This window comes from Dethiosulfatibacter aminovorans DSM 17477 (assembly GCF_900142005.1).
GTDB classification, from domain to species: domain Bacteria; phylum Bacillota; class Clostridia; order Tissierellales; family Dethiosulfatibacteraceae; genus Dethiosulfatibacter; species Dethiosulfatibacter aminovorans.
The window spans coordinates 1-57671 of record NZ_FQZL01000007.1 but is presented as its reverse complement, the minus strand read 5'-3'; the positions used below and the strand labels follow the sequence as shown (position 1 = coordinate 57671).

Below are 57671 nucleotides of genomic sequence, written 5' to 3'. Positions count from 1 at the left end.
AGGCCCAGGAGATGAGGTCATAACTTCTGCATATACATATACGGCTTCTGCAGCGGTAATAGACCACGTGGGGGCAAAAATCGTTTTGGTGGATACCGCGCCTGATTCCTTTGAAATGGATTATTCACAGTTGGCCGATTCAATTACAGAAAAAACCAAGGCTGTAATAGCCGTGGATTTGGCGGGGAGAATATGTGATCATGATGCAATTTACCAAGTTGTAGAAAGTAAGAAGGATTTGTTCAAGCCTAATAATGAAATACAAGGATTATTCAATAGGGTCATTGTATTGACCGACTCAGCTCACGGATTTGGAGCAAGGAGAAAGGGACTGGTAAGTGGCCAGATTGCCGACTTTACCTGCTTCTCTTTTCATGCAGTCAAGAACCTTACAACTGCAGAAGGTGGGGCTGTTGTTTGGAGAAATGATCTGGGGCTTGATGATGAAGAGCTTTACAGGAAGTTTATGCTCTACAGCCTCCATGGCCAGTCCAAGGATGCACTTGCCAAGAACCAAAAAGGTACATGGGAATATGACATTATCAACATCGGATATAAGTGCAATATGACTGATATCCTTGCCAGCCTGGGTCTTGTGCAGTTACGCAGGTATGATGGATTCCTGGAAAGGCGCAGACAAATCATTGGAATATATGATGAAATGCTTAAACCTCTTATAGTGCAAAGTTTTAAGCATTTCGGAGATGACTATGCTTCGACCGGACATCTTTATCTCTTGAGGATACCCGGAATCGGTGAAGGGGAAAGAAATGAAATCATTAAAGAAATGGCTGAAGACGACATAATATGCAATGTCCACTACAAGCCCCTACCCATGTTCACGGCCTACAGAAACCTGGGATTTGACATAAGGGATTACCCCAATGCATTCAACATGTACAAGAATGAGATATCACTTCCTCTACATACACACCTTAGTGACGATGATGCGGTATATGTGATTCAGTGTTTGAAGAAGATTCTGGAAAGGCTGACAGGCATTAATTAATCTGTAAATTATCGGAAAGGGATGAAAAATATGAAAAAAGTTTTAATATTGGGAGTCGCACCGGTTCAAATGGATGCCATACTTGTATTGAAGGAGCTGGGTTTTGAAACATTTGCCTGTGCCATGGCCAAGGATGGACCGGGAGCGGATGCAGCCGATCATTTTCATATCATAGATATACTTGATATTGAAAAGGTGATGGAACATATTGGCAAATACGATATAGATGCAGTCTATTCAGTGGGTTCGGATTTGGCTATGCCAATAGCCAGCAAGATAAGCGAGAAACTGTTGCTGCCCTATTTCGTATCTTCAAAAACGGCAACAATATGCAACAACAAAGAGAGGATGAGACAAGCGCTGGGAAGGAGTTTTGAAGGGAATATTCCCTTTCAGGTTTTTGAGGATGAAAAGATCCGGCCTGATTTGAAAATGCCATTTATAATGAAACCTACTGATTCACAGGGTCAGAGGGGAATATATCTCGTAAATTCCATTGAAGAGTATCGTGAAAATTTTCAAACCGTAAAAGAACACTCACGCTCGGGCAAGGTAATAGTGGAGAAATATGTTGAAGGACCGGAAATATCTGTGAATCTTTACATGATTGATGGCAAATTGAGCTTCATGTTTGTCTCTGACAGGGAAACATGGCCTCAATATCTTGGGCTTGTCAACAAGCACGTAGTTCCTTCAAAAACAATGGATAGGGAAAAGTTGAAAGTATTGGAAAAAATGGTATTGGAGGCTTGTCACCGCATTGGTATCATGAATGGACCTGCATATTTCCAGGTGAAAATGGAAAACGGAAGGCCTTATATCATTGAAGTCACCCCACGGTTGGACGGTTGCCACATGTGGAAGCTTTTAACATACCATACGGGGATAAATATATTGAAACTGACTTTTGAACATTTACTCAATGGTGACACGGGTGAGTTGGATAAGAGGAAAGAAATCTGTTTTGGTCACGAGCTGGAATTTTTCTGCCAGAAACCAAATACAATCATGGACAGGGACAGGTTTGTTGTTCCAAAGGATGGATTGGAATACTACTTTTACTATGAGTCAGGAGATGAAATTCGACCTGTCAACGGCAAGTATGACAAAGTAGGGTATTACATAAAATCCCAAAATGTGCCTGGTCTGCAGAAACAGCAAGCTGGTAGGGAATATTCCTTTAGGTGAGGGCCTATAAGAGGAGATGCAAAATGTACAAGGATTATATAAAACGATTATTGGATATTTTTGTAAGCTTGTTGCTTTTGCCGGTTTTTGCGATCATCTGTATACCGGTAGCAATTGCAATAAAGCTGGAGGATGGAGGACCGGTTTTCTACTGCGGGGAAAGACTTGGAAAGGACTTTGAAAAATTCAATATGTATAAATTCAGGTCAATGATAGTCGATGCACCGGATATACGCAATGAAGACGGAGGTGCATTCAGTTCAAGATTCGACAGCAGAGTAACCAGTACAGGGAGAATCCTGCGGTCGCTGAGCATTGATGAAATCCCTCAAATAATCAATATACTAAAGGGAGATATGAGCATGATAGGACCAAGACCCAGTATTGACGACAAAAGAGAATCATATTCCGACGATTATTTCAGAAAATTCTCTATAAGGCCGGGAATTACGGGATATGCGCAGGCTTATTATAGAAACAGCATATCTATAAAGGAACGGGAAACCAGCGATTTGTATTATTTAGACAATATTTCAATGAAACTGGATATTGAAATAATTCTCAAGACCATAGAGACAGTAGTCGGTAGAAAAGGCTTGTATATGAACGATAGAACCGGTGGAGAAAAAAATAAATAGTATCGTATTGGGAGTATTGCCATGAAGAAAATATTGTTTATCAGTAACATTTCTAAGAGAATAACCAATTTCGTTATACCGTCAATAGAGGCAAGCCAAGGATTAGGATATGAATTTCATTTTGCGGCAAATTGTACCGGGGCTGTTGATGATGCAGCAAAATACAATATAACGATTCACCATATTGATCTTTTTCGCAATCCTTTCAATCCGGGTAATATTGAAGCATATAAGCAAATGTTGACATTGATTGAGGATGAAGGCTTTGATGTCATCCATTGCAATACGCCTATAGGAGGAGTCTTGGGACGGCTTTGCGGGAAAAAAGCAAAAGTTTCCAAAATAATTTATACGGCCCATGGGTTTCATTTTTACAAGGGAGCACCATTGGTAAACAGAACCTTGTTCAAGTGGGCAGAGATGAGGATGGCACATTATACGGATGCACTAATAACCATGAATAATGAGGATTATACTGCTGCTCAAAAATTTAAGCTTCGCAATAATGGCAACATATATTTTGTACCGGGTGTTGGAGTGGATACAAAACAGTATAGAATCGCTTCGGCGGATGGTGCAGGCTTGAAAAATTCACTGGGCCTGACGGGAAAAGACATTATTCTTATTGCCATGGGTGATTTAATTGCCAGGAAAAACTACAGGGCATCAATCAAGGCAATTGCAAAAGCAGGAAATAGAAATCTGCAATTCTTGATTTGCGGAAATGGACCCGATTTGGATTCTTTAAAGGGACTTGCAAGAGAAATGAATGTGGAAAATCAAATTCACTTCCTGGGTTTCAGGACGGACATCAGGGAATTGTTGACTATTGCCGATATATTTCTGTTTTCATCCTACCAGGAAGGACTGCCCCGTTCAATGATGGAGGCAATGAGTGCAGGTTTGCCGTGCATAAGCTCAGAAGTTCGTGGCAATGTAGATTTGATTGAAAACGGCAAGGGTGGATATTTGTACAAGCCGGATGACATTGAAGGGTTTGCAGGGGCAATCAACCTCCTTGCAGAAGACAAGGAACTGAGGAGAAAGATGGGAGACAGCAACCTGGAAACAATCAAAAGATTCGATATTGAAAATGTGAAAAAAGAAATGAAGAAGATATATGAGCGGGAGTTGATGTAAGTTCCTGAAGAGTATGTGATTGTTTGAATAAGGAGTTGATTATTCTGAAAAATATACCTGTTTTGAATTTTCATACAATAATGACTCACAATAAAAAAAGAACCTGGTCTTTCTTGTCTGCAAATATAAAAGTATTTGAAAATACACTAAAGTACTTGAAGAAAAATGGATACAAGAGTATTTCCCTGCAGGAATTGTATGATTTGAGAACCAAAAAAATATCGGATGATTCAAAACTCTTTATCATTACTTTTGACGATGGTTTTTTGGACAACTATACAATTGCCTACCCTATGCTGAAAAAATACGGATTCAAGGCAACTGTATTTGTCAATCCTGAATTTGTCGATCAACGCCCGGTTGTTCGAGAACAGATATATGACAGAATAGTCAATGGTGAGGATGTTGAAACGGATGCATCCTGGGGTTATATGAGCTGGAATGAATTAAAAGAGATTGATGACTCCGGCATCTTTGATGTTCAATGTCATGGGATGACACATACATGGTATGTTGTGGAACCTGTAATTGTAGATATCCATCATTCCGGCGATGGATATCACTGGCTTTGGTGGAATGAGTTTGTTGACAGAAAGCCACTTTGGCTGTCAGACTATTGTGACACTGACATTGAAATTGGAACTCCCGTATTTAAATACGGCGATTCAATATCTGCAAAACGTTTTTTTGTTAATGATGATATTGTTGAGTTTGTTAAAAAAGAGTGCAAAGGCATAACTTTTTTAGACAACAAGAAGAAGAGGCTTCAATATGTAAATGACTTAAACAGGGAAATTGACAGTAAATATCGTGGAAACCTTGGGCGCTATGAAACAGATGATGAATATTCAGATAGGCTCTACAATGAAATTCATCTGTCCAAGGAAGTAATAGAGAAAAAACTCAACAAGGAGGTTAGGTTTCTGGCATGGACTACAGGTGGTACGCCAGCTGTTCAATTAGCTCAAAACATTGCCAAAGATGCAGGTTACTATTCTGCAACAGACTGCAGCAAGGCATACAACGATTTGAATGATGATCCATTTTATGTGTATCGAATTGGAGGATTCAGTGGCCATGACTTATTTGGGAAACAAAGCCTTCTCTTTGAAAAAGCATTCATCAGGATGCAGCTTCATAGGGGCAGCGGCGAGGATTTTCTGTTCAACAGATTGCTTGAAGGCGCAAGAAGGATATATCGTAGAAAGGACAAGAAAATGGGAGAAAACAATCGATGAAAGAGGTAACTGATGAATAAGGGTTGGTGATGAAATTTGAATCCCAAAATTAGTCTGATAATGCCTGTTTACAATGGCGAGGAATATCTTGGAAAATGTGTAGACAGTATAATAAACCAAACCTATGGCAATATTCAATTTATTATTGTCAATGATGGATCTACAGATAATACCCTTGACCTGTGTCAAAATTATGCGAAAAAAGACAAGCGGATAGTTTTGATCAATAAAGAAAACGGAGGGGTGTCTTCAGCAAGAAATGAAGGTCTTGCATTGGCCGATGGAGACTATATCGGCTTTATGGATGCTGATGACTATATTGAACCCGACATGATTGAAAGACTGACTCTAAATGCGGTCAATAACAATGCGGATGTTTCAATGTGTGGATTCTTCATTGAGAGAGCAGATGGCAGGTTCAGGAATAAAGTTCTTGCCGAGGATATTATTCGATACAGCGGAGTAGAGGCAATCAACAACATGTTGGACAGGTATGAATTCCATGGATATATTTGGAACAAGTTGTTTTCAAAGAAAGTGATTAAAGGTAACACGTGCATAAGTTTTTGTGAAGATATTTATATATATGAAGATTTATTGTTTTGTTATGACTGCTTTATTAATTCTGATTGTGTAGTTTATGACAAAGGGCAATACTATCATCATATTATACACGACAAGCAAACATCAGCAGGATATAACAAGAAGAAACTGACATCATTGAAGGCTTTTGAAAAAATCATTGACGATGTCGAAGAAAACAAAGACATTGATGTTAACAGGTTTAAAACAAGCTATATGCAACTGGTAATAAGCTTGTTGATACAAAACCTGAGCAATGACAAAGATGGGAATAAAGAGATACATAATATGCTTGTAAAAGAACTCTACAGATATAAATTCCATGAATTGACTGACAAGAGAATTAAAGCTGCCAGCATGGTTGCCAAGTTATCACCCCACTTAATAAAGATGGTTGTTGAAGCAAAAAGAAAATTTGATTTTGAAGGACGTGTATAGGGAAACCTTAAGGAATATATGGAAAAGGAGGAAAAAGTATTGAATAGTCTACAGTTAGCATGGAAAATAAGACGTCATGGAATAGAAATGACCCATGTATCAGGTGGCGCCCATATAGGTTCGATATTGTCTGTTGCAGACATCATTGGAGTACTGTATAACGATATTGCAAAAGTTGATCCCAACAATCCTCATATGGAGGACAGGGATAGAATTATTCTAAGCAAAGGCCATGCCGGAGCCGCAATATATGCTGCACTGGCGGAAAAAGGATTTTTTGACACAAAAAAACTGATAACACATTATGCCAACGGCAGTATGCTGTCCGGTCATGTTTCCCATATTGGAATTCCGGGAGTGGAGTTTTCAACGGGTTCATTGGGTCACGGATTGCCTGTAGCCGTAGGAATGGCCCTGGCTGCCAAAAAGGACAATAAAAAACACAGAATATTCGTTATCCTTGGAGATGGAGAATGCAATGAAGGTGCAGTATGGGAAGCGGCAATGTTTTCAAATCATTACAAGCTTGACAACCTGATTGCCGTCATAGACCACAACAAGATATCGGGTATCGGATTCTGCAAGGATTCTATGCAGATATGCCCCTTCAGAGAAAAATGGGAAGCCTTCGGATGGAATGTAATGGACATTGACGGACATGACCATGATGCCCTGAGAAATGCATACAAGTCTGCGGTAGCCTCCCTTGGAAAGCCTTCAGTCATCATAGCGAATACGACCAAGGGCAAGGGAATATCCTATATGGAAAATGAGATATCCTGGCATTACAGGTTCCCAAAGGAAGGGGAGGAATATGATACGGCCGTTGCCGAACTGCATGCCCAGATGCCTGATGGCACAGAAGACATGTACGATGTCAATGTCATGGAGGGGGAAATATTATGAGAGACAGGTTTATCAAAACACTGGTTGAAATTGCAAAGAGAGACAAGAATGTATACCTGGTCACGGGAGAGGTCGGTTTTGGTGTATTGAGACCCTTTTGGGAACAATTTCCCGACCGGTTGATAAATGCAGGAATAGCTGAACAAAATTTGACAAGTCTTGCTGCAGGCATGGCTTTGGAAGGCAAGATTGTATTTACCTATTCAATAGGAAATTTCCCTACCATGAGATGCCTGGAACAAATACGAAATGATTGTGCCTATCACAAGGCAAATGTAAAAATAGTGTCTGTAGGCGGAGGCCTTGCTTATGGGTCACTTGGAGTGAGTCACCATGCTACGGAGGACCTGGCAATTATGAGAGCATTGCCTCATGTTACGGTAATGGCGCCAGGAGATCTGACGGAAGTGGAATATGTAACCAGGGCCATTTACGGGCATGAGGGAACATGTTACATGAGAATAGGAAGAGGTCATGACAAACAACTGCATGACAGCATTGATGATTTCAAGATTGGAAAAGCAATCAAAATCAAGGATGGTGAAAAGACAGCCATTTTTTCAACAGGAGCCATATTTGATGAAGCTCTTGAAGCCTGCAGGATACTTGAGTATCATGGAGTCAATCCTTCCCTCTATACATTCCCAACGGTAAAACCCATTGACAGGGAGACTATAGAAGCCTGTGCCTGTAATTGTGACTGGATAGTAACTTTGGAAGAGCATAATATAATTGGAGGATTCGGTGGTGCCGTATCGGAGGTATTGGCTGAAATGGGCGGAGTAAGAGCCAAATTGATGAAAATTGGCTTGAACGATGAATATTCCAGTGTCGTTGGAAATCATAAATACTTGAGGGAAGCCTATGGCTTGAGTGCTGAAAAGATTGCCCAAAGAATTGAGGGGGTCTTAGGACTGGAAGTTGTTAAAATGAAGGAGTTTAAACGATGAAGATAAAATATTCTATAAAAACATTCATCATAATTTTGCTGCTTATTATGTTTTCAAGCCAGACGGCATTTTCATTCACGGATTTGGACGAAAACAACCCCAATACTTCAATGATAATGGAATTTTATGAAAGGGGATTGACAAAGGGTTATCCTGACGGAACATTCAGACCTCAAGGTACAATAACAAGGGCTGAATTCGTTACATTTATCAACAGAACCTTTGGCTACAAGGAAGAAGCGGAGAGTTTGCCGTTTTCGGATGTTACAGGAGAGGAATGGTTTTCAGGTCAACTCAAGGTTGCAATAAAAAAAGGCTTCATAGAGGGCTATCCGGATGGAACCTTCAGACCTGAAAAGCCAATCAGCAGACAGGAGGTAGCTGTCATACTCAACGGCATTCTTTTATATCCGGCAGACGAATTTACAGATACGGAGGATGAAATAGCCTCGTGGGCAATTGATTCCGTCAATGCCCTCTTGCAAAGGGACATTATGATGCTTCATGAAGGCAAATTCCTGGGAGATGAATCGGCTGTGAGGGAATCGGTTGTTGTTTCTCTTCTGAAGACTCTTCATATAAAAGAGGAGGAAGATCTGGAAGCCGAAGATACGGAAGCCGAAGATACGGATGATGGAGAATCATCATCAGGAGGCTCATCATCTGGAAGCTCGTCTTCGGGAGGCTCGTCTTCGGGAGGCTCGTCTTCAGGAGGATCATCATCTGGAGGGTCTTCAGGGAATGATGATGACGACGATCCCCCTGAATATGACATCCCTTCTGATGAAACAGTTTATTCTCTTAATATGACTGTTCTGGGACTGGAAAAGGTGCTGGAAGGGGACACAGAATTTGCAAGAAAGCTGGATGAAAATTCTCTGAAGATAGTGTCGGATATAAAAGAAAGCATGGAGAATTATCTTGATGATTATGGATATGACTATGAAACTGAAGTGAATAAGGTAAAGACTGAATACAATAGTCTTGAAGAAGATATCCAGTCAGACATCGAAATTGCAATAAAGGCATCAGTACCTGCTGAACACTTAAATACCTTGGAGGAATTCTTTTCTAAATAATATTCCGGGAATTTGCAATATAATGTGATTTGGAGGAAGCTATGGGAGAAGAGTGGAATTTACTTGAATTGGTACAAATTGTTTTAAAAAGAAAATGGATAGTTGTGGCAACGACAATATTTGCTGCTATTCTTGCAATACTGGTTACAATGGTTGCAATAACGCCAGTTTACGAGTCAAATACTACATTGATGGTAAACAGCTCAAAGACCAGCAGCCTGGGAGACATAGCGTCCGGTTTTGACATTGGAAGCATCAATCTGAGCCAAAAACTGGTAGTCACATACAGTGAAATTGTCAAGTCAAGGATAGTCCTTGAAGCTGTAATCGACAAGATTGAGCTGGATATGACATACAACGAACTTTTAGAGGACATCACTTCAAGTCCGGTGGGATCGACGGAAATTCTTAAAATATCCGTAAAAAACACTGATCCTGCAATGGCTTCAGAAATAGCCAATACTATAGCGGACGTATTCATCAAGGAAGTAATGAGGATATTGAAAGTTGACAATGTTGAGATAATCGATGAGGCAATACCTATTGATCATCCTGTTAACATCAACCTTAAGTTTAATGGAGCAATTGGATTCATTGTAGGCATAATGACAGGATTATCCATAATATTGATGCTTGAAATGCTCGACGGAACAATAAAGACTTCTGATGATATTGAAAAGCATATTGGACTTCCCGTGATTGGAAGCATATTCGAATTCAACAGTGAAAGTGAAGGAATTATAGTCCATGAAAATCCTAAATCACCTATATCTGAAGCTTATAGAAGCCTCCGGACAAATATAAATTTTGCCAATCTCGACAACAATATGAAAACAATACTTATAACCAGTGCTACACCGGGAGAAGGCAAGACTCAGACTGTTATGAATCTTGCAGTGGCCATGGCACAGAATGACAAGAAAGTCATTGTAGTAGACTGTGACATGAGAAAGCCAAGAATACACAAGATTCTTAATATTTCAAATACGTCGGGAATTGCAGAATATCTTATGGATGGCAGAAATATAGATGATTATATAAACCGGATGTACAATTTGGATATAGATGTAATGACTTCGGGGAAACTTCCAGGCAATCCTTCTGAGCTTTTGCAGTCAAATGTCATGAAAAAAATGGTTGAGTTTTTGGAGAAGAAATATGACTATGTACTTTTTGATTCTCCACCTGTTGTACCTGTAACTGATGCAGTAGTAATGACTAGATATATAGAAGGGGCTATTCTGGTAGTAGCGTCTGGCAATGTAGGGGTGGATATGGTAAAAAAAGCAAAGAAATCCCTGGAATTCAGCGGAGTAAAATTAATAGGTTCTGTTCTCAACATAATACCGACCAATCACTCAAAGGGATACAATTCCTATTATTACTACTATGAGGAGAGTGAAACCTAGAGTGTATGATATTCACTGTCACATGCTTCCAAATATTGACGACGGACCGGCAAGTTTAGAAGAAGCGCTGGAAATGGTAAAGGCTTCATATGATAATGGAATAAGGCATATTGCCATGACATCTCATCTTAATCATCCCCTTTATTTACCAGGAGGGGGTGACTATGACGGGATTTTTTGTGATTTCAAAAAACTCATTGACGAAAAGTATCCTGATCTCAATATATATAAAGGAGCAGAGGTTTATATTTCAAGAAATGCGCTCTCTGAAATTGGCAAGGTCAATATTAGAACCATAAATGACACCAGATATATCTTGGTGGAATTTGCAAGAGACATAAGCTTCAGCGAGATGGACATGGCTGCCCACGAGTTGAAAGTATTGGGATATATACCTGTTATAGCTCATATAGAGCATTATCGCTATATAAGGGAAAAATACAACGAAATAAGGCAGTTGAAGGATGACGGAGCTGTAATTCAGTGCAATAGCGGCAACCTTTGGAAAAAGCGGGGGAAATCAAGATATGCCGGGGAGCTCCTTAAGAGAAACCTGGTGGATATAGTGGCAAGCGACTGTCATGATATGGATAAAAGGCCGCCGGGACTCATGAAAACATATGAAAAAGTAAAAAGAAAATACGGTATGGATACTGCAGAAAGAATTTTCATCGAAAATCCCAAACGGATAATCAAGGGAGAGGAACTGCCTAAATCATTACGGACAGAAGGGAATCTATTGTCCGGAAGGTTTTCAAAAGTGAGAATTGCACTTGCTGCACTTGTTGCAGTTGCTGGAATAGGCATAGCAGCCATTACAAAGCTTATAGGTGGAATGCCGGCAACAGATATAGAGATGGCTACTGAAGAAAGTAGTCTGGAACATGAGATAAACCAGGTTGACCATGTAGACATAGACTATTATGACGAGATAAATAGTATGGAAATAATGGGTGAACCGGTAGAAGCAATCAGTCCTGAAGAATCGGTTGATGAAGCAGTTGATGAAGCAGTCGATGAAGCAGTCGAAGAACCAGTTGACGTGTCGGTTGAAGAGCCTGGTGAAGAGCCTGTTGAAGAGACGGTTGATGAACCGGCTGAAACGGACAACCCTGTGGTAGTTGAGAAATCACATGAGGAACTCTTGGTGGAAAGTTATGTATCGTATCTGGAAGACCTTGAAAAAGATTATATAGAAACTTGTGAAGGGTATTATAGCATGCTTACGGCAGCCATGGATCTCGAGGACGAAACATTAAGAGATGAAAAAATAGAGGAAATACTTGATGAACTGGGACGCGTTGAAAGCAGGTCCGACAACCAGGTCTATAAGACACTTTACGACATGCAGAATGATCTTGAGGAATACAAGTATGATGTAGACATAGTCAGGGAACTCAGAGACCACTATATTGAAGTTAAGATGGAAGTATCGGAAGAATACAAGTCCAAGCTTGAGGAATACGAAAACAGCAACAATGGTTAGGTGTTAACTATTGTTGCTGTTGTTTTCAACTATTACTAAAACAGTGCCTTATTATTAAAGTTCCTTTGAATTCGGCTTTTCCGAATGAACCATTTTTACGACTTTGTTGTTTTCATCGATGAGGGCAACCTTTGGCTCATAAGTCTTCATTTCCTCGTCGTCCAGCATTCCGTAGGCAATTATTATTACTACGTCGCCCTTTTGAACGAGTCTTGCAGCAGCACCGTTCAGGCATACGTCTCCCTTGCCCCTTTCGCCTTCAATTACATAAGTTGCAAGTCTTGCTCCGTTGTTGTTGTTGACTATCTCAACCTTCTGGTTTGCAACTATTCCCACTGCATCCAAAAGGTCCTTGTCTATTGTTATGGATCCCACATACTCAAGGTCGGCTCCTGTCACCGTAGCCCTGTGCAACTTTGCTATCATCATTTCTCTAATCACTTTTATTATACCTCCAAAATCCTGTTATCAATTAATCTCGTATTGCCGAACTTAACGGCTATTGCTATGAGCACCTTGTTTTTTATTTCATCGATCTGCTGCATCGTTTCCGTATCGACAATTTCTACATAGTCGATGTTTGCAAGATCCATGCTGTTTATGGTGCTTCTTATTCCTTCTACTATTTCAAGGGAGCTTCTTTCGCCCTCTTTTACTTTGTTTACAGCCTCATTGAGAGACTTGTTGAGGATGGTTGCCTGCTGTCTTTCCTTTTCGTTGAGGTAGACGTTTCTGGAACTTTTTGCCAGGCCGTCCTCCTCCCTTATTATTGGGCAGCTCTTGAGACATATGTCCATGTTCAGGTCAGTTGCCATCCTGTTAAGTACGAAGTACTGCTGGGCATCCTTCTGGCCGAAATATGCATTGTGGGGAGCGACAATGTTGAAGAGCTTCGTAACAATTGTAGTTACACCTCTAAAGTGGGTAGGCCTGCTTCTTCCGCAAAGGGTATTTGTAAGTCCTTCAACGTATACATAAGTCTTGTAGTTGCCCGGATAGAGCACATCATCCGTAGGAGTGAAGACAAGGTCCACACCTTCCTCCTCGGCAATTTTACAGTCCCTTTCCATATCCCTTGGATAGCTTGAAAGGTCCTCGTTTGGACCGAACTGTGTAGGATTCACATAAATGCTCAGTATAGTTATGTCGTTTTCCTTCTTTGATTCCTTAAGAAGAGACGCGTGTCCCTCGTGGAGATACCCCATTGTAGGAACAAATCCAACGGAAAGCCCTTCCTTCTTCTTCTCATTGACGAAGCTTCTCACTTCTTCTATGCTTTTAGTAACAATCATTTTAATCTCCTGTATTTTGAACAATAGTTTAAGATATATATTTATGCAACAATTTTGTAGCGAGGTATTTGCCATAGTTATTAATTCCACTTAGAAAAAATAAAAATTATTAACGAGGTCTCGACCAATAGGTATCAACAATAACATTTATAGATATAGAAATTGTTGTACCGGTAGCTAAAAACACCAATGTTTCAAGGTGTTTTGTGTCAACGCCTTTCCACCTTATCAATTACAGATTTTCGTGCTAAGGGAGTAGGGAGTTAAAATTTTTCTTTTTTCTCGTTACATTAAGCTGACAGCATGTAACTGACAAACAAAATTGCGGTGACGCTTAATATAACTTGTTCAGTTCCGAAAGGTCTTCAGAAAAGAAACTGTACTCTGCCGATGGGAACGACCCGTCCTTGACTTCCTCTATGTACTCGCTGACGCATCTTCCTATCTCATCGCCTACGTTGCCGTATTTCTTTACGAATTTCGGAATGAAGCCTGTATTGTATCCTGTAAAGTCGTGGAATACAAGAACCTGTCCGTCACACTTGTTTCCGGACCCTATTCCAATGACTGGTATATCTATATTTTTTGAAACATACTCAGCAAGTTCCGTAGGCACGCACTCGAGAACCAGTGAAAAGGCTCCAGCTTCCTGTAGGAGTTTTGCATCTTCAAGCATCCTTTCAGCTTCGTCGACCTTCTTGCCCTGTATGAAGTATCCGCCCATGGTGTTGATTGACTGAGGTGTAAGTCCAAGATGTCCCACAACGGGTATTCCTGCATTGACTATTGCCCTTACGGAATCCACAACCTCTGATCCTCCTTCAAGCTTTACCGCTCCTGCATTACCTTCCTGCAAAAGTCTTCCAGCATTCTTTACGGAAGTTTCAACTCCAAGGTGATACGATAGAAAAGGCATGTCTGCTACAACCATTGCCCTCTTGGCTCCTCTTGAGACAGCCCTTGTGTGGTGTACAATATCGTCCACCGTCACCTTTGTGGTGTCCTCGTACCCGAGTATGACCATTCCCAGTGAATCTCCGACAAGCAGCATGTCCACATTTTTTTCATCCATTATCTTGGCTGTTGGATAGTCATAGGCAGTGAGCATGGTTATCTTTTCGCCCTTTTCCTTCATTTTTCTTATGGTATGTGTAGTCACTTTTTTCATATCAATCTCCCGGTATCAATATAGTAGACTTTTTAAAGTCTCTGATTGTTCACTGTTCTTTCTCGCCGCTATTTCCATTGAAGCCCTGCCCATTGTCTTGTATATTTCAAGCCAGTTGTTGTCGTACTTCTTTATGTCTGTCAAATGCATGGCAACCGTTTTCTCGTCGTTCCTTGCAATAGGTCCGGTGAGAGCCTTTGTAGGTCCGTAGTCAAAGACGTTGTTGGCAGACTGGAGTACAAGTTCCTTGATGGTGTCAAGTGCCATATCATTTTCAAAGCCGATTTCCATGAGCATCTCAACGCTGGTGTTCAGCACTGCGACCAGGTAGTTTGAAGCTACGCAGGCAGATGCATGGTAGATGGTCTTCTGGCTGCTTTTTATGACTGAATGGCTAAGGTTGTTGACGATCAATATGTCCTTCACCATTTTCAGACCCTTGCCTTTTCCTTCCAAGGTGAAATTGGCCTTGTGTATCTCGGCGGCCGACTTCTCAATATCGGAGAAGGGGTACAAAGGATGGAGGGAACAGATTGTTGCCCCTTTTTCATTAAGGCAGTTCATAACTTCGCAGTTCAGTACACCGCTCATGTGTATAAACACCTTATCTTTTACATCTACATCCATTCTGCAGATTTCCTTGGCGACATTCTCGATATTGTCGTCGTTTACAGTGAGAAAAATCATGTCTGATATTTTAACCAGGTCAATTTTTCTGTCATAGACAGGAGTGTTGGTGAGTTGTGCCGCCCTGTCTGCAGAAGAACGTGTTCTGCTGTTGTACCCTGCAATCCGGTAATGTTCCCTCTTGAGATACATTCCGAAAGCAGTGCCAACCTTCCCGGCACCGATGAATCCAATTTTCATAATCAATTCCTTTCATACTCATTGCATCGAATATCATTTATCAAGACACATAAGGGTATTAAATGTGATTGTGAGGTCGTGACTTGGAGATATGTCTTTCAACCTTAATAAATCAAGAAAGACATAATCGACGGAGCAGGGAACATTCACGTTTAATACCCTGACCGACATTTTAATTAAACTCGATGCAATAAAAAATACCTTTCGATTGCATGACAATACAATAGAAAGGTATCATATACCTGTTTATTAAACTTTTGTACTGTCTCTGTCTGCAACCAGATCAAAGCAGATATCTTTTATTCATTTAAATTGGGATTTTTTCTAGTATGCTTTCCTGGACAGACCTAATGTATGATTCTTAATCCTAAGATATCATCGTGGTCGTACCAATCGCATGTATATATAATACTATATTTCCCGTTGAAATTCAACAGTTTTCTTTGCAAATGTTGAATTTGGGCTGTCTATTGGATTGCAGAACGTAGAAAAATATATGAGTGTGAGGTCTCGACTTGGAGGCTCGAAAAGTTTCCATATAAATCAAGAATTTTCGTGCCGACTATACAAAGCAACTACGTTGCGTCATCAGCAGAGCTGATGTTGTACGTGTCGAAAGTTTACCTTGTTTACAAAATTAAATGTTTCAATTAATTTTGATATCATTACTTTCGTAAACTGGAGTAGGGAACACTCATATGTTTTTCGAAGTGGACTCTGCTAACAGCTTTAATTAAAGTTTCCTATTGCTTTTCAGCCGTCAGCTCCACAATCTTTTTAAGTATTTCGCCTGCAACCTCTTCCTTCAGCATCTTGCCAAATTCCTTTTGTACATCATTCTTATCAAGGAAGACAACAATATTTGTATCAAAGCCAAAACCTGCATCAGCTTCCTTCACATTGTTAATGACTATGAAATCAAGGTTTTTTGATTCAAGCTTTCTTTTTCCGTTGTAGAGTATATTCTCTGTTTCAGCTGCAAAACCTACGAGTATTTTGTCGCCCTTGTGCTCTCCAATGTATTTGAGGATGTCGGGATTCCTTTCAAGCTCTATGTTGAGATTCCCTTCCTTTTTCTTTATCTTGTTGTCTGCTACGGATATTGGCCTGTAGTCTGCCACTGCAGCGGATTTTATGACTATTTCATTGTTGTCAAGTTCTCCCTTTACAGCTTCGAACATTTCAACGGCAGACTTTATGCCGATGAATTTTTCAAGACCGGCGGGCTTTTCTATGTTCACGGGGCCTGATACAAGTGTCACCCTGGCGCCCAGGTCAACAGCCTTCTTGGCGATTGCATAGCCCATCTTTCCAGTTGAATGGTTTGTAAGATACCTTACAGGGTCAAGGGATTCCTGGGTGGGGCCTGCCGTTACGAGGACGGTTTTCCCTGCAAGAGGCTTATGGGGGTTAAGCACCTCTTCGAGCTTTGCGATTATGTTTTCATTTTCCGTAAGCCTTCCTGCTCCCACGTCTCCGCAGGCAAGATATCCCGAGTCGGGCTCAACGAACATGTACCCCATTTCCTTCAGCGCCTTCATGTTGTCCTGAACGATGGGATTCATATACATGTTGGTGTTCATTGCAGGAGCTATTACCTTCGGTGCAGTTGAAGCCATTATCGTAGTGGTAAGCATGTCGTCTGCTATTCCGTGTCTTATCTTTCCTATTACATTTGCAGTTGCAGGAGCAACAAGGAACACATCAGCCGACTTTGCTATGGAGATATGCTCCACGTCCCAGTGGTCCAGGTATTCGAACATTTCAGTATATACCTTTCCTGCGCTGAGAGTCTGGAAAGTCAGAGGGCTTACAAACTTGGCGGCGGATTTGGTCATTATGACCTTCACGTTGGCATCAAGCTTCTTCAGCCTGCTTACAAGATCGCATACCTTGTATACTGCAATTCCTCCCGTTACTCCTATTACTATGGTTTTATCCTTAAACATTTCATCACCGTGTATACATTAGATTTTTCATACTTATGTCAAGAGACTTGTATGAATGAGTGAGCTTTCCTACGGAGATATAGTCAACTCCAGTGGAGGCAAGCTCCTGTATATTCTCTAATTTAACATTTCCGGAGACTTCTATCAAGGCATTTTTTTGAATTATGTCTACCGCTTCCATGATTTTTTCCCTGCCCATATTGTCGAGCATGATGATGTCGGCCCCTGATTCCAGTGCCTCCCTTACATCATCCAGGGATTCCGTTTCCACTTCGATTTTTCTTACAAAGGGCATGTTTTCCCTTATGGTCTCTACGGCATTTGTGATGGAGCCTGCAGCTTTTATGTGGTTGTCCTTTATCATGACTCCGTCTGAAAGGTTGAAGCGGTGGTTTGTTGCTCCTCCCATTTTTGTCGCATGCTTCTCGAGGATCCTCAGACCCGGAGTGGTCTTTCTTGTGTCAAGGATCCTGGCATCGTAACCCTTGGCAGCTTCAACATATTTTCTCGTAAGTGTTGCGATTCCCGACATCCTCTGGAGAAGATTGAGTGCAACCCTTTCTCCTGAAAGAATAGCCTTTGAGCACCCGCTTATGGAACCGATTTTCCTTCCCGCTTTGGAGTATTCACCGTCTGAAACAAGAAACTCAACAGTAGCCTCGTCTCCCATTACCTTGTAAACCCTCTTAAACACTTCAACTCCGCAGATTACGCCGTCTTCCTTCTGGATTATGTCTATTGTGCATGATGTATCCAGTGGCAGTATGTATTCCGTAGTGATATCCCCGTGGGGCATATCCTCTATAAGTGCATTTCGTATTATTTCATCTACTATCAACCAGTTCATTTATTAAGTCCTTTCTCAGATTACCGATTATTTCCATTGCTTTTTTTCTGTTGCCTTTTACAAGCGCTTTCCCTTCATCAGTTGAGAAGCAAAAACGTGGCTCAAGAAATCTTCTTCTGTTCAAATCAAGAGCATGTATATTCCAGTTGACCTTTCCCGGAAGCTCTTCCATGCTCATGGCTATTTCATCATGGAATCCTTCAATGATCTTCTTGTACTTCTTCGTCTCCAGGCAGCGGTTTATGTCGTCTGCAGCCCTTTTAGAAAATACCAGGCCCTCCAGAAGGGAATTGCTTGCAAGCCGGTTTCCTCCGTGGACTCCCGTGCAGGCACATTCTCCCGTTGCATAGAGACAGCCCATTGACGTCCGCGAATTGAGGTCGACTCCGATTCCACCCATGTGGTAGTGCTGGGATGGAGTGACGGGAATCCTGTCCGAAGTTATGTCTATTCCGTACTTGAGACATTCCGTATATATTTTGGGGAAGCGTCCCTTGAGGAAGCTTCCGTCCAAATGTGAGATATCAAGATAGACGCATTGGGAATCCGTCTTTTCAAGCTCCTCCAGTATAGCTTTTGTTACCGTGTTTCTTGGAAGAAGCTCGTCAACGAATCTTTCTCCATTGCAGTTGTACAAAAGTGCACCCTCGCCTCTGAGTGATTCGGAAATGAGGAATCTTCTCTTGTCGGCTCTTTCCTCAAGATAAAGGGCAGTAGGGTGGAACTGTATATAGTCCGGTGTGGCAAGTTCGACTCCGTGGTTTTCAGCTATGGCCATTCCGTCTCCCGTGAGACAGCTCTGGTTTGTGGAATTCTTGAAAATCCCGCCGATTCCGCCCGTTGCAAGGACGGTCATCTTTGATCCTATATAAATGGTCTCGTGAGTCTTGTCGAATACAGGATTTCTTTTCTCTGAAAGGCAGTATGCACCAAGACATTTGCCGTCTTTTTCTTCGATGTCGAACATGGCAGTGTTTTCCAGTATCTGCACATTTTCCAGTTTTCTCACATGGTCGTAAAGAGTTTCGAAGACCATCTTTCCGCTCTTGTCGTTGCAGTGGACGATCCTGTTCCTTGCATGGGCGCCTTCCCTTGTGTATTCGAATTCGCCGTCGTTCTTGTTGAAGGGCACCCCGAGCCTGTCAAGGTCAAGGATGCTGTCCCTGGATTCATCCACCAGAATTTTTACGGAGTCCTCATTGTTGAGATACATCCCTGCCTTCATGGTATCGTTGAAAAAATCTTCATAGTCGTTTTCATCGTACCTTACGGCTATTCCTCCCTGGGCAAGATTGGTGTTGCATTCCTCAGGTGATTGTTTCGACAGCATCACTACATTAAGGTTCCTGTCAAGGTTCAACGCGCAGTAAAGACCTGCCACACCTGTTCCTATTATCAGAACGTCAGTATTTAATATTTTCATATATCATCATCTCTTTTCCGCCAGCTTGATCATGTTTTCAAGTGCCTCTGCAGCCTTGTTTGACATTTCAACGTCAAGCTGTATTTCGTTTTCTTCAAATCTCAGACATCTGTAGACATCATCTATTGATGTTCTTTTCATTCCGCCGCAGACCATGTCGGGGAAGTAAAAGCTCTTGTTTTCCGTTTTCTCATCCAGTGCGAACCTTATGCCAACCTCCGTCACTATTATGAATTCATCGTCTTCGGAAACCGTAGCATGGTTGAGGATCTGTCCTGTGCTTCCTATGAAGTCTGCAAGGTCTCTAACGTCCTTCTGTGACTCCGGATGGACAAGGACCTTTGCATGGGGATATTTCTCCATGAGGGTTTTGACTTCTTTGGCTCTTACATTGTCGTGGACGCAGCATTTTCCGCTGCCCAGTATAACTTCCTTGTCGGGGCACTGGGCTGCGATATATCCACCCAGATTCTTGTCCGGCACGAAAATTATCTTGTCGCTTTCTATATTGTTGACAATATCCAAAGCGCTTGAGGAAGTGCAGCAGGCATGGGACATGGTTTTTATTTCTGTTGATGAGTTGATGTAAGACACTACTGCAGCATCGGGATTTTTTTTCATCAGGTCCTCAAGCTCTTCGTTGAGGAATTCATCCACCATGTTGCAGTTTGAGTTCACGTTGCCTATGAAAACCCTCTTTTCAGGGGAGAGTATCTTGGCGCTTTCCGCCATGAACTCAACACCGCAGAATACTATGTAATCCGCCTCCGACTGCTGGGCGGTTTTGCTTAAATAATATGAATCCCCCACATAATCTGCAATTTCCTGGATTTCCCCTGGCTGATAGTAGTGGGCAAGTATTATTGCATTTCTTTCCTTCTTCAATCTTTCAATTTCTTTTATCACGTTCATTTCAATCTCCTTTAGGTGTAAAGACACCTGACATAACATTGAGACCAATATACCACTTTTTCACTGAAATTTCAACTATTTTTGCTTCTTGTCGAATTGAAATTTTTCAACAACTTTAATTTTGATGTCTTTACACTGTCGGCGGGATATCGATACCACCATAAGCTGTTTACATTGCAGGGAAAATATTGTAAAATAAGATGTTGCATAATACCAATGTGAAAGACAGCACAGTAATGGGTTCATCTGGATTATGCTTATTTTATTTAATCTACAATACAAGGAGCAAAACTTGAACAGAAATCTAAAGACAAAAAGACTGACTGACGCAGCACTCGCCACCAGCATACTGACCATTTTCGCCATGATTGGAAGCTTTTTGATTCCATACATAGATTTCATATACCCCCTGCCGGCCATACTGCTGGCCAAGAGACAGGACTGGAAGATATCCACCATGGCTCTTGTGGCGGCTTCGATCATCATCTTCGTACTTACCGGGATGGTACAGACAAGTTTGTATTACTTTGTCCTCTATACTCCCATGGCATCGGTCATGTGCTATTTCATTTCAAAGGATGAAAGGCCATGGAAGTCCATAGTGTTCGGAGGAGTAGCATACCTCTTGTCCTTCGTAGTGATGATCATGCTTATGCAGGCATTCATGGGAATAAATTTCGTGGATCAGATAAGGGAAACCTTCGTTGAGAGCCTTAATATCCAGGAAAGTCTTCTGTCCCATTTCGAAGGAATGGAGGAACAGCTGGAAGCCACCAGGTCCATGTACGATGCAATGCTTAACGCCTTTGTGGTTCTCATGCCGGGTATCATAATAATATCGGCTTTGTCCATGTCGGCTGTAAACTACATGGCTGCCTACAAAATGGGCAGGAGACTAAGGGTGAAGCTGGTTCCAATAGGAAGATTCAGTAGATTCAGACTTCCCAACAACATAGCCATAGGAATACTCGTGTTTGCAGCAGGATCCTATCTGATCAGCCAGACGAACATAGTCAACAGCGACACCCTCATGGCAAATCTGGTATTCATGTTCCAGATAATGTTCTTCATACAGGGGCTTGCAGTTGTCAGATTCATGATGGACAGATACAAGATCAAAAAATTCCTCAGGGTTGTAATTATCATAGGTATTATCTTCAATTCATACCTCATGATGGCAACCACCTTCATGGGGATGTTTGACCAGATATTCGACTTCAGAAAACTTAAAAATACTAACAGGTGGTAAAAGATGAAAATATTCAGAGGGCCAAACTTCCTCATGGAAGAAAGCAGCACCTTTTTCTACGTTTCACTGATAATACTGGTAGGACTTGTAATCAGGGGCGAATTCATTATGGCCGCCATAGCTGCAGTGCTCATTCTAGTAGCACTGAGACTCAGCACATCAAGATATGAGGATAAGAAGAAGCAGCTTAACCAATACCTCATTGAATTCACAAATACAATAGACGGCATGTCCAGACAGGCCCTTCTCAACTTCCCGATCCCGTTGGTGATAATAAGCGACACGGGAGTTGTATACTGGTACAATTCCAAGTTCAAGGAAATAATGAGCAGCAAGAAGGGGCACAAGGAGAACATAAAGGAATATTTTCCTTCATTTCCCTTGTCGGAGCTTGCAGAAGAAGGTGAATCCACATCCTTTGACGTACAGTCCGACAACAGATATTTCAGCGTGAAGTACAACAAGGTGGAAGGAAGCGGAGACGAAAGCACAGTATACCTGCTTTACCTTCTGGACAGCACAAGATTCACATCCCTCAGGGAAACCTATACGGATGAAAAGACGATAGTGGCCCTTGTGGAGATCGACAACTATGACGAAATGTACAAGAAGATGGACAGAATAAAAAGAACATCCCTCATGGCGGATGTAGAAAAGCATATAAACCTTTTTGCCCAAAGAATGAACGGATTTGCCGTGAAATATCTTGACGACAGATTTGCAATACTCTTTGAAAACAGATTCCTGGATAATCTGGAAACGAAGAAATTCGACATACTTGAAGAGGTAAAGGAAATACGCAACGAGGATGATGATTTCTTCACTCTGTCCTTCGGTGTGGGAACAGGCGGGAAGTCCCTTGTCCAGCAGCTGGACTTTGCAAAGGGGGCCCTAAGCATAGCCCTTGGTAGAGGCGGTGACCAGGCAGTTGTAAAGAGTCCTGAATATGTACATTACTACGGAGGAAGAAGCAAGGCCGTAGAAAAGAGATCCAAGGTAAAGGCAAGGATGATAGCCAATGCCATCAGGCAGATATTCTCCCAGTCGTCAAATGTTATAATAACGGGCCACAAGACCGGCGACATGGATGCCATTGGAGCCGCCCTTGGTATACATGCCATAGCAAAGGCAATGGGCAAGGAATCATACATTGTCCTGAACGAACTCAATGCAGCCCTTGTGAATGTCTATGAAAAGATGAAGCTTGAAGGGGATGAGTACATAGACAGGATAATAACCAGCGATGAAGCACTGAAGCTTATAGATGAGGATACCGTGGCGGTAGTTGTGGACACCCACAAGCCGAGCTATTGCGAAGCGGGGAACATCCTTGACAGCTTTGAAAGAGTTATGGTAATAGACCACCACAGAAGGGGAGAGGAATATATAGACGATCCAATCCTGGACTATGTGGAGCCTTATGCATCGTCCACCTGCGAGCTCATAGCGGAGATGTTCCAGTATATGGACGACAAGGTCCATCTCACCAAGCTGGAAGCGGACGCCATGCTTTCGGGAATAATAATGGACACCAACGCCTTCACCTTCAAGACAGGCGTAAGGACATTCGAGGCGGCTTCATACCTGAGAAGTGCAGGTGCAGACACCATAGAAGCCAAGAGGCTTCTAAGCGACGACATAGACACATGGAAGAAGAAGTCCGAAGTCATTGAAAGAGCCGAGATTATAGACGATGTAATTGCCATTTCCATAATAGACGAAATCCTGCCAAACGGCATGATAATAGCATCCCAAAGCGCCTCGGACCTTCTATCCGTCAAGGGAGTAGTTGTGAGCTTCGTCCTGGTGAGAAGGGACCAGCATATACATGTAAGCGCCAGGTCCGTGGGAGATGTAAACGTCCAGATGATCATGGAACAGCTTGGCGGCGGGGGACACCTTGAAATAGCAGGTGCCCAGATAAAGACCCAGGACATGAACTATGCCAGGGAGTTATTGCTTAAAGAAATAGAAAAATATAGAAAGGACAGTAAAAAGATATGAAAGTAATATTATTGAAAGACGACAAAAAAGTAGGAAAAAAAGGGGAAATAGTAAATGCCAAGGACGGCTATGCAAGAAACTTCCTCATACCAAAGGGCGTTGCAGTAGAGGCGACTCCTGCAAACATCAAGAAGCTTGAAAGAGATAAGAAGCACGAGGCTGAAATGGAAGCACAGCTTGTAGAGGAAGCCAAGGCGACAGCTGAAAAAATTGAAAAGGCTGCAATAGAGATAAAAATCAAGGCGGGAGACAATGGAAAGCTCTTCGGGTCTGTTGCAACCAAGGACATAGCCACTGAATACAAGAAGCAGCACAATATAGAGATAGACAAGAAGAAAATAGATCTTAAGGACCCTATTAAGACTGTAGGAACATTTGAAGTAAATGTAAAGCTTCACCCGCAGGTGACTGCAAAGGCGAAGGTAACAGTATCCGGAATCTAGGAGTGTAATATGTTTGAACAACAGGTGGGAAGGGTTCTTCCCCACAGTCTTGAGGCGGAGCAGACTGTTCTCGGAGCAATCATGCTCGATAAGAACGCCCTTGAGACTGCCATCAACAAGCTTAAAATTGAATACTTCTATTTCGATGCGAACAGGGAAATATTTGAGACTGCCAAGGCTCTCACAATCAAGAACAAGCCCGTGGATCTCATAACCCTGACCGAGGAACTCAAAACAAGAAAGACCATTGACATGGTAGGTGGAATAGCCTATGTGGCAAGCCTTTCAGAGAATATTGCAACAACGAGGAACACTGAAGCCTACTGCAATATAATCGAGGAGAAGGCGATAGTAAGGGAGCTTATTGGAGCAGCCGAGGAAATCAAGAACAAGGGACTTGAAAACACAAGCGAAGCAAAGACTCTTGTGGAGCTGGCGGAATCAAGGATATTCGCCATATCCCAGGAAAGGCAGTCGAGGGACTTTTCCCATATGAGGGACATAGTACTTGACGTATTCAACCTCCTTGAGGAAAGGGCCCAGCACGACGGATCCATGACGGGAGTCACTACAGGCTTCAAGGAACTTGACATGATGACATCGGGATTCCAGAAATCCGACTTCATTCTGCTGGCAGCCAGACCGTCAATGGGAAAGACGGCCCTTGCGCTTAACTTTGCAGTAAACTCTGCAGTAAAGGGAAAGGCAAAGGTAGCCATGTTCTCACTGGAGATGTCCAAGGCACAGCTGGTTCAGAGGATAATAAGCATGGAGTCCCTTGTGGAAAGCAACAAGCTTAAGACCGGGGAGCTTGAAGACGAGGACTGGGACAAGATAGCCTATGCCAGCGGCATAATGTCCGAAGCAGACATATATATTGACGATACTCCGGGAATCACCTTGTTCGAGTTGATATCCAAATGCAGAAGGCTCAAGACGCAGCACGGACTTGACCTTGTAATAATCGACTACCTCCAGCTTATGGAAGGTGACGGAGACAACAGGCAGCAGCAGATATCCAATATCTCAAGGGGGCTTAAGGGTCTTGCCAGAGAGATGGACTGTCCGGTAATATCCCTGTCACAGCTGTCCAGGGCACCGGAACAGAGACCGAACCACAGGCCCCTGCTTTCGGACCTAAGAGAATCGGGAGCCATAGAGCAGGATGCCGACATAGTAATATTCCTCTACAGGGACGAATACTACTTCGACAGGGAAGGCGGAGACGACGAGAACTACGACAAGAGAGGAGTGGCCGAAGTCATCCTGGCCAAGCACAGGAACGGATCAATAGGTACCGTGGAACTGACCTGGGTTGACAGGTTCACCAAGTTTACGGATATGCCGAGGTAACAATAGTGATAGGACTTCATAACGGAGAAAATCATATAAGTGTGAGGTCGTGACTAATAGGTAGTAACAATCACCTTTTGAAATATAGGAATTGTTGTACCGGTGGCTAAACACCAACGTTTCAAGGTGTTTTGTATAAGGTCTTTCAACATTATGAATCAAGAAAGACATTAGCGACGGAGCAGGGAACACTTATATGATTTACGTAGTGGACTTACTGGAAGTCTGTAAACAATTAAATCATTAAATTAAAGAAGGATTGAAGTCTGTTGAAGATTTCAATCCTTTTCTTAATCAGTTTTACAAAATACCTTGAATGTTGATGTTTTAGCTATCGTTCTACCATTATTTCACTATCGCTCAACCATTGTTAATGAAGTGTATCATCAGCGTCACGGCCAGCAGGTCTGCCGACCCGCCGGGGCTTAGATTCCTCTTAATGAAGGTCCTGTCCATTTCCTGAACTTCCTTTATTCCTTCCTCGGTTGACATGCCTCCTGCACGAAGTACATTGCCGGCGGAAAACTTTGCGAATTCCAGTCCGTCAAGGCCGCCTCTTGAAATGAGGTTGGTGTCATCGGTATTCATTATTATCTTCATCAGTACGTTAACCGAAGCGTCGTTGAGTGTCATGCCGTCCTTTAAAAGATTGAGAAGGAATGGATATGAATGATCCCTGATGGTGGGAAAGCCTGCTTCGGCCTCTCCCCTTATTCCGCTTATATGGTACCTGTTGTATATCTCGCGCCCGTGGGTCATTTCTGCAGCCTTCTTTTCATCAAGATCCCTTTTCACCAGGGATTCAGACAAGAGTCCTGCATATTTACAGATATTCACATATGAGAAATCACTGTCATTCACATGGGCCATTGCAGCGGCGGAAGACATCAGACCCAGGGAGAATATTGCACCCTTGTGGGTGTTGACTCCGGAAGTTGCCCGGAACATTTCTCCATCGGCTGCAATGCCTCTTTTTTTCAGCAGTCTGAAAAGGTCAGGGAAGTCCAGTTCATGGTTTTCCAAGGTTATTCGACAGCAGTCGTAGAAGTATCCTTCAAGTGCCAAGGCGCTTTCTATGAAGGTGAATATGTCCATGTCCTTGTGAGCTCCCGTGTTGAACCTGTCCACAAGTCCCGGCTTAGGCGACACGTTGACCTCGTAAAGGAGGGCCTTCACGGCAGCCTTGCTTATTTTGGTGCAGATTTCAGTGTTTATCATATATTTCCATCCATTGAATTTGATTGTAAGTATACCTGCGTGTACAAGTATATTTTGTACATTATATTAACTCAAGGCAAAAAAGTCAAATACATGAAATAATGAATATTTCAAGAAAAAAGGACAGCTTTCATGAATGTATGAAAAATGTCATTTTTGTTGTACTATCCTGTTATCCGGTTCAAGTCCTTCACATCGTTTGCACAGCAATTTACAAAAATTTTCAACAGATTGGGGTCGAATTGTGTTCCGGCGAATCTCTTTAGCTCTTCTATGGCTTCATCGTGGGATATGGCCTTTCTGTATGAACTGGAGTTGGTCATTACATCATAGGCATCCGCTATGGAGATTATCCTTGCCAGCAGTGGTATTTCCTTGTATCTGAGTCCCTGGGGGTAACCTTCACCGTTCCACCATTCGTGGTGGGCAAGAATGCTTTCCGCTATGGGCAGAAGTTCCGGTATGGTCTTGCATATATTGTATCCATTCAATGGATGCTTCTTCACTGCAGCCCACTCCTCGTCAGTGAGCCTTTCGCCTTTTAGAAGTATCTTTTCCGGCACGGCAAGCTTCCCTATATCATGGAGCTTTGCAAGAAGTAGAAGCTCATCCTTTTCAGCTATGGTCATGTCCATCTTGTTGGCTATCTTCATCACTATTTCGGCTACCCTCTGGGTATGCTTCATGGACTCATAGTCCTTTTCCAGGAGTGAGTTTGTAAGAGAATCCACAATTGAGCTTCTGTAGCTCTTGTTGTCCATCATCTTGTTTCGATACATCCTGTTTTCCGCAGTCTTTATTGCGTCTGAAATGCTGTCGACCTCATTCTCAAAGGTTGAAAGACCTACAGCCATATGAGGTTTTAAAAAGTCTGTGCTCACCTTGAAATACTTGTCTCCAACCCTTGAGATTATCTTCTGGGCAATCCTGTAGCTGGTATTGGGCATGAGGATCAAAAACTCGTCTCCTCCCCATCTGATGACTATGTCTTCATCCCTGAAATTCCTGATGAGATATTCGGCAGCGTCCTTTATGAGCTGGTCTCCCTTATGGTGCCCGAATGCATCATTTATGAGTTTCAAATTGTTCATGTCGGCCATGATTATGCTGACAGGCAGACTGTCCATGAGAGCTCCGATGTCAATCAGGTTGTCGAAATACGACCTGTTGTAGCAGCTGGTTAAACTGTCGTGGAAGGTAAGGTGTTCGATTTTTTTGTATGCGTTTGTCAGTACTATGTTCTGCATTCTCAGCTCATCGTTTATGGATGTAAGTTCCTCCGTAAGTTTGCTGACAATTCTTGAAGAATTGATGAATCTGTAAATGTCGTCCAGCAGCTCTTCGGCATCAAAGGGCTTAATTAGAAAATCAAGGATATCGAGCCTGTAGCCTTTTTTCTTTTCCTCGGGGGTCAAGGGCTTGTTTGAGATGGCAATGACAGGTATGGTGCTTGTCCTGTAAATGCTTTTCATTGATTCTATGAAGTCGTATCCCTTGAAGTCAGGCAAGTCAAGATTAACAAGGATGATATTCAGATCTTTCTGGCTCATAAGATCAAGGGCCTCGTTGCCGTTTGAACATGTATATATATTGCATCTGCATGTTTTTCTGAGTTTTTCCGATATGATTGCTATATCGTAGTTGTTGTTTTCTACAAGTAGAACATTAAATCTATTCATGGATAATACCTCCACTATATCAATCGGCTCTCCCGGTAAAAACATTAATGATACAGATAAAATTGTCAAACCGGTAAATGGAAATCATAGTTATGCAAAAATATCCCCATAGAAAGTGGTTGAATTGACATTCAAATTTCTTGGTGTTAAAATTTAATTAGAGTTCAATAATTATATTTTCTAACCGTTTTTCTTGATAAATTTACCGCCCTGGCTATTTTGCCTTGCTGCATCTATTTTGGCACATCAGAAACATTTTTCTTTTTTGATTCAATTCCATCACCAGTCGCCACCTATGTCTAGTTATTAAGAAGTTTATGTTCTAATTGGATACTTTTCAATTAAAACCCCGGTATTGGTCAACTCTAATATCCGGGTGAAAGTAAGCCGATATACGCACCTTGGAGCAATACTCCAAAAAAATGCAAGGAACAAATAAAATCTCCAAAAACTGTTGACAAAGGTGGTTTTTTTATCTATAATGAAATTAAACACCGGAAATATATAAATTTTGGAGTTTTCCCCCAAAGAGGGGTGTATGGAATAATAAGAAGACTAGCAGCACCATTTTAGACGATGCAAAGTATTTTGAAAAAACAACTAAAATGAAAGGATAACAATTTTGCGATGATTAATAAGAAAGAAAAAACTGGAATGAATCAAAAGAAGTTATCGATTTTACTTGAACAGAATCGAAATCTCTATACAAAAACTGAACAAAAACTATATGAATATATTATTGAAAACCTGGATAAGGTAATGTATTTTTCTTTGACTGAACTATCTGACATCAGCGATGTTGGAGAAGCTACAATATTACGGTTTTGCAGGAAGATTGGGTTCAAGGGCTATCAGGATTTCAAGATTGCAGTGGCTCAGGAATTGACATTAATGACCAGAATGACCGGTGATGAAACCTTTATCGAGAAAATAAGAATTAATATGATTAATGTTCTCAATGATACATATGAACTTATAGATGAGCAAGCTCTTAAACAAGGCATTAAATGGATTTCTGAAAGCAAAGACGTTATCATATTTGGCGTGGGTCATTCAGGTCTCACTGCAAATGACCTCCAAAGCCGATTCCTGAGAATTGGCAAAAAAATTGAAGTCATCACAGATCCGCATTTTCAAATCATGCGAGCCAGTTCGGTGGATGAAAATTCGGTAATCATTACAATCAGCCGTTCGGGAAGCACAAAGGATATAATTGATGCAGTCACCCAGGCAAAAAAATATGGTGCAAAAGTAATAGCGATTACCGATTACGTCAAATCACCTTTAACAAAGCAATCGGATCTGGTATTGCTTACAGCGGGTAAAGAAAATTCTTTGGATGGAGGCTCGCTGGTTGCAAAGGTATCGCAATTGTATATCGTCGACCTGATTTGTACAGGTTACAGTATTGAAGCATATGATTATACCGAAAACATGAAAGACAGAACAGCCAAAGCTGTTTCCGACAAGCAATACTAGTGGATATTCAGTATGAGTCAGTGAATGTGATGACAAAACGTTTCCGAACAAGATAATCATTCGATTTAGGAGGTATGTACCGTGATTACAGATTCAATAAACAATTTTAAACTTTATCAGTCCATGCATGAAGGTCTGAGAAAGGCAATAGAATTTGTCGAGGAGAGTTTAAAGGAGAATAAAGAGGATGGTTATTATGCATTTGATGACTCGTTTTATGCCTTGATTTGCAGTTACGATACTTTGGTTGACCGAAAAGAATATGAATCCCATGATAAATATATAGATGTGCAATTTATCATTGAAGGGGAAGAGGCGATTTATTTCTCCGATAGATCATCAATGGAGAGAGTGACCGACTATGACGAAAAGGATGATTTCACTCTTTATAAGGGGAAAGCCGATGGAGTGGTGAATCTGAAAAAAGGCAGATTTGCAATTTTTTATCCCGACGATGTCCATATGCCAAAATGTGCAATTGACAACAAGTCGTCACATGTTAGGAAAATAATAACCAAAATCAAGATTTGAGATAATTTGATAAGAAGAATAAAAAGTATCGGATTATATAAAAAAAGGAGAAGGTACGCTTGAGGACTATAGGTGTTTTAACAAGTGGAGGAGATGCTCCGGGAATGAATGCTGCAATAAGGGCTGTAGTGCGGGCAGGGATATACAATGGCATGAAGGTAATGGGAATCGAGCGGGGATACAATGGCTTGATAAATGGCCACATAAAGGAAATGGAATTATCCTCTGTTGCGGATATTATCCATAGAGGAGGAACTGTTTTAAAAACTGCAAGATGCGAAGAATTTAAAACAGAAGAAGGAAGAAAAAAAGCCATAAACGTGTTAAAGGTTTTTGGGATAGAGGGACTCGTGGTAATAGGTGGAGACGGTTCTTTTGCAGGAGCGCAGAAGTTAAGTGAAGCAGGCATCAAAACAATAGGGATTCCTGGAACCATAGACAATGATTTGGCATATACGGACTATACAATTGGTTTTTATACAGCGGTAAACACAGTCTTGGATGCAATAGGTAAAATAAGAGATACCTCGGCATCCCATGACAGGGCAAACATTGTAGAAGTAATGGGAAGACATTGCGGGGACATTGCCCTGTATGCGGGACTTGCTGGTGGTGCGGAAAGCGTTATCCTGCCTGAAGAAGAGTATAATATTGATGAGATATGCAAAAAATTGATTCAAGGAAAAAACAGGGGCAAGCTTCACAGTATAATAATGCTTGCAGAAGGATTAGGGAATGCATTTGAAATAGGTAAAAAAATAGAAGAAGTGACAAATATTGAAACAAAGGTAACGGTTCTGGGTCATATCCAGAGAGGTGGAAATCCTACAGCCTTCGACAGGATACTTGCAAGCAGAATGGGTGCAAGGGCAGTAGAGTTGTTAATGGATGGAGCATCAGGCAGAGTAGTAGGGATAAGGGCAAATCAATTGATTGATATGGATATACATGAAGCGCTTCTGATTGAAAAGAAGTTTGATAAGGAAATAAGTGAACTGACGAAAATGCTTTCGATTTGACAAGTTAAAGGAGACTTTTATGAATATTGCATTAATTGACATTGGTGGTACAAATATAAAATATGCACTTTCAGATGAAGAGGGTACTTTTATACTTCAAGGGAAACAGCCTACAGAGGCCTTTAAAGGCGCTGACGCAGTCTATGTCAACGTGTGCGGCATAATTGATTCAATGTCGGAGAAAGCTCATATATCGGGCATTGCCATAAGCACTGCAGGCCAGGTGGATGTCAAGACCGGCAATATAGTCTATGCTACCGATGGCATCCCCGGATATACTGGATTTGCATTGAAGGATCGTCTTAAGGGACGTTTTAAATGTCCTGTTTCTGTTGAAAATGATGTGAATTGTTCTGCCTTGGGCAACCTTTGGAAAGGGAATATGGATGAGGATACATTTATAGCCTTGACCATAGGAACAGGTATCGGTGGTGCCATAGTACTTGATGGACGGATTTTTCACGGTGCAAGTGGTTCGGCAGGCGAGATAGGACATATGACATTGATTAAGGATGGTTTGCCCTGTAACTGTGGTGACTCAGGTTGCTATGAGCGTTATGCTTCGGCACAGGCCTTGGAAAAACAAATTATTGCAGCTTTGGGAGATATGTCTACCAAGCAATTTTTTAATAAGGTTAGAAGTGGCGACACAAAAGCCTTGGCAGTCTTTAGTCAATGGATAGATTTTTTGACTGAAGGGCTCAAGAGTCTTGTCCACATTTTAAATCCGCCGCTTGTCATGATTGGCGGAGGAATTACAGCCCAGGGGGCCTTGCTTGAAGATGCAATAAATGACAGTTTGAGAAAAAAAATAATGAAATCATTCAGCAAGCCATTGAAAGTGAAATTAATGACCATGGGGAATGATGCAAACCTGTACGGAGCTCTATATTGGTTCCTGAAAAGCGAGTGTGATTATTAATGATATTAAAAAACTGTACAGCATTGATAGACGGAAAGCTCACGGAAAATATCTTGATTGAGTTTGAAAATGATAAAATTATTCGTGCTGAGGCGGTAGAAAAGGATGCAGAAATAGAGGAGGACTCAGTGGATATGGGCGGGATGATTGTTTCACCGGGCTTTATTGATCAACATGTCCACGGCGCTGTGGGGTATGATTTTATGGATGGCTCGGAAGAAGCAATAACTTCGATTTTGGAGGCTTTGGCACGAGAGGGTGTCACCAGCATACTGGCGGCAACAACGACGGGAACAAATGATGATATTGTGAACGCCCTTGATGCAATAAAGGATTTTGACAATGCTCATGGCGTTGAGATTTTGGGAATTCACCTTGAAGGACCGTATCTGTCACCTGAGGCGCCGGGTGCCCACAGGAAAGAATTGCTTGCCAAACCTACGGTGGAGTCGTTTCGGACGTATCAAAATGAAGCTGGAGGCAAGATTTCTATGATTACTCTGGCTGTGGAGGAAGATGAGGGATTCGAACTCACAAAATATTTAAGGCAACATGGCGTAGTCGTCAGTATCGGACATAGTAACGCCAGTTATGATCAAACCCTTGAGGCTATTGAAGCTGGTTGTCAATGTGCAACCCACTGCTACAATGCTATGAAAGGACTTCATCACCGGGATGCGGGTGTGGTGGGGGCAGCCCTTTTGACGAAAGGGTTCAAGGCAGAGCTCATTGTTGATCGAATTCACGTATCGGATCCTGCCATATGTGTGTTTGATAAAATGAAAAGCAGCCAGGATAAGATTTTAATCACTGATGCCATGAGAGCCAAGGGCTTATGCAGTGGAACGTATGACCTGGGAGGACAGCAGGTATATTCAAACGGAATTGAAGTCAGGACAAAAGAAGGAGCCTTGGCAGGCAGTGTTCTGACGATGGACAGGGCGCTTAAGAACTATATGGATGTCACTGGAAGACGATTGGAGGAAGTTTTGCTTATGATGACTAAAAACCCGGCTGAACTTCAACAGGTTTACGACCGGAAGGGATCCATATCAGTGGGAAAGGATGCGGATTTAGTTGTATTGGACAAGGAACTTAAGGTTCAAATGACTATATGTAGAGGAAAGGTGGTGTATTCAACTAATCATGAGAATAATAGCTGTTGATAATATTGAAGACATGGGAGAAGCTGCTGCTGATCTCATTATTGAGAAAATTATTTCCAAGCCTGACTGTGTCCTGGGATTGGCAACCGGCAGCACGCCGTTGTCGCTGTATATCCGTTTAATCAGGGCGTATGAGCAGAAAACGGTCAGCTACAAGGAAGTGAAGTCGTTTAATTTGGATGAATATAGGGGTCTCGAACAGGATAATCCAAACAGTTACCATTATTATATGAAGGAAAATTTGTTTAAATACATTGATATTTTACCGGAGAATACCTATTTGCCCAGTGGAACAATGGATGCCGATGAAGCAATTAGGACCTATAAGGAATTGCTGAAAGATCATCAAATTGACATACAGGTGCTGGGAATCGGTACCAACGGCCATATTGGATTTAATGAGCCAGGGGTTTCGTTTGAAAGTTCGGTGCATCTGGTGGAACTGGATGAACAGACAATAGAAGACAATTCACGATATTTTGAGAGTCTGGATGATGTGCCTAAACAGGCTATCACAATGGGAATTGCAGATATCATGGCTGCCAAGTCCATTATCCTCATGGCGGGAACCGAGAACAAAAAGAATGCTTTAAGGTGTGTCCTTGAAGGACCTGTCACCGACGAATGTCCGGCGTCTATTCTCAGGAAGCATAAGGGATTGACCATCGTGGCTTTAAAGAATGTCCTGAATGAAATCAGTTTGAACTTATTATGATCCAGCAGGGACGAATTGTAAAAACAGGAGAGTGATTGAGATTGGAAATACGGATGAGCAGACAGGAAAACACAGAGGTGCTGGTTATAGGTGCCGGATTGGCGGGAATGTCTGCTGCACTGGAAGCTGATAAGGCAGGGTCGGAAGTGATCATTGCAGTGTCTTCAACCCTTTGTTCCGGATCGAGTTTTTATCCCGGCACATGGGGCTTGGGCATGGTTGCGCCTCAGGACGAAGAAGACAAGAAAAACTTTGTAGAGGTGATAACAGAAGTCGGATGCGGCATGAACGATATCAGGTTGAGTGAAGTGCTCATTGATCATATCGGTGAGGATATTGAAGCATTGGAAGAGATGGGCGTAACCTTCAAGAAACCGGAGACTTCAGCCTATGATGAAACATTGATCCCTTGCTTTGACAGGAAGTACCGAAAGTGGTACGGCTACCTGTTTGAAACAGCTAAACCGGCATTCAAGGACAGGATCGAGTCAAGCGCCATAAAGGTATTGGAGCACACAGAGATATTCAAGATCATACCCTTTAAAAACCATTATCTGGCATTGGCGTTTTGGAATGGCGAAGTCATTGGAATTGCAGCAAAAAGTGTAGTAATTGCGACTGGCGGCATAGGCGGATTATATGAACATCGATTGAATACGGATGATATTACAGGTGCAGGTCAAGCTATGGCCTTTGATTTGGGATGTGAGCTCGTAAATGTTGAATTTATGCAGTTTATACCGGGATTCATTGAACCTTCATACAAAACCATCATCAATGAACGGGCCTTGAAACTGGCTCAGATACTTTCAAAAGACGGACGGATAATTATTGATGACCTTGAAGTGCTGGATGAACGATCAGGGCATGGTCCCTTTACGACCAGGCTGCCATCCCAAAAATTTGATATTGAAATATTTGAAGAGTATTTGAGAACAGGTGAAGACAAGTGCGTCAAGATGCAATACAAGGTCAGCAATATGAGTCAAGAAGGGCTCATGATTCGTGACTATTTCAAGTGGCTGAAAGAAAAAAAAAAGGTTGATGCAAGTGAGGACATTTTTATACTTCCTTTCATGCATGCAGCCAATGGCGGCATAAAAATAGATGAAAAGGCAGCGACGACAGTTCCAGGCATATTTGCAGCTGGTGAAGTGACAGGCGGCATGCACGGTGCAGATAGAATTGGCGGACTGTCCACAGCAAACGGACTGGTATTCGGCAAAATTGCAGGACGTGAAGCATCAAAATACGCAAAAAAAATGGACCCGGTTGCAGCAGAAGAGCAGAGTATAAACATTGATTCCATACACATTGTCGAAGGGCATGATGCGGTGGATGAGATACGAAAATTGATGTATCGTTACGGCAGCATCATTAGAACGGAGAAAGGTCTGGAATGCGCCCTTGAAGCGATAGATGCCATGGAAAAACAAATTCGGGAAGGTGAGGAATGTGATTTAAAGCAAGGTCTCATGGTGACGCACAGCATTTTAATGGCGAAGATACTGCTAAAAAGCATGCTCCTTCGCAAGGAAAGCCGCGGATCGCATTATCGGAAGGATTACCCGGAACAAAGCGAAGATTACGATAAGGCCTTGATAATGTTCAAGGATGAGAAAGGCGAGATTGGATATAAATGGAGATGAACAATAACCAGGACCGGTTCATCGACAAGATTCAAATGAATTGCAACAATCAGTTAATAGATATTTTCATCAATCAAAATAAGGGGAGGTAGTGAAGAAAATATTTAATTATTGATTTGATGAGGATCTAAATAAAATGAAGGGAGAAAATATGAGAAGAATATTTAGTTTAATAATGATCATTGTACTATTGGTATCCTTCGCAGGATGCGGAACAAAAGAAGTAGAGGAAAGTGCACCGCCTGAAACCGGTGGAGATACAGAAGTTGTAGGAGCTTTGAACGATAATCCGCTCAGCGATGTAAGAGTCAGACAGGCAATTGCCTATGCTATCGACATGGATGCGCTTGCTGCAAGTCTGCTTGAAGGGAAAGCTCTTCCGGCAAACAGCTTGACTCCGAATGGCCCTTGGAAAGTAGATGGGTTGAATAATTATGAATATAACCCTGACAAGGCAAGAGAATTGCTGGAAGCAGCCAATTGGGATGCCGACTATGAACTTGATGTAGTATATTATTACGGCGATCAGTTGACTGTTGACTTGATGACAGCCATTCAAGCATATTTGGCGGATGTAGGCATGAAAATGAGTTTTAGAAAACTTGAAGGTGACTTGACTGCATTGCTGTGGACGACTCCTGCAGATCCTGTAAACGGTCCGTCGGAAGTTGACTGGGACTTGGCTTATGCAGGTATTGCGGCATTGACGATGCATGAATACTACAACAGGCATCAAACGGGAGCTACAAGCAACTCTCATACACCTGGTGATACTGAATTGGACGAATTGATCCAAGCAACAAATATTACAGCCAATATCGAGGAACAAATAGCAGCATTCAAGGAACTTCAAAAGTATGAGAATGAAAATCTTTTCAGCATACCACTGTATTACCAGCAAGTATTCGTATACTCAAGTGATAGAATCGATAGAAAAGGCATGCCTTACGGCAACGAGCAATTTGCTTATGACTGGAGAATTATCGATTGGGATATAGAAGCTGATGCAAATGGCGACAGGATATTGTATTCCAATACAGGCCCAATCGAATTCTTTGAAACACCTTTCGTGAATCCAGGTTTTAAAATGCCGCAGAAGTTCCTTTTCGACCGTTTGATCACTGCAGACGGAGCCCTGACACCAACCGAGGGCCAACTGGCTGAGTCATATACTGTTTCTGATGATGGATTGTCAATCGAATTTGTTTTGAGAGATGGAGTTACATGGCATGACGGAACACCTTTCACGGCTGAAGATGTTCAGTTCACAGTGGAGTATTCCTCAAAAGTGCCACAGTTGAACGCTATTGCCCAGACAACATACATGAGTCTGGAAGGATATGAAGCCTATATGGACGGTTCTGCCGATCATATCAGCGGTATCGTGATAGATGGAAACAAAGTGACATTCAACTTCGCATCACTGGATCCAAACGCCTTGATGACATTCTCTCAATGGCCTCCGCTTCCAAAGCACCTGCTTGAAAATACGGATCCAATTCAGGCACAGCAGGCATCATTCTGGCAAGCTCCGGTCGGAACAGGTCCCTTCAGGATTGAAGAAGTCAACATGAATGACTATGCGACTTTTGTACCGTATGAAGGGTATTGGGATGAAGGTACTGGTAACATTGAGAAGATTCATCTATATCCAAGTGGTGAAAGTGATCCAAACATAGTAATCAATGCTGAGTCGAACAGACTGGATTACGCATACAACAAGAGTGTTGCAGACGCAAATGCAGTTGAGAAGATTGAATTCATGGAAGTTCACCCCGTTGACATCAGGTATACAAGATTGTTCTATGTCAACAAATTCGAAAAACAATAAAAAAGGGGCTTTAAGCCCCTTTAATAGAAGGGAAGTAAAAAAATGATTGCATATATTATAAGAAGATTGTTGATACTTATTCCGATGATTCTTATTATCAGCTTTCTGATTTTTTGGGGCATTGAATTGACGCCGGGCGATGCAGTATCTTATATGGTCAGTCCTGACGCTCTTGCAAACATGTCTCCTGAAAGTCTGGCAAAGCTGAGGGAAAGCCTGGGACTGGATCAGCCTTTTGTCTTTAGATATTTCAAATGGTTGAGCGGTGTACTAAAAGGTGATTTTGGCTATAGTCTGTCAAGCGGAGTGCCGATCAAGGATATTGTCTTTGACCGATTGCCGGCCACACTTGAACTGTCAATCACAGCTTTGGTTTTATCGAGTGTCTTCGGCAGCATGCTGGGATTGATCAGTGCATTGAGAAAAGGGAGTCTCGCTGACAATGCGCTGACTGTTCTAGGAATGATAGGGGTCTCTATTCCACAATTTTTCTTTGGCCTGGTGGCCATATTGATATTTGCCTTGAAGCTGGATTGGTTGCCTGAGGGTGGTAGAATATTACCCGGTTATGAAACCTTCATGGACCGATTGCCGCATTTGATTTTACCATCATTGGTATTGGCTATTACGATGACGGCAGGTGTTATGAGATATGCTCGTGCCAGCATGCTGGATGTCATGAATAAAGAATATATCAAGACAGCTCGCAGTAAGGGTTTGCCGGAGTGGAAAGTTAATCTTGTGCATGGTTTTAGAGTCGCGCTGACACCGGTTGTAGTATTGATTGGCTTCAGATTGCCCATGCTGATCGGTGGATCTGTCATCATCGAGAAAATATTTCAATGGCCGGGCATCGGAAAGGAATTCATTAATGCAGTTCAAGGTCAAAACGTACCGTTAGTAATGATGATTGCTTTATTCTCAGTAGCGGCAGTTCTTTTAGCAAGTTTTCTTGTGGACTTGTTGACGGCATTGCTGGATCCGAGAGTCAAGCTGGATTAGGGTGATAGTGTGAATAATAATAGATTATATAAAAAATTTGACAAAATAAAAGCAAAAGAAGAAGCTGGATTATCAGGCAAGAAAAAAGTAAATAGAAAATTAAGAAAATTCAAGAACAACAGATTGGCGGTTCTGGGATTAATCCTGTTTACAATTATCGCAATAGCAACGGTATTTGCACCTTTATTCACAGATTATGATCCCGGCAAAATTGATGTTATGAACATGTTGTCAAAACCTTCGTCCGACCATCTGTTAGGTACTGATAAACTGGGACGTGATGTTTTTACAAGAATTCTCTACGGTGGAAGGATTTCAATACTGGTAGGTCTTGGAAGTGCTGTAGGTGCTGGAATTATAGGCGTTCTGATAGGAACTTATGCGGGCTATACAGGCGGATGGATTGACAGAATATTTATGAGGATTTCAGAAATTTTCATGGCTTTTCCTCAAATCGTTCTGGTATTGCTTTTGGTGTCCATCACCGGTCAAAGTGTATGGAACTTGATAATCATATTCATAATAACAGGATGGGGCTCGGTTTACAGGATGACTCGTGCTAAAATGCTGTCAATAAGGGAAGAAGAATACGTGCAGGCACTAAGAGCATTCGGGCTCAATGATTATCTTATTTGCTACAAGCATATGCTGCCAAATGCACTGGGACCTATTTTGGTCAATATCACATTAAGTACTGCGATGTTCATTCTTCAGGAAACTGCATTGAGTTTCTTGGGACTAGGCGTGCCTCTGAATATTTCTACATGGGGCAATATCTTGAATGTGGCGCAGGACATAACCGTTCTAAGAGAAAACTGGTGGATATGGCTTCCTGTGGGAATGGTTATTTCAACATTTGTTTTAAGTGTGAACTTTATTGGGGACGGATTAAGAGATTCGACAGACCCAACACAGCAAGGATAGGAGGAAAATATGTCAGATATAATTATATCCGTAAAAGATTTGAAGACGTTCTTCTATACTAATCAGAGGTGCAATAAAGCTGTAAACGGCGTGTCGTTCGATATAAAAATGGGAAAAACAATTTGCATTGTTGGAGAGAGCGGCTGTGGGAAAAGTGTAACAGCGACTTCTATAATGCAGCTGCTTCCAAAGTTATCAAGAATAGAAGAGGGAGAAATTACGTATTATAGCGATAAAGGCCCTGTTAGAATAGACAAACTTCCAAAGAACAGTCAGGAAATGAGAAGACTTAGAGGTTCTGAAATTGCCATGATATTTCAGGATCCAATGACAGCTTTAAACCCTGTATACACAGTAGGGTATCAGATTACCGAGAATCTGACCAATCACCTGAAGATAGGTAAGAAAGAAGCTAAAGACAGAGCCATTGAGCTGTTGAAAGACATGGGTATTCCAATGCCGGAAAAGCGGTTCGGACAATATCCGCATCAATATTCAGGTGGGATGAGACAGAGGGCTATGATTGCCATGGCCATGTCATGCAATCCTAAAGTCTTGATTGCCGATGAGCCGACAACTGCCTTGGATGTTACCATTCAGGCGCAAATATTTGAATTGATGGATAAACTCAAGAAAGAATACAATACAGCGATTATGATGATTACCCATGATATGGGCGTTGTTACAGAAATGGCCGATGAAGTCCAGGTCATGTATATGGGGAATATAGTGGAAAGTGGAACTGCGGAAGAAATTTTGAAGTCACCTGCACACCCCTATACAAAAGCGTTGCTGGATGCAATTCCAATTCTGGGAAGGGGAAAAGACCAGGTTATAGAACCTATTAGAGGTTCGACACCGGATCCTTACAACAGACCAAAGGGATGTCAGTTTGGACCGAGGTGCGACTATTTTACAGAAGAGTGCTTGAATATGCCGGCGGATACACATATTGATGGTGTCCATTATACAAAATGCTGGCATTATAGGAAGGTGTTAAATAATGAATAAGCAAGAAGTTCTATTGAAACTGAAGGATGTCAAAACATATTTTCCTGTAAAAAAAGGTGTTTTGAAGAAAGTAGCCGGCTATGTCAAGGCTGTTGATGGTGTAAGCATTGATATTTATCGTGGTGAAACTTTGGGGCTTGTTGGAGAAAGCGGTTGCGGCAAAACAACGCTTGGCAAATCGATTCTTCAGTTGATCAAAGTAACTGATGGCGAAATGGTATACACATTTGAAGATGGTAAAAAGGATCTGAGGACATTGTCACGACATGAGATTGACGAGGCAAGGCAGAAACTTCAAATCGTCTTTCAAGATCCCCACTCTTCGCTGAATCCGGCTTTTTCCATTTTTGATTCACTGCAGGATCCCCTTAAAAAATTTGGTGTCAAATCCAAAGCCGAGAGAAGACAAATAATTGGCGACCTGCTGGAAGCGGTTAATCTTAGAAGAGAATACATGGATCGCTATCCCCATGAATTTAGCGGAGGACAGCGTCAGAGAATAGGTATTGCCAGAGCACTAAGTGTCCAACCGGAACTTATCGTATGTGATGAAGCTGTAAGTGCTCTTGATGTATCGATTCAAGCACAGGTTCTGCAACTTATGAAAAAATTGAAGGATGAAAGAAATTTGACATATATCTTTATCACTCATGATTTGTCGGTTGTGGAATACATAAGTGATCGAATAGCAGTTATGTATTTGGGAAAAATCGTAGAGTTGTCTAAATCCGAGGATCTCTACACCCATACTTTGCACCCCTATACAAAAGCTTTGCTTTCAGCAATTCCCGTTGCTGATTTGGATAAAAAGAAGGAGCGGATTATTTTGGAGGGAGACGTGCCCAGTCCTGTCAATCCACCAAGCGGTTGTGCATTTCATCCAAGATGTCGAGAATGCATGGACATATGCAAGGAGTCGGCTCCGACACTAAAAAAATATATTGTGAATGATAATGAACATTATATTGCATGTCATAAAGTGGATATGCAGTATACCAATAAGGAGGAACAGTGATAATGTTTGATGTTAAAGAGATCAAGGGTGTCATCCCGGCCCTGATGACTGTATTTGATGAGAATGAAAATGTTTATGAAAAAGGCATGAGGGAATTGGTTAGCTATCTTCTAAAAGAAGGTGTGGAAGGGTTTTACTTGACTGGGAGCACTGGCGAAGGCTTTCTGATGAACGAATCTGAAAGAAAGCAAGTTGTCGAAATAGTCTTGGATGAAGTTGGCGGACGAGTACCTGTAATCGTACATGTAGGAGCCATCAGCACAAAAATATCCATTGAGCTTGCCAGGCATGCGGAAGCTGCAGGCGCAGATGCCATATCTTCGGTTCCTCCGTTTTATTGGAGATTTACACCCGAGCATATTTTCAATTATTACAAGGATATATCGGATGCCGTATCATTGCCGATGATAGTATACAATGTTCCATTGGCGGGGATTATGGGATTGGACTTGATTAAGCGACTAGCTTCCATTGATGGGGTTAAGGGAATTAAATTTACAGCAACATCCCATCACGAAATCAGCATGATTAAAAATGAAATTGGAAACGAGTTCATGGTTTATTCAGGTGCCGACGAAATGGCGGTTTCAGGATTGCTTCACGGCGCTGATGGAATCATTGGTTCGTTCTACAACCTGATGCCGGAAATGTTTCTCAAGATCAGCCAATTGGTCAAGGAAGAAAGGTTAACAGAAGCAATGGCTATTCAGAAAGAGGCCGTAAGCATCATCATGTATGCCCTGAAGAAGGATTATTATTCAGTGATGAAAGTAGCCTTGAGATGGATGGGTGTTGATGCAGGTTATGTGAGAAGACCATTTATGAACATTCAAGGAAAAGAAGAAGAGGAACTGAAAGCAGGTTTTATTGATTTAAGGGATAGTCTTCAAATTAAGGATGTCAAATTCTTGGATGCCATTTAACTGAGCAAATAATGGCCATGTTAGATTATTTTAGAGGAGTTGCATATGAGTTTTAATATTGAAGCTTTAAGACATGGCTTGATTGTATCATGTCAAGCTTTGGAAAATGAACCTTTATACAGTGAGGAAGGAGGCGTGATGTCTCTTATGGCAAAAGCCGCCAAGGAGGCAAATGCCGTAGGCATCAGGGCAAACGGACCTAGAGACATCAAAGAGATAAAGGAAATGGTTGCATTGCCGGTTATCGGTATAGTCAAGAAGCAGTATGACGGCTTTGAACAACATATCACAGTAACCATGGATGAAGTTGATGAGTTGGTAGCTGTCGGAACGGATATAATTGCGATTGATGCGACCAAACGCCCAAGACCCGATGGACGGACAATCAATGAATTCATTCAAGCTATAAAACAAAAATATCCTGACCAGCTCTTGATGGCGGATGTCTCCACCTTTGAAGAGGGAGTAAATGCTGCTGAAGCTGGTGTGGATCTTATCGGCAGCACCCTTAGCGGTTATACGGCTTATAGCACTTGCAAGGAAGGACCGGACTATGACTTGGTTGATGCCTTGGTGAAGCGATTGAGCATTCCGGTAATTGCGGAGGGACGCATCCATTATCCGGAACAAGCCAAACGGATGCTTGAAATTGGAGCTTATGCCGTTGTAGTGGGCGGTGCCATAACAAGACCGAAAGAAATCGCTGAACGATTTATTTCCGCGATGAAAGAAGAGGAATAGGTAAGTAATGAAAATCGAATAGCGCTCAATGAATATATCCTCAAAATCGAGAAGTGAAGAAAGGAGGCGCGGGGCATACCTGCGAAAGGTTATGAAAAGATCAGAAATAAATGCTGCAATTAAATGGGCAAAGGAACTCCTGGAAGAGAACAACATCAAGCTTCCGCCGTTTGGTTATTGGACAATGGAAGACTGGAAGAACAGACAGCCTGAAATAGGAACCATTAAGGAGGTCATGTTGGGATGGGACATCACGGACTATGGGATGGATAAATTTGAAGAGTTGGGCGCAGTGCTGTTCACACTTAGAAACGGCTCGTTGGAGGATTCCTCCGTCGGGACGCCATACGCCGAGAAGTTGATTATACTGAAGGATGGTCAGCGTCTTCCGAACCACTATCATGCCAGCAAAACGGAAGATATCATAAACAAGGGCGGAGGTATCCTGGCTATAAAGCTTTATAATTCCATGCCGGACGGTACCGTGGACCTTAAATCGGATGTGACTGTGGACATGGATGGAATCAGGCACACCTTTGCAGCGGGGGAAACTGTCTATATTGAACCCGGCAACAGCATTACACTTCGTCCGCATATGTACCACCTCTTTTGGGCGAAGGAAGGTGCCGGCGACCTGATTTGCGGTGAAGTGTCATCAATCAATGATGATAATACGGACAATTATAATGCAGAAGATGTCAGCCGTTTTTCCAAGGTCGAAGAAGATGAAGAAATCATACATCCTTTGTGTAATGAGTACAATAAAGTTTTGGGAGTGTAGTTATGATTGATATTCTAGCTATTGGAGAGCTGCTGATAGATTTCACACCCATATCTAAAAGCGACGGAATGCAGTTTAAAGCCAATCCGGGCGGTGCGCCTTGCAATATGCTGGCTATGGCTCAGAAGCTCGGTGCAAAGACTGCATTTATAGGCAAAGTCGGAGACGACAAATTTGGGCATATGCTGAAGGCTACATTGGACGGAATCGGAATTGATACAGGCGGACTAATACTTTCCCAGGCTTATCCCACAACTTTGGCTTTCGTTCATTTGTCGGAGGATGGGGAGCGCAGCTTCAGTTTCTACAGAAATGCCTGTGCAGATATCATGCTTGAGGAATGCGATATTGACTATGAAATGATTGATGAATCAAGAACGATACATTTTGGATCATTATCCTTTACGGACAGTCCGTCAAAAGAGACGGTAACAGCCGTGCTTAAATATGCAAAGGAAAAGAAGAAACTGATAACATACGATCCCAATTATAGACCCTTGCTGTGGGAGGATGAATCAGAAGCTATTTCCTGGATGCTATTTGGACTTGAATTTGCTGATATCGTCAAGGTATCGGATGAGGAAGCCGTTCTTTTGACAGGTGAGGACAATATTATTGATGCAGGCGGCATGCTTTTAAACCATGGTCCAGCACTTGTATGCATAACATTAGGAAAGGAGGGTGCTGTATTCTTCACCAAGGATGGCCATCGGAAAGTGGGCGGATTCAAATCCAAGGTAGTTGATACAACGGGTGCAGGAGACAGTTTTTTTGGAGCGGTTGTACAAAGCTTGCTGAAACAAGAAAAAGATGTATCTGAACTTTCCATGGATGAGATCGAAGAGTGCGTCAAGACTGGCAATGCAGCAGCAGCCTTGTGCATAGGAGGTTATGGTGGGATACCGTCGTTGCCGGATGCAGAGGAGGTATATAGATTAAGGGACGAATAGAAAACTGAATTCTGTTTTGAATGCATATATCAGTTTTGCTCAGTGAGTATTTAAAAGCGTTTGAATTGACATACATAATTTTTAATGCTAGAATCAAATAAACTTTTAATAAGGGAATAGGCATAGTCATTCCATGCAAACGTTTTACTGCTGTTTATACCCTTATTTTTGTTTTGTTGTTTTAATAAATATCCTTTATGTAATGAGGAGGTAGCTATGGCATTTTCAAAAAAAATCAAAAAGAGCAAACCGATATTGGTAGTACTGAATGAAGAAAATATAATTAAAAGGGCATCTAAAGGATTTGATAGAATTATCGGTAAAAAATCATTTATCAATGAAAGATTTGAAGATTTTATTGATATCGATTTTGAAAATTTTTTAGGTACAAATGAAGTGATTGATATAAGAAAGAAAAAGTATTTTGTTTCTGTTTTTAATCTGGAAAAAGATGATTACAGGGAAAAATTCATTTTATTATTTGATATTTCATTTGTCTATGAAATGGATAAGAAAATCTACTGCTATGAGGAAATTTTCAATAAGTTGAATGACGGTATAATCATTAGTGATGAAGACGGCAGAATTCTTCTTTACAATAAAGCCCAGGAAACCCTTGAGGGTTTGACCAGATCGGAAAACGAAGGTAAATTCATTTGGGAAGTGTATAATTATCATTCTCCTGAGAATTCTGAGCATAGACAAGTATTTAAGACGGGCGTGCCTATTGTTAATGAGTATAAATCTCACATTCGAGGCAAAAATGTTGAGAAATATGTGGCTTATTCAACATATCCAATTGTACGTGAAGGTGAAACTATAGCAGTTTTTTCAATATCGGGGAATGAATCTGAAATGCTCAATCTTCTATCAGAGACAATTGAACTTAAGAGGAAACTAAAAAGGAATAAGGAGATTGAATATAGCGATAATGGAACAGTTTATAATTTTGATGATATAAAAGGCATAAGTATTATAATAAATAAAACTGTAAGAGAAGCAGAACAACTTGCTCTGCTCAAGGGTAATTTATTGCTCATAGGAGAGACTGGTGTTGGAAAAGAGATGTTTGCACAAAGCATACACAATATAAGCAATAGAAATGAGAAGTTTTTTGCAATCAACTGTGCTGCTCTTCCGGAAAATCTTTTGGAAAGTACCCTGTTCGGTACAACAAAGGGATCATTTACAGGCTCAGTTGACCAGGAGGGATATTTTGAAGCCGTTGGGGAAGGTACATTATTTCTTGATGAATTAAATTCAATGCCGGTATACATGCAGACAAAGTTGCTGAGAGTATTGCAGGAAAAGAAGTTCAGGAAGGTTGGGGCTACTCATACTAAAAATTTGAAATGCAGAATTATTTGTGCAATCAACGAAGAACCTGAGAAGTTGGTTAGAGAAAATAAATTAAGGGAAGATTTGTTTTACAGGATTTCAAGACTGTGTCTGGTAATTCCTCCACTTCGGGAGAGAAAGGAAGACATTGTTTATCTTCTAAATTATTTTATCAGTAAGCATTCTGATATTTTGGACAAGAATATTGTGGGCATGACCAATGAACTTAAAGAATTGTTATTTGAATATCAATGGCCTGGCAATGTAAGAGAACTGGAGCATGTTGTTGAAAACCTTGTAATATCAGCAAGCAGCGAGCAAACCGTCTTGGATTCAGACAATTTACCCAGGTTTTTAAGAAATAAAATATTGAAGGATAAGGACATTGATAATAAAACTGTAAATTCGCTGCCTCAAACGCTTAATGAAATTGAAAGAAAGCTGATAGTAGAATCTTTGAATAAATTTAACTGGAACATTACAAAGTCTGCCAAACACCTTGGAATAATAAGGCAGAGCTTGATATATAGAATGAAAAAGCTTGATATTACCAAGGAAAGTGACTTATGGATTTAGAAGAAATAATATTATTTGGAATTTTTCCAGGGGATTTCTTTATGCAGCAATGAATAATTGCATAAAAATTATACTTTGTGAAAAAAATAACACATAAGCTTTATGAATGTGCTAAAGAGATTGGCGTATAAATATTGTACAGCTCTTTGTATCTTTAAAGAATCTGAAGCTTTCAGGTGTTGAAAAATGGCGATATATTGTTTGATAATTTCTGGCACGGAAATTGCTTTTATATAACGTGTAGTGAGAAATAAAGCAATATATTGGAGGGAAAAGGAAAACTCACTACGGACTCAATCAAGAGTGCAATGGCACGTACAGCTTTTTCATACAATGATGTATTGCATATTGCATGAATTTAAAAGATTTGAAAAAAATTTGAGGAGTAGTTAAAAATGGATAAAATGTTTCTTGCACCTGGTGAAATAGCCAATTCCTGGATAGGGATAGGAAAGAAAAAGGCGAATCTGCCAATAATGAAGATGATATTGCTGGGCATATTCGCAGGAGTGTTCGTCGGATTTGGAGCCCATGCGGACATAATAGTTATGCAGACACTCGGAAAGACGGTAGATGTTGGGTTTGCAAAGTTCATGGGAGCGGCAATGTTTCCGGTAGGAATAATACTTGTAGTGGTTGCCGGAGCCGAGCTTTTCACGGGCAACTGCCTTATAGCCGTATCTGTCTTGACCGGTGAAGAGAAGATGAAGAACATGCTCAAGAACTGGACATTCGTATACATCGGAAACTTCATAGGTTCCATAGCCCTTGCATTCCTACTGGCAAAATCAGGACTCTATGGGGAAGCGGCAACAGCCAAGGCCATAGCCATAGCCGAAGGGAAAGCCAACCTGGCAATGTCGCCGGCAATCATAAGAGGTATAATGTGCAACATAATGGTTGTACTTGCAGTATGGATGCAGTCGGGAGCAAAGGACATAACAGGAAAGGTGTGCACACTCTGGTTTCCTGTAATGGCATTTGTCCTTTCCGGATTCGAGCACAGCATCGCAAACATGTTCTTCATTCCACTGGGGAAATTCCTGGGTGCAAATCTTACGTGGGCACAGATGTGGGTAAACAACATCATCCCCGTAACAATAGGAAACATAATCGGTGGAGCAATAATCGTACCTTTTGTTTATTGGTATATTTATGTACATGATTTATCTGAAAAATCATATAAGAAGCATTTGAGCAAATAATTTTATTGAATCATTCATCATCTTATCAATCTGACAGTATCGTTTCATACTTTTCATAGCATGAGCCTCTGGTGGTATTAGTTTTTTGCGGTGATTAAATTATACCAAAGCCAAAGGGTTCATGCTTTTATTTTGTTGTATTTACATAATCAACAACATAGTTTTTAAAAACATTTAAGGCCGGAGACAATTTTCTGTTATTCAGTACTCCAAATCCTAAATATCTATAAAAAGGAACATCCAGTTGTTTCAATACAAGCTCGCCTTTCAGGTTTTTTATAAAAAGTTCGGGCAAGATGCTGTAACCTAAATCTGATTTAACCATGGCTATAGTTGTGAAATTGTTGGTTGAAAAGCAAGAGACGTTAATATCAAGGTTGTATTTTTCAATTAATTTACCTATGTGGTAATCTGTTCCTTCTTTTGGCAGGATGATATTTGTACCATTAAGTTTATCAACTGGAATCCTGTCATATTGACATAATTCATGACCAGGGGGCAGTACTATAAGTTGAGGATCCTTCAATAAGTGGGTTACATCCAGTCTATCATCCGGAGTATCACATAATACAAATCCGCAGTCAACAGTATAGTCTTTTATCCATTCCCTGATTTCATCATATTCACCGTCCAATAAATCAATGTCGATATTGGGGTAATCAGAACGAAAATTTTGAATTATGCTTGGTAACCAGTTAGTAGATACGCTGGGAAAGGTTCCTATTTTTATCTTGCCTTTATTCACCTTATTGATCGAAGAGACTGTTGCCAGTAACTGCTCATTGGATTTTATCAAATCTCTAATATAAATTAGAACGGTCTCGCCGTTATGAGTCAGTTTCAGGCCTGTACGATTACGTATGAACAATTGGAATCCAAAATCTTTTTCCAGACTATTAATTGCATGGCTGACACCTGATTGAGTATATCCTAGAAACTCTGCAGCCTTTGTAAAGGATTTCAATTCGACAACTTTCACGAATATTTCAAATTTTTCTAAACTCATCTAAACAACCTCGCATGAGAAATTTTAATGCAAACATTAAAAACATGAATTTTACTTATGTTAAATACTATATTATACTATATATTACAAGAACGCAACAAATAAATACTTCAGTGATGAACATGACAGAAAATCCATCATTTCATAAGCTTAATTTTCTTTAATAAAATAATTAATCTGAATTATGGCACTAAACAATAAGAATATCTAATTCATTTAATAATTGATTGATATAAACAATAGTTATTATTAGAGGGGATAAGATTAAATGAAAGATATTCATTATATACATATTGTTAATTTTAGGAGGAATTTATGAGAAACTTATCAATTATCTTTTTGCTTATTTACTTTGTTGTTTTGTTGTTTATTTCCTTGAAGGACAGGAATGTGGAGGATTCCGAGGACTATTTTTTAGCTGGGAGATCCTTTTCTAAATGGGCACTGGCATTGACCTTCATTGCTTCCTGGTACGGAGGATCATCATGTTTGGTTACTGCCAATGAAACTTATAATTCGGGAATAGGAGCATTTTGGGTTACAAGCGGTCCAAATGCACTGGCTCCTGTAATATTGATTTTCTTTGCTGTAATGATTAGAAAACTTGGAGTCATATCACAGGTTAAGATAATGGACATGAGATACAACAAACTTTCAGGTAGTTTTGTATCAATAATTGTTATTTGGTATATGGTTACCTGGGCGGCTGCACAAATGGTTTCCATGGGTATGTTCTTTTCAACATATTTAGGATTTACATATGTTGGTGCGATATTATTTGGAGTTATTATTGTTTTGATTTACGCATTGTTGAGTGGATTTAAAGGGGTAGTAATCACCGACATGGTACAGTTTTGGTTTCTCCTGGCAGGAATGCTGATATTGATGGTTACCGGTCTTGTAAAGGTTGGAGGATTCGGCAACATGGTGTCAGCATTGCATGCAAAATCAGCTGTTAACGGAATTCAATATTTTAATCTGTTTGAGAATTTTGGAACAAATATTATGTATGTCATATCCTTTGGTCTTGGATGGGTTATCTCAGCTGATGTATGGCAAAGAATCAATGCGGCTAGAAATCCCAGTGATGCAAGGGACATGTTGGTTATAGCGGCAGTAGCATTTGTTCCATTAGGAGCCGTTACGTTAATTACAGGACTTACAGGCGCAGTATTGTTTGATACAATGCCGGAAGGTGGAGTCGTTGCAACCCTTGCGACAACAATGATGAGCCCGGCTATGGGAGCACTGATTTTCTTGGGTGTAGGTGCAGCTCTTATGTCCACTATGGATACCGCCATTAACACTGGATCGTTGACGATTACGGAAGACATTTATCGTAAGTTAATAAATCCTGATGCAGATAACAAGAAAGTTGTCAGGGTAGGTATGATAGGTACTGTCATCATAACTGTATGTGGACTTCTCATAGCATTCAAATTGAGGAATATATTATGGGTACTGTGGATGTCCAGCGATATTATCATGTGCGGAGTTTTCACTCCCCTCATTATGGGATTTGTCTGGAGGCGAGGAAATACAAAAGGAGCATTGGCAAGTATGTTTGGAGGGTCTGCATTTGTACTTTACAATACTTTAGCGGATCTTGGTATGAATTTGCCTACACCATGGCCGGGATGGCCCTACAGATTGCTCTACGGGCTGGCAATTGCAGTTATACTGTATTTTGGAGTCAGTTTGCTTACTGAACCCGAGTATGAAAAGGCCGATGCATTTTTGAGAAAAGCAAAAGGTCTTGAAGAAAATATAGAATCTAATGCATCAAAATCTTAATTAATACTATGCCTCCTTTGTTGATGCAGAGGAGGCATAGTAAAAAATCAACTTAATGGAGGTAAATTGTGGAACTGACAAAATACGAACAAGACATGCTGGATGGCAAGCACGGTGAAGGTGTTGCACTGGCGATGAAAATCCAAGTGGGATTGGGAAAGGCGTTCAACGCAAAAAGAATGGTAGAAATAACCAGAACACACGTAGCTTTAAGCGCACAGGATGCAGACTTATGGTTTGTTGAAAAACTGCTTAATAAGGGAGCGAGATGCAAGATATCACCGACCGTCAATCCAAGTATAAACATAGGATATCTGAAGGAACATCTATTTGAAGTACCCGATGCAGGAGTTGATATTGTATCAGCTACAAATGAAGCATACAAAAAAATCGGTGCTACATTGACATTCAATTGTACTCCGTACCTGCAGCAGAACGTGCCTGGCTTTGGAGAAGTGATATCATTTTCAGAATCAAGCGCCACTCCTTATGTAAATTCAGTCTTGGGAGCAAGAAGCAACAGAGAATCTTCATGGAGTGCCCTTTGTGCAGCCATAACAGGAAGAGTACCGGAATATGATCTTCTTCTTGATGAAAACAGAAAAGGTGAGATACTGGTTGAAGTGGAGGCGGATATCAAAGATGATTTTGACTATCAGCTTCTTGGATGGTGCTATCCGCAAAAGTACAAGGGATTGGAAATACCGGTATTTACCGGAATTGACAAAAGACCGACTCCGGAAGGATTCATGAACTTTGGAGCACAGCTGAATACCTCCGGTGCGGTATCCATGTATCACGTTGTTGGAATTACACCTGAAGCCAGGACTTTGGAAGAGGCATTCGGAAACAACAAGATAAAGAAAAAAATAACCATAACAAATGAAGACATTGAAAGGGTAAGAAAATCATTGTGCGGTGAACCTGGAAAAATAGATTTCGCAATGTTTGGATGTCCCCATTTGACAATTTCCCAGGTTGCAACCATAGCTAAAAAACTGGAAGGCAAAAGGCTTGCCGTTGATTTTTGGATTTTAACAAGTACCCTGACGAAGCAATTGGCACAGAAAATGGGCTATTTGAACATTATTCAAAGAGCGGGAGGAAACATGATTGACAGTACATGCATAGATGTACCTCCTTGCTGGCAGCCATATTACGGAAAGACAGGAATAACGGACTCGCCGAAATGTGCATATTACAATGAAATAAGAAATATAAAGTTTATCATCAGACCATTGGAAGAATGTGTAGACGCAGCAATCAAAGGGGAGGTGCTGAAATAATGAAAAAAGATATCAAATGCCGAATGATTTCAGAAGGAGTATCTGAAGGAAATGTAATAGTATCAGAAGATGCAGTTTGCTTCTATCTTGTTGAACCTGAAACAGGAGTTGTAGTCGAAAAGAATCATTCCCTTGAAGGCAAAAGCATAGCCGGTAAAATTCTTGTTATGCCGTCGGGAAAAGGAAGTTCGGTGGTTCAGGCAGACGGCTTGTTCAAATTGGCCAAGCACGATAATGCGCCACTGGGAATAATTGTCGAATATCCCGATCCTGTTCTTGTATCGGGAGCGATCGTAATGGAAATCCCAATGGTCGATAGTGTCGACAGTGAGTTCTATGAGATGATAAAATCCAGTGAACATATTGAGCTTAATGCGGATAAGGAGCTCATTACTTTTAAATAATTTTAAATCGACTCAAGGAGGTCTTCATAATGACAAAAAAAATATCTCTCAAATACGGCAATGAAGAAATCACTGCTGACATTCCTGAAAAAAATATAATATTTGAAGGTGACATGAAATACATCTCTCCCATAAGCGATTTTGAAAAAACGTTGATTGAAAAACTTGATAATCCAACTGGATGTAAAAGACTGAAGGAGATGGTCAGTCCCGACCATAAGATTTTGATACTGATCGAAGACAATACTAGGGATACGCCCGTATACAAGATTTTACCCGTTTTGATCGGGTACCTGACCAATGTTGATGTAAAGCTTGAAAACATAGAAATATTGACAGCTCCGGGAACCCATAGAATAATGACGGAAGATGAAATCATTGAAAAAGTTGGAAATGAAATCTATGGAAAAATTAAAATAAGCCAGCACGAATTTGATAAAAAAGAAGATTTGGTGGATTTGGGATTTGTTGAAGTTGGAGAAAGAAGAATTCCCGTAAATGTAAACAAGAAAGTCCAGGAGTTTGATTTTATTATAGGTATAGGAAACATAGTACCTCATTCAGATGCCGGATTTTCCGGTGGAGCGAAGATAGTCCAGCCGGGAATATGTGGATACTCAACCACTGCCGCTACACACATAGCAGCAGCACTGCTTGATGAGATCCCGCTGGGTGATGTCGAAAGCCCCTGTAGAGCCGGCATGGAAAAAGTTGCTAAAAAGGTGGGATTGAGTTTTATCATCAATACGGTCAAGAACTATGAAAATGAAGTCATTGATATTGTAGTCGGTGATTTCATAAAAGCACACAGGGAAGGAGCCATGATTTCAAAAAAATCTTATGGTGTAGAAATTCCTGAACTGGCCGATATAGTCGTAGTAAACTCATTCCCATGTGACATAGATTATTGGCAGGCGCTGAAAGGATTGATATCAGCATACTTTGCAGTCAATAGAGGTGGACACATAATTTTTGCAACCCCATGTACAGAAGGATTGGCGCACAATCATCCCAAATTCAGGGACTGGCTAAAGCTATCCTATGATGAAGCACGCGATCTTGCAAAAACCTTGTCTCCTGACGATGAGAAGGCGGATCTGATTTCAGCCGATTTAGCCATATGCAATTCCAGAATTAGAGAAAAAGCCAGAATTTCAGTCGTTACCGACGGGCTTTCGGATGAGGACTGCGATATACTGAATTATAAGAAGGTAGATACATTACAAAATGCCGTTGATGCCGCTTTGTCAGAAAATCCTGACAGTAAAGTGGGGATTCTGTCCTTAGGAGGCATATGCCTTCCGATTCTATAGTTTGGGAACAACCTTGGTTAGATTGGGCTTGCCTTTCATTTGCATGATTGGCGGGCCTTAATCATATTTTTTGCATGGTGATCACTACAGAGTAATCAAGTATAATTGGGGGAAATATGAATATTGTTGTTTTGGATGAAATGACTTTAAGTGAGAGGCAACTTGAAGAATTAAGAAAAATGGGAAATGTAATTAGATATGCCGATAATCCCGGAAATGACCAGGAGATCTTGGAAAGAGCTGTAAATGCAGATATTTTAATTGTTGGATTTACCAATATAAGCGATGAGATATTATGCAGCCTGAAAAAAACCAGAATGATAGCCTTATGGTCAACCGGATATAATCAATTGAATCTGGAAGCTGCCAGAAGAAATGATATCGCAGTGACCAATGTAAGAGGATATGCCAGGAATGCCGTGGCAGAACTGACAATAGGATTGATGCTGTCTGTTTTACGCAAGATAACTGTCGCCTGCAATGATGTTAAAACCAGCAAGGCACTCAACTGGGACAGATTCAGCGGCAGTGAATTGACAGGAAAGACATTGGGCATTGTGGGAACGGGAGTCATAGGGAAAAGAGTTGCAGAAATTGCAACGGGATTCAACATGAATATTCTGGGATATGATCCCTATCCTGATCATGAATTCAGCAGTAAAACAGGCCTTGAGTATGTAGGGTATGATGAGCTGTTATGTAAAAGTGATATAGTGACTTTGCATTTGCCTCTATTGAAATCCACTAAGAATATATTGGATAAATCGAAATTGGATCAAATGAAACCAAACTCGGTTGTTATCAATGCTGCAAGAGCAGGAATAGTAAACCAGGACGATTTGTGTGAAGTCCTGGCAAACAAAAGCATAGGTGGTGCAGGACTTGATGATATCATATTGAATACGCCAAGCGGAAAGGAATTGATGAAAATGGATAACGTAGTGATTACGCCGCACATAGGATTTAACACAAGCGAGGCGCTGATATCAAAAATGGATTTATGCATTGAAAATATAAGAAGCTTTATTGAGAACAACCCCATAAATGTGCTGAATTAGTGTATATTAACGGGTAACATTAGGCAATGACGGAAAAATTCCTGATTGAATAACTGACGACAACGAAACCGATACTTTTGCATTTTGCAAGGTGTCGGTTTTGTTGTTTTGTATAAAATTTATACAACGGCAAAAAATAATGGACGAGGAACAGGAAGGCTTGCAGACAACAAAAGTATAAGAATTGTACACTTGTTTTTTTAAAATGAATACGATGTTTATAAAACAGCTATTTTGCAGGGTTATTTCCAAGAATGTGAGTGGCATAATAATTGCAAAACTAAAGTAAAAACATTAATGGGAGGATTTTATGAAGTTAAGCAAGAGATTTTTAGCAGTTGTTTTGGTTGTTTTGATGGTTTTCAGCATGGCAGGTTGTGCAGACAACAGTCAGGGTGCAGAAGAGAATACTGATACCGAAGAAAGCAAAGAGCCAATAAAAGTCGGTTTTTTTGCTCCAACAACAGGACCTGTTGCTGCTGATGGAGAGAATTCACTAAATGCAGCAAAACTGGCAGTTGAAAACATTAATGCTTCAGGCGGCATTGACGGAAGAGAAGTTGTCCTTGTAGATTATGATGATGCATTTGATACCAAACAATCCGTATCAGTAGCTCAAAAATTGACTACAAAAGATAATGTGATAGCTGTAGTAAGCGGATCATACAGCGGTACAACAAGGGCTGCAGCTCCAGTATATCAGGATGCTGGAATTCCTATGATAGCTTCATATGCAATCCATCCGGATATTACAAAAACAGGTGACTACATATTCAGGCAGTCATTTGTAGGCAGCGTCCAGGGAAGGGCAGGTGGAAAAGTTGCAGTTGACATGCTTGGCGCAAAGAAAATAAGCATACTATATGTTGACAATGATTTCGGTACGACTCTTTCTGAAAGTTTCACAGAGATGGCTGAATCTTTGGGAGCTGAAATCATTTCAACTGACAAGTTTTCATTTGGTGAAAAGGAGTTTACACCTATTCTGACTAAAATCAAGCAGCTTGATGCAGATCTGTTGTATTTGCCGGCTTATCCGGGAGAAGGATCCCAGATTGTAAGGCAGGCTCGTGATTTGGGTCTTGGACTGCAGATTATGGGAACCGAGGGTATAGACGCAACTGTGCAATTTATTGGTGTTGCCGGAGAAGCAGCTGAGAACGTGATAATAACCACAAACCTCAACAGGGATTCCGACAGGGAAATCGTACAGGAGTTTATCAGTACCTTTACTGAAAAATATGGATACAGACCAAATATGGTTGCTGCATCTACATATGATGCATTTACCGTTCTGTTCAATGTCATGAAACAGACAGGAGTTGATTCTGAAGCCATTAAGGACGGTCTTCATGAAATCAAAGACATTGAAGCTGTAACTGGAATCATCAAAGGATACAATAGCTTGGGAGAGGTTGAGAAAACAGTTCAGGTTCAAATAATCCGTGATGGCCAGTTCCATTATTACGGTGAGATTTCCGATGAGAACATAATCAAGCCTCCTACAGAATAAAGACACTTCCTTGCTGGATCGGATAATCGATTCAGCAAGGTTTATACAGATATTTAAGGAGGGAGTTATGTTTTTTCAACAATTGATAAATGGAGTAGTATTGGGCAGTATTTATGCATTGACATCCATGGGAGCCACTTTGGTTTATGGGATACTTGGAATACTTGATATTTCAAATGCAGGGGCATACACTATTGGAGCCTATTCGGCTTTTCTTATGTATACCTTGACCGGCAATGCCATACTGTCATTTTTAGTTGCAGTGCTTTTGACAGGTTTGTTTGGCGTTCTAGTTCAAAAGCTTCTATACATGCCGTTGATGAAAGAACAGCCATTGGTACCGCTTATTGCCAGTATAGGATTATTCATATTTATTCAGGAGTTCATCAGGCTTATAGCCGGACCCCAAATCAAGGAATACAATATTCCCGTTGCATTCAGCGGTATCAATACGGAAAAGCTTGTAGTCAGCGGAGTATGGATTCTCATACTTATTCTTACATTTGTGTTCCTGCTTTTTCTATGGATGCTGCTGAACAAAAGTCGAGCCGGACTGGCGTGGAAAGCCACGGCACTGGACCAGGACATAGCTACAGCAATGGGAATCAATTCGAAAAAGGTAGTCGCTTCCAATTTTCTTCTAGGCTATGGATTTGCAGCAGCGGCGGGAATCATGGTTGCTATCCTGTATCATTCAATATTTCCTACCATGGGTGACGTACCGGCATATAAGATGCTTGCCATAATAGTTTTGGGTGGGCTTGGAAATCCACTGGGAACTGTAGTTGCAGGATTGATAATAGGACTGTCTGAAACATATGCAGCGGTTTACATTGGATCATTTTTCCCAAAGGATGCAATTGCATTTATTGTTTTGATTGTAATCATACTCATCAAGCCTAATGGCTTGCTGGGTGAAAAAATATCAAATTAAACTGAAATGAAAAATTGATCTATTAGGTAATTGCAAAACTATCACCAAAAACTAGAAAAAACGACATAAATCTAGACATACACATAAAACAAGTGACTACAAGTAAAAAAACGCGGAA

51 protein-coding genes (1 of these 51 running past the window's edge) are annotated in these 57671 nt (G+C 41.1%); 40 read left to right on the top strand and 11 right to left on the bottom strand.

Annotated elements, in window-relative coordinates:
- The 11 genes in view from BUB05_RS05515 to BUB05_RS05465 are tightly spaced (at most 41 nt apart) and all read left to right on the top strand, a layout consistent with a single transcriptional unit that may run on beyond the window.
- On the top strand, positions 1 to 1009 hold the 3' portion of the coding sequence (locus BUB05_RS05515; RefSeq protein ID WP_245819759.1) for a DegT/DnrJ/EryC1/StrS family aminotransferase. 221 nt of this gene lie to the left of the window's left edge; 1009 of the gene's 1230 nt are visible here — the last part of the coding sequence; its start codon lies off the left edge, out of view; its stop codon occupies positions 1007 to 1009.
- A gap of 30 nt (positions 1010 to 1039) precedes the next feature.
- The gene (locus BUB05_RS05510; RefSeq protein ID WP_425430038.1) at positions 1040 to 2197 is read left to right on the top strand and encodes an ATP-grasp domain-containing protein; all 1158 of its coding nucleotides are present in this window, start codon (positions 1040 to 1042) and stop codon (positions 2195 to 2197) included.
- 23 nt (positions 2198 to 2220) lie between these two features.
- Entirely contained in the window at positions 2221 to 2835 is a 615-nt protein-coding gene (locus BUB05_RS05505; protein WP_073048376.1) for a sugar transferase, read from the top strand.
- A 21-nt stretch (positions 2836 to 2856) separates the two neighbouring features.
- Complete coding sequence (locus BUB05_RS05500) at positions 2857 to 3975, top strand: glycosyltransferase family 4 protein (RefSeq protein ID WP_073048373.1); 1119 nt, start codon at positions 2857 to 2859, stop codon at positions 3973 to 3975.
- A gap of 23 nt (positions 3976 to 3998) precedes the next feature.
- On the top strand, positions 3999 to 5213 hold the full coding sequence (locus BUB05_RS05495) for a polysaccharide deacetylase family protein (protein WP_073048371.1): 1215 nt from the start codon (positions 3999 to 4001) through the stop codon (positions 5211 to 5213).
- A 36-nt stretch (positions 5214 to 5249) separates the two neighbouring features.
- Positions 5250 to 6233, top strand: coding sequence for a glycosyltransferase family 2 protein (locus tag BUB05_RS05490; RefSeq protein WP_094762741.1), 984 nt, complete (start codon positions 5250 to 5252; stop codon positions 6231 to 6233).
- 39 nt (positions 6234 to 6272) lie between these two features.
- Complete coding sequence (locus BUB05_RS05485; protein ID WP_073048730.1) at positions 6273 to 7139, top strand: transketolase; 867 nt, start codon at positions 6273 to 6275, stop codon at positions 7137 to 7139.
- A complete protein-coding gene (locus BUB05_RS05480) occupies positions 7136 to 8089 on the top strand; it encodes a transketolase family protein (protein WP_073048368.1) in 954 nt (317 codons plus the stop codon). The genes BUB05_RS05485 and BUB05_RS05480 overlap by 4 nt, the downstream gene beginning before the upstream one ends.
- The gene (locus tag BUB05_RS05475; RefSeq protein WP_073048365.1) at positions 8086 to 9168 is read left to right on the top strand and encodes an S-layer homology domain-containing protein; all 1083 of its coding nucleotides are present in this window, start codon (positions 8086 to 8088) and stop codon (positions 9166 to 9168) included. The genes BUB05_RS05480 and BUB05_RS05475 overlap by 4 nt, the downstream gene beginning before the upstream one ends.
- 41 nt (positions 9169 to 9209) lie before the next feature.
- Entirely contained in the window at positions 9210 to 10577 is a 1368-nt protein-coding gene (locus tag BUB05_RS05470; protein ID WP_073048362.1) for a tyrosine-protein kinase domain-containing protein, read from the top strand.
- Positions 10567 to 12063: a tyrosine-protein phosphatase gene (locus tag BUB05_RS05465; protein ID WP_139257935.1), complete on the top strand. Its 1497-nt coding sequence runs from the start codon at positions 10567 to 10569 to the stop codon at positions 12061 to 12063. Before BUB05_RS05470 ends, BUB05_RS05465 begins: the two co-directional genes overlap by 11 nt.
- A 54-nt stretch (positions 12064 to 12117) precedes the next feature.
- On the opposite strand, the gene panD is transcribed toward BUB05_RS05465, so the two are convergent.
- The 8 genes from panD to nadA all read right to left on the bottom strand — a co-directional run bounded on the left by panD (position 12118) and on the right by nadA (position 20521).
- Positions 12118 to 12504, bottom strand: a complete 387-nt coding sequence (gene panD, locus BUB05_RS05460; RefSeq protein WP_073048357.1) for an aspartate 1-decarboxylase — start codon at positions 12502 to 12504, stop codon at positions 12118 to 12120.
- 5 nt (positions 12505 to 12509) lie between these two features.
- The gene (panC, locus tag BUB05_RS05455) at positions 12510 to 13355 is read right to left on the bottom strand and encodes a pantoate--beta-alanine ligase (protein WP_073048354.1); all 846 of its coding nucleotides are present in this window, start codon (positions 13353 to 13355) and stop codon (positions 12510 to 12512) included.
- Between the two features lie 334 nt (positions 13356 to 13689).
- Positions 13690 to 14523 (bottom strand): 3-methyl-2-oxobutanoate hydroxymethyltransferase, encoded by an 834-nt coding sequence (panB, locus tag BUB05_RS05450; RefSeq protein WP_073048351.1) that lies wholly within the window; start codon positions 14521 to 14523, stop codon positions 13690 to 13692.
- 15 nt (positions 14524 to 14538) lie between these two features.
- On the bottom strand, positions 14539 to 15390 hold the full coding sequence (locus BUB05_RS05445; protein ID WP_073048349.1) for a Rossmann-like and DUF2520 domain-containing protein: 852 nt from the start codon (positions 15388 to 15390) through the stop codon (positions 14539 to 14541).
- Between the two features lie 743 nt (positions 15391 to 16133).
- Complete coding sequence (coaBC, locus tag BUB05_RS05440) at positions 16134 to 17339, bottom strand: bifunctional phosphopantothenoylcysteine decarboxylase/phosphopantothenate--cysteine ligase CoaBC (RefSeq protein ID WP_073048346.1); 1206 nt, start codon at positions 17337 to 17339, stop codon at positions 16134 to 16136.
- 4 nt (positions 17340 to 17343) lie between these two features.
- Complete coding sequence (gene nadC, locus BUB05_RS05435; RefSeq protein WP_073048343.1) at positions 17344 to 18186, bottom strand: carboxylating nicotinate-nucleotide diphosphorylase; 843 nt, start codon at positions 18184 to 18186, stop codon at positions 17344 to 17346.
- The gene (locus BUB05_RS05430; protein WP_073048341.1) at positions 18164 to 19609 is read right to left on the bottom strand and encodes an L-aspartate oxidase; all 1446 of its coding nucleotides are present in this window, start codon (positions 19607 to 19609) and stop codon (positions 18164 to 18166) included. The genes nadC and BUB05_RS05430 overlap by 23 nt, the downstream gene beginning before the upstream one ends.
- Before the next feature lie 6 nt (positions 19610 to 19615).
- Positions 19616 to 20521, bottom strand: coding sequence for a quinolinate synthase NadA (nadA, locus tag BUB05_RS05425; RefSeq protein WP_073048338.1), 906 nt, complete (start codon positions 20519 to 20521; stop codon positions 19616 to 19618).
- A gap of 292 nt (positions 20522 to 20813) precedes the next feature.
- Between nadA and BUB05_RS05420 the strand changes: the two genes are divergently transcribed.
- Genes BUB05_RS05420 through dnaB form a run of 4 tightly spaced genes read left to right on the top strand, consistent with a single transcriptional unit; the run spans position 20814 to position 25570 of the window.
- Positions 20814 to 21770 (top strand): YybS family protein, encoded by a 957-nt coding sequence (locus tag BUB05_RS05420; protein WP_073048335.1) that lies wholly within the window; start codon positions 20814 to 20816, stop codon positions 21768 to 21770.
- A gap of 3 nt (positions 21771 to 21773) precedes the next feature.
- A complete protein-coding gene (locus BUB05_RS05415; protein ID WP_073048332.1) occupies positions 21774 to 23774 on the top strand; it encodes a DHH family phosphoesterase in 2001 nt (666 codons plus the stop codon).
- Positions 23771 to 24217, top strand: a complete 447-nt coding sequence (rplI, locus tag BUB05_RS05410) for a 50S ribosomal protein L9 (protein ID WP_073048329.1) — start codon at positions 23771 to 23773, stop codon at positions 24215 to 24217. The genes BUB05_RS05415 and rplI overlap by 4 nt, the downstream gene beginning before the upstream one ends.
- 9 nt (positions 24218 to 24226) lie before the next feature.
- The gene (gene dnaB / locus BUB05_RS05405) at positions 24227 to 25570 is read left to right on the top strand and encodes a replicative DNA helicase (RefSeq protein WP_073048326.1); all 1344 of its coding nucleotides are present in this window, start codon (positions 24227 to 24229) and stop codon (positions 25568 to 25570) included.
- Between the two features lie 360 nt (positions 25571 to 25930).
- Here the strand turns inward: dnaB and citG are convergent, their stop codons facing one another.
- Both citG and BUB05_RS05395 read right to left on the bottom strand, forming a co-directional pair.
- The gene (citG, locus tag BUB05_RS05400; RefSeq protein WP_073048323.1) at positions 25931 to 26788 is read right to left on the bottom strand and encodes a triphosphoribosyl-dephospho-CoA synthase CitG; all 858 of its coding nucleotides are present in this window, start codon (positions 26786 to 26788) and stop codon (positions 25931 to 25933) included.
- 164 nt (positions 26789 to 26952) lie between these two features.
- Complete coding sequence (locus BUB05_RS05395; protein ID WP_073048321.1) at positions 26953 to 28467, bottom strand: HD domain-containing protein; 1515 nt, start codon at positions 28465 to 28467, stop codon at positions 26953 to 26955.
- 627 nt (positions 28468 to 29094) lie between these two features.
- Between BUB05_RS05395 and BUB05_RS05390 the strand changes: the two genes are divergently transcribed.
- From BUB05_RS05390 to BUB05_RS05305, 18 genes are all read left to right on the top strand, one after another.
- The gene (locus tag BUB05_RS05390) at positions 29095 to 29946 is read left to right on the top strand and encodes a MurR/RpiR family transcriptional regulator (RefSeq protein WP_073048318.1); all 852 of its coding nucleotides are present in this window, start codon (positions 29095 to 29097) and stop codon (positions 29944 to 29946) included.
- An 81-nt stretch (positions 29947 to 30027) separates the two neighbouring features.
- Positions 30028 to 30477 (top strand): NanQ anomerase/TabA/YiaL family protein, encoded by a 450-nt coding sequence (locus BUB05_RS05385; protein WP_073048315.1) that lies wholly within the window; start codon positions 30028 to 30030, stop codon positions 30475 to 30477.
- 59 nt (positions 30478 to 30536) lie between these two features.
- On the top strand, positions 30537 to 31496 hold the full coding sequence (pfkA, locus tag BUB05_RS05380; protein WP_073048313.1) for a 6-phosphofructokinase: 960 nt from the start codon (positions 30537 to 30539) through the stop codon (positions 31494 to 31496).
- Positions 31497 to 31515: 19 nt separating this feature from the next.
- Positions 31516 to 32418, top strand: coding sequence for an ROK family protein (locus tag BUB05_RS05375; protein WP_073048310.1), 903 nt, complete (start codon positions 31516 to 31518; stop codon positions 32416 to 32418).
- The gene (gene nagA / locus BUB05_RS05370; RefSeq protein WP_073048307.1) at positions 32418 to 33584 is read left to right on the top strand and encodes an N-acetylglucosamine-6-phosphate deacetylase; all 1167 of its coding nucleotides are present in this window, start codon (positions 32418 to 32420) and stop codon (positions 33582 to 33584) included. Before BUB05_RS05375 ends, nagA begins: the two co-directional genes overlap by 1 nt.
- Positions 33565 to 34299 (top strand): glucosamine-6-phosphate deaminase, encoded by a 735-nt coding sequence (nagB, locus tag BUB05_RS05365; RefSeq protein ID WP_073048305.1) that lies wholly within the window; start codon positions 33565 to 33567, stop codon positions 34297 to 34299. Before nagA ends, nagB begins: the two co-directional genes overlap by 20 nt.
- Positions 34300 to 34334: 35 nt before the next feature.
- Complete coding sequence (locus BUB05_RS05360; RefSeq protein WP_073048303.1) at positions 34335 to 35948, top strand: FAD-binding protein; 1614 nt, start codon at positions 34335 to 34337, stop codon at positions 35946 to 35948.
- 151 nt (positions 35949 to 36099) lie between these two features.
- Complete coding sequence (locus BUB05_RS05355) at positions 36100 to 37779, top strand: ABC transporter substrate-binding protein (RefSeq protein WP_073048729.1); 1680 nt, start codon at positions 36100 to 36102, stop codon at positions 37777 to 37779.
- A gap of 42 nt (positions 37780 to 37821) precedes the next feature.
- Positions 37822 to 38781 (top strand): ABC transporter permease, encoded by a 960-nt coding sequence (locus tag BUB05_RS05350; RefSeq protein WP_073048300.1) that lies wholly within the window; start codon positions 37822 to 37824, stop codon positions 38779 to 38781.
- Positions 38782 to 38790: 9 nt separating this feature from the next.
- The gene (locus BUB05_RS05345) at positions 38791 to 39705 is read left to right on the top strand and encodes an ABC transporter permease (RefSeq protein ID WP_073048298.1); all 915 of its coding nucleotides are present in this window, start codon (positions 38791 to 38793) and stop codon (positions 39703 to 39705) included.
- Between the two features lie 9 nt (positions 39706 to 39714).
- The gene (locus BUB05_RS05340; protein ID WP_073048295.1) at positions 39715 to 40716 is read left to right on the top strand and encodes an ABC transporter ATP-binding protein; all 1002 of its coding nucleotides are present in this window, start codon (positions 39715 to 39717) and stop codon (positions 40714 to 40716) included.
- Complete coding sequence (locus BUB05_RS05335; protein ID WP_425430037.1) at positions 40709 to 41731, top strand: ABC transporter ATP-binding protein; 1023 nt, start codon at positions 40709 to 40711, stop codon at positions 41729 to 41731. Before BUB05_RS05340 ends, BUB05_RS05335 begins: the two co-directional genes overlap by 8 nt.
- Positions 41728 to 42654: a dihydrodipicolinate synthase family protein gene (locus tag BUB05_RS05330; protein ID WP_094762738.1), complete on the top strand. Its 927-nt coding sequence runs from the start codon at positions 41728 to 41730 to the stop codon at positions 42652 to 42654. The genes BUB05_RS05335 and BUB05_RS05330 overlap by 4 nt, the downstream gene beginning before the upstream one ends.
- Before the next feature lie 45 nt (positions 42655 to 42699).
- Entirely contained in the window at positions 42700 to 43395 is a 696-nt protein-coding gene (locus BUB05_RS05325; protein WP_073048287.1) for an N-acetylmannosamine-6-phosphate 2-epimerase, read from the top strand.
- A gap of 91 nt (positions 43396 to 43486) precedes the next feature.
- On the top strand, positions 43487 to 44176 hold the full coding sequence (locus BUB05_RS05320; protein ID WP_073048284.1) for a D-lyxose/D-mannose family sugar isomerase: 690 nt from the start codon (positions 43487 to 43489) through the stop codon (positions 44174 to 44176).
- Positions 44177 to 44178: 2 nt separating this feature from the next.
- Positions 44179 to 45126 (top strand): carbohydrate kinase family protein, encoded by a 948-nt coding sequence (locus BUB05_RS05315; RefSeq protein ID WP_073048281.1) that lies wholly within the window; start codon positions 44179 to 44181, stop codon positions 45124 to 45126.
- A gap of 168 nt (positions 45127 to 45294) precedes the next feature.
- On the top strand, positions 45295 to 47040 hold the full coding sequence (locus tag BUB05_RS05310) for a sigma-54 interaction domain-containing protein (RefSeq protein WP_139257933.1): 1746 nt from the start codon (positions 45295 to 45297) through the stop codon (positions 47038 to 47040).
- Between the two features lie 395 nt (positions 47041 to 47435).
- The gene (locus BUB05_RS05305) at positions 47436 to 48245 is read left to right on the top strand and encodes a formate/nitrite transporter family protein (RefSeq protein ID WP_073048278.1); all 810 of its coding nucleotides are present in this window, start codon (positions 47436 to 47438) and stop codon (positions 48243 to 48245) included.
- Positions 48246 to 48372: 127 nt separating this feature from the next.
- On the opposite strand, the gene BUB05_RS05300 is transcribed toward BUB05_RS05305, so the two are convergent.
- Positions 48373 to 49251, bottom strand: coding sequence for a LysR family transcriptional regulator (locus tag BUB05_RS05300; protein ID WP_073048276.1), 879 nt, complete (start codon positions 49249 to 49251; stop codon positions 48373 to 48375).
- A 315-nt stretch (positions 49252 to 49566) separates the two neighbouring features.
- On the opposite strand from BUB05_RS05300, the gene BUB05_RS05295 reads away from it, so the two are divergent.
- From BUB05_RS05295 to BUB05_RS05265, 7 genes are all read left to right on the top strand, one after another.
- The gene (locus BUB05_RS05295) at positions 49567 to 51045 is read left to right on the top strand and encodes a sodium:solute symporter family protein (RefSeq protein ID WP_073048273.1); all 1479 of its coding nucleotides are present in this window, start codon (positions 49567 to 49569) and stop codon (positions 51043 to 51045) included.
- A 68-nt stretch (positions 51046 to 51113) separates the two neighbouring features.
- On the top strand, positions 51114 to 52331 hold the full coding sequence (locus BUB05_RS05290; RefSeq protein ID WP_073048270.1) for an aconitase X catalytic domain-containing protein: 1218 nt from the start codon (positions 51114 to 51116) through the stop codon (positions 52329 to 52331).
- Positions 52331 to 52735, top strand: coding sequence for an aconitase X swivel domain-containing protein (locus tag BUB05_RS05285; protein WP_073048267.1), 405 nt, complete (start codon positions 52331 to 52333; stop codon positions 52733 to 52735). The genes BUB05_RS05290 and BUB05_RS05285 overlap by 1 nt, the downstream gene beginning before the upstream one ends.
- Before the next feature lie 29 nt (positions 52736 to 52764).
- Positions 52765 to 54048: a nickel-dependent lactate racemase family protein gene (locus BUB05_RS05280; protein WP_073048264.1), complete on the top strand. Its 1284-nt coding sequence runs from the start codon at positions 52765 to 52767 to the stop codon at positions 54046 to 54048.
- A gap of 116 nt (positions 54049 to 54164) precedes the next feature.
- Complete coding sequence (locus BUB05_RS05275) at positions 54165 to 55106, top strand: 2-hydroxyacid dehydrogenase (RefSeq protein ID WP_073048262.1); 942 nt, start codon at positions 54165 to 54167, stop codon at positions 55104 to 55106.
- A gap of 310 nt (positions 55107 to 55416) precedes the next feature.
- Positions 55417 to 56619 (top strand): ABC transporter substrate-binding protein, encoded by a 1203-nt coding sequence (locus tag BUB05_RS05270; protein WP_073048259.1) that lies wholly within the window; start codon positions 55417 to 55419, stop codon positions 56617 to 56619.
- Positions 56620 to 56686: 67 nt separating this feature from the next.
- A complete protein-coding gene (locus BUB05_RS05265) occupies positions 56687 to 57553 on the top strand; it encodes a branched-chain amino acid ABC transporter permease (protein ID WP_073048256.1) in 867 nt (288 codons plus the stop codon).
- The last annotated feature ends 118 nt before the right edge of the window (positions 57554 to 57671 follow it).

What these genes read in the sequence shown, in the direction of transcription:
- BUB05_RS05355 (WP_073048729.1), top strand. Translation starts at nt 36,100, where the DNA reads ATGAGAAGAATATTTAGTTTAATAATGATCATTGTACTATTGGTATCC.
- BUB05_RS05395 (WP_073048321.1), bottom strand. Translation starts at nt 28,467, where the DNA reads ATGAATAGATTTAATGTTCTACTTGTAGAAAACAACAACTACGATATA.
- BUB05_RS05280 (WP_073048264.1), top strand. Translation starts at nt 52,765, where the DNA reads ATGACAAAAAAAATATCTCTCAAATACGGCAATGAAGAAATCACTGCT.
- BUB05_RS05305 (WP_073048278.1), top strand. Translation starts at nt 47,436, where the DNA reads ATGGATAAAATGTTTCTTGCACCTGGTGAAATAGCCAATTCCTGGATA.
- rplI (WP_073048329.1), top strand. Translation starts at nt 23,771, where the DNA reads ATGAAAGTAATATTATTGAAAGACGACAAAAAAGTAGGAAAAAAAGGG.
- BUB05_RS05270 (WP_073048259.1), top strand. Translation starts at nt 55,417, where the DNA reads ATGAAGTTAAGCAAGAGATTTTTAGCAGTTGTTTTGGTTGTTTTGATG.
- nadC (WP_073048343.1), bottom strand. Translation starts at nt 18,186, where the DNA reads ATGAACTGGTTGATAGTAGATGAAATAATACGAAATGCACTTATAGAG.
- BUB05_RS05470 (WP_073048362.1), top strand. Translation starts at nt 9,210, where the DNA reads ATGGGAGAAGAGTGGAATTTACTTGAATTGGTACAAATTGTTTTAAAA.
- panC (WP_073048354.1), bottom strand. Translation starts at nt 13,355, where the DNA reads ATGATTGTTACTAAAAGCATAGAAGAAGTGAGAAGCTTCGTCAATGAG.
- BUB05_RS05340 (WP_073048295.1), top strand. Translation starts at nt 39,715, where the DNA reads ATGTCAGATATAATTATATCCGTAAAAGATTTGAAGACGTTCTTCTAT.
- BUB05_RS05350 (WP_073048300.1), top strand. Translation starts at nt 37,822, where the DNA reads ATGATTGCATATATTATAAGAAGATTGTTGATACTTATTCCGATGATT.
- dnaB (WP_073048326.1), top strand. Translation starts at nt 24,227, where the DNA reads ATGTTTGAACAACAGGTGGGAAGGGTTCTTCCCCACAGTCTTGAGGCG.
- BUB05_RS05375 (WP_073048310.1), top strand. Translation starts at nt 31,516, where the DNA reads ATGAATATTGCATTAATTGACATTGGTGGTACAAATATAAAATATGCA.
- BUB05_RS05265 (WP_073048256.1), top strand. Translation starts at nt 56,687, where the DNA reads ATGTTTTTTCAACAATTGATAAATGGAGTAGTATTGGGCAGTATTTAT.
- BUB05_RS05500 (WP_073048373.1), top strand. Translation starts at nt 2,857, where the DNA reads ATGAAGAAAATATTGTTTATCAGTAACATTTCTAAGAGAATAACCAAT.
- nadA (WP_073048338.1), bottom strand. Translation starts at nt 20,521, where the DNA reads ATGAACGTGATAAAAGAAATTGAAAGATTGAAGAAGGAAAGAAATGCA.
- BUB05_RS05320 (WP_073048284.1), top strand. Translation starts at nt 43,487, where the DNA reads ATGAAAAGATCAGAAATAAATGCTGCAATTAAATGGGCAAAGGAACTC.
- BUB05_RS05325 (WP_073048287.1), top strand. Translation starts at nt 42,700, where the DNA reads ATGAGTTTTAATATTGAAGCTTTAAGACATGGCTTGATTGTATCATGT.
- BUB05_RS05430 (WP_073048341.1), bottom strand. Translation starts at nt 19,609, where the DNA reads ATGAAAATATTAAATACTGACGTTCTGATAATAGGAACAGGTGTGGCA.
- nagB (WP_073048305.1), top strand. Translation starts at nt 33,565, where the DNA reads ATGAGAATAATAGCTGTTGATAATATTGAAGACATGGGAGAAGCTGCT.
- BUB05_RS05295 (WP_073048273.1), top strand. Translation starts at nt 49,567, where the DNA reads ATGAGAAACTTATCAATTATCTTTTTGCTTATTTACTTTGTTGTTTTG.
- BUB05_RS05285 (WP_073048267.1), top strand. Translation starts at nt 52,331, where the DNA reads ATGAAAAAAGATATCAAATGCCGAATGATTTCAGAAGGAGTATCTGAA.
- BUB05_RS05510 (WP_425430038.1), top strand. Translation starts at nt 1,040, where the DNA reads ATGAAAAAAGTTTTAATATTGGGAGTCGCACCGGTTCAAATGGATGCC.
- BUB05_RS05445 (WP_073048349.1), bottom strand. Translation starts at nt 15,390, where the DNA reads ATGAAAATTGGATTCATCGGTGCCGGGAAGGTTGGCACTGCTTTCGGA.
- BUB05_RS05335 (WP_425430037.1), top strand. Translation starts at nt 40,709, where the DNA reads ATGAATAAGCAAGAAGTTCTATTGAAACTGAAGGATGTCAAAACATAT.
- BUB05_RS05275 (WP_073048262.1), top strand. Translation starts at nt 54,165, where the DNA reads ATGAATATTGTTGTTTTGGATGAAATGACTTTAAGTGAGAGGCAACTT.
- BUB05_RS05300 (WP_073048276.1), bottom strand. Translation starts at nt 49,251, where the DNA reads ATGAGTTTAGAAAAATTTGAAATATTCGTGAAAGTTGTCGAATTGAAA.
- BUB05_RS05315 (WP_073048281.1), top strand. Translation starts at nt 44,179, where the DNA reads ATGATTGATATTCTAGCTATTGGAGAGCTGCTGATAGATTTCACACCC.
- panB (WP_073048351.1), bottom strand. Translation starts at nt 14,523, where the DNA reads ATGAAAAAAGTGACTACACATACCATAAGAAAAATGAAGGAAAAGGGC.
- BUB05_RS05390 (WP_073048318.1), top strand. Translation starts at nt 29,095, where the DNA reads ATGATTAATAAGAAAGAAAAAACTGGAATGAATCAAAAGAAGTTATCG.
- citG (WP_073048323.1), bottom strand. Translation starts at nt 26,788, where the DNA reads ATGATAAACACTGAAATCTGCACCAAAATAAGCAAGGCTGCCGTGAAG.
- nagA (WP_073048307.1), top strand. Translation starts at nt 32,418, where the DNA reads ATGATATTAAAAAACTGTACAGCATTGATAGACGGAAAGCTCACGGAA.
- coaBC (WP_073048346.1), bottom strand. Translation starts at nt 17,339, where the DNA reads ATGTTTAAGGATAAAACCATAGTAATAGGAGTAACGGGAGGAATTGCA.
- BUB05_RS05505 (WP_073048376.1), top strand. Translation starts at nt 2,221, where the DNA reads ATGTACAAGGATTATATAAAACGATTATTGGATATTTTTGTAAGCTTG.
- BUB05_RS05480 (WP_073048368.1), top strand. Translation starts at nt 7,136, where the DNA reads ATGAGAGACAGGTTTATCAAAACACTGGTTGAAATTGCAAAGAGAGAC.
- BUB05_RS05475 (WP_073048365.1), top strand. Translation starts at nt 8,086, where the DNA reads ATGAAGATAAAATATTCTATAAAAACATTCATCATAATTTTGCTGCTT.
- BUB05_RS05415 (WP_073048332.1), top strand. Translation starts at nt 21,774, where the DNA reads ATGAAAATATTCAGAGGGCCAAACTTCCTCATGGAAGAAAGCAGCACC.